The organism is Methylorubrum rhodesianum, assembly GCF_014199985.1.
Taxonomy (GTDB): domain Bacteria; phylum Pseudomonadota; class Alphaproteobacteria; order Rhizobiales; family Beijerinckiaceae; genus Methylobacterium; species Methylobacterium rhodesianum.
The window spans coordinates 169381-225899 of the sequence record NZ_JACHOS010000009.1; the positions used below are offsets into that span (position 1 = coordinate 169381).

At 69.5% G+C, this 56519-nt stretch carries 47 protein-coding genes (2 of these 47 only partly in view); 20 read left to right on the forward strand and 27 right to left on the reverse strand.

From position 1 onward, the window contains the following. A protein-coding gene (gene queE, locus HNR01_RS14890) for a 7-carboxy-7-deazaguanine synthase (RefSeq protein ID WP_153875801.1) crosses the window boundary here: on the reverse strand, nt 1–628 show its 5' portion. It extends 5 nt beyond the left edge of the window; only the first 628 of its 633 coding nucleotides appear in the window; its start codon is at nt 626–628; the stop codon falls past the left edge of the window. Nucleotides 629–899: 271 nt separating this feature from the next. On the opposite strand from queE, the gene HNR01_RS14895 reads away from it, so the two are divergent. From HNR01_RS14895 to HNR01_RS14905, 3 genes are all read left to right on the forward strand, one after another. Beyond that, on the forward strand, nt 900–2405 hold the full coding sequence (locus tag HNR01_RS14895; protein WP_183668317.1) for a D-alanyl-D-alanine carboxypeptidase family protein: 1506 nt from the start codon (nt 900–902) through the stop codon (nt 2403–2405). 188 nt (nt 2406–2593) lie between these two features. Then, the gene (locus HNR01_RS14900; protein WP_183668319.1) at nt 2594–3694 is read left to right on the forward strand and encodes a CobW family GTP-binding protein; all 1101 of its coding nucleotides are present in this window, start codon (nt 2594–2596) and stop codon (nt 3692–3694) included. Between the two features lie 210 nt (nt 3695–3904). After that, complete coding sequence (locus tag HNR01_RS14905) at nt 3905–4192, forward strand: GIY-YIG nuclease family protein (protein WP_153875798.1); 288 nt, start codon at nt 3905–3907, stop codon at nt 4190–4192. A gap of 79 nt (nt 4193–4271) precedes the next feature. On the opposite strand, the gene HNR01_RS14910 is transcribed toward HNR01_RS14905, so the two are convergent. The 5 genes from HNR01_RS14910 to HNR01_RS14930 form a co-directional block, all read right to left on the reverse strand. Further along, on the reverse strand, nt 4272–4595 hold the full coding sequence (locus tag HNR01_RS14910; protein WP_026105887.1) for an HPr family phosphocarrier protein: 324 nt from the start codon (nt 4593–4595) through the stop codon (nt 4272–4274). Nucleotides 4596–4741: 146 nt separating this feature from the next. Then, on the reverse strand, nt 4742–5143 hold the full coding sequence (locus tag HNR01_RS14915) for a PTS sugar transporter subunit IIA (protein WP_003606016.1): 402 nt from the start codon (nt 5141–5143) through the stop codon (nt 4742–4744). A gap of 126 nt (nt 5144–5269) precedes the next feature. Further along, nucleotides 5270–5797: an HPr kinase/phosphorylase gene (locus HNR01_RS14920; protein ID WP_026105888.1), complete on the reverse strand. Its 528-nt coding sequence runs from the start codon at nt 5795–5797 to the stop codon at nt 5270–5272. After that, on the reverse strand, nt 5794–7644 hold the full coding sequence (locus HNR01_RS14925) for a sensor histidine kinase (protein WP_017486887.1): 1851 nt from the start codon (nt 7642–7644) through the stop codon (nt 5794–5796). Before HNR01_RS14925 ends, HNR01_RS14920 begins: the two co-directional genes overlap by 4 nt. 28 nt (nt 7645–7672) lie before the next feature. Next, nucleotides 7673–8386 (reverse strand): response regulator transcription factor, encoded by a 714-nt coding sequence (locus tag HNR01_RS14930; RefSeq protein WP_003606011.1) that lies wholly within the window; start codon nt 8384–8386, stop codon nt 7673–7675. A 308-nt stretch (nt 8387–8694) separates the two neighbouring features. Here HNR01_RS14930 and HNR01_RS14935 point away from each other — a divergent pair, with 308 nt between their 5' ends. The 6 genes from HNR01_RS14935 to HNR01_RS14960 all read left to right on the forward strand — a co-directional run bounded on the left by HNR01_RS14935 (nt 8695) and on the right by HNR01_RS14960 (nt 17111). Further along, nucleotides 8695–9504 carry a HugZ family pyridoxamine 5'-phosphate oxidase gene (locus HNR01_RS14935; protein ID WP_017486888.1) on the forward strand — a complete coding sequence of 270 codons (810 nt, stop codon included), beginning with the start codon at nt 8695–8697 and terminating at the stop codon, nt 9502–9504. A 150-nt stretch (nt 9505–9654) separates the two neighbouring features. Then, nucleotides 9655–11460 (forward strand): translation elongation factor 4, encoded by a 1806-nt coding sequence (gene lepA, locus HNR01_RS14940; protein WP_017486889.1) that lies wholly within the window; start codon nt 9655–9657, stop codon nt 11458–11460. Between the two features lie 427 nt (nt 11461–11887). Further along, nucleotides 11888–13153, forward strand: a complete 1266-nt coding sequence (locus HNR01_RS14945) for an efflux RND transporter periplasmic adaptor subunit (RefSeq protein ID WP_017486890.1) — start codon at nt 11888–11890, stop codon at nt 13151–13153. 92 nt (nt 13154–13245) lie between these two features. Further along, nucleotides 13246–16416: an efflux RND transporter permease subunit gene (locus HNR01_RS14950; RefSeq protein WP_183668321.1), complete on the forward strand. Its 3171-nt coding sequence runs from the start codon at nt 13246–13248 to the stop codon at nt 16414–16416. An 87-nt stretch (nt 16417–16503) separates the two neighbouring features. Next, nucleotides 16504–16776 (forward strand): BrnT family toxin, encoded by a 273-nt coding sequence (locus tag HNR01_RS14955; RefSeq protein ID WP_026105889.1) that lies wholly within the window; start codon nt 16504–16506, stop codon nt 16774–16776. Then, nucleotides 16755–17111, forward strand: a complete 357-nt coding sequence (locus HNR01_RS14960; protein ID WP_183668323.1) for a BrnA antitoxin family protein — start codon at nt 16755–16757, stop codon at nt 17109–17111. The genes HNR01_RS14955 and HNR01_RS14960 overlap by 22 nt, the downstream gene beginning before the upstream one ends. Nucleotides 17112–17147: 36 nt before the next feature. Here HNR01_RS14960 and HNR01_RS14965 read toward each other — a convergent pair whose 3' ends face one another. Continuing rightward, nucleotides 17148–18131, reverse strand: coding sequence for a LacI family DNA-binding transcriptional regulator (locus HNR01_RS14965; RefSeq protein ID WP_183668325.1), 984 nt, complete (start codon nt 18129–18131; stop codon nt 17148–17150). Nucleotides 18132–18341: 210 nt separating this feature from the next. Here HNR01_RS14965 and ptsP point away from each other — a divergent pair, with 210 nt between their 5' ends. The 4 genes from ptsP to HNR01_RS14985 all read left to right on the forward strand — a co-directional run bounded on the left by ptsP (nt 18342) and on the right by HNR01_RS14985 (nt 25353). Further along, nucleotides 18342–20927, forward strand: coding sequence for a phosphoenolpyruvate--protein phosphotransferase (gene ptsP, locus HNR01_RS14970; protein WP_183668327.1), 2586 nt, complete (start codon nt 18342–18344; stop codon nt 20925–20927). Between the two features lie 3 nt (nt 20928–20930). Continuing rightward, entirely contained in the window at nt 20931–21878 is a 948-nt protein-coding gene (gene pfkB, locus HNR01_RS14975; protein ID WP_183668329.1) for a 1-phosphofructokinase, read from the forward strand. 83 nt (nt 21879–21961) lie between these two features. After that, nucleotides 21962–23686 carry a fructose-specific PTS transporter subunit EIIC gene (locus HNR01_RS14980; protein WP_183668331.1) on the forward strand — a complete coding sequence of 575 codons (1725 nt, stop codon included), beginning with the start codon at nt 21962–21964 and terminating at the stop codon, nt 23684–23686. Between the two features lie 161 nt (nt 23687–23847). Next, entirely contained in the window at nt 23848–25353 is a 1506-nt protein-coding gene (locus HNR01_RS14985) for a carbohydrate porin (protein ID WP_183668333.1), read from the forward strand. A gap of 181 nt (nt 25354–25534) precedes the next feature. On the opposite strand, the gene HNR01_RS14990 is transcribed toward HNR01_RS14985, so the two are convergent. The 4 genes from HNR01_RS14990 to HNR01_RS15005 all read right to left on the reverse strand — a co-directional run bounded on the left by HNR01_RS14990 (nt 25535) and on the right by HNR01_RS15005 (nt 32478). Beyond that, nucleotides 25535–26596 (reverse strand): hypothetical protein, encoded by a 1062-nt coding sequence (locus HNR01_RS14990; protein ID WP_017486899.1) that lies wholly within the window; start codon nt 26594–26596, stop codon nt 25535–25537. 49 nt (nt 26597–26645) lie between these two features. Further along, the gene (locus tag HNR01_RS14995) at nt 26646–29678 is read right to left on the reverse strand and encodes a penicillin-binding protein 1A (protein WP_183668335.1); all 3033 of its coding nucleotides are present in this window, start codon (nt 29676–29678) and stop codon (nt 26646–26648) included. Between the two features lie 211 nt (nt 29679–29889). Continuing rightward, a complete protein-coding gene (locus tag HNR01_RS15000; protein WP_183668337.1) occupies nt 29890–31092 on the reverse strand; it encodes a flagellin N-terminal helical domain-containing protein in 1203 nt (400 codons plus the stop codon). Between the two features lie 183 nt (nt 31093–31275). After that, nucleotides 31276–32478 carry a flagellin N-terminal helical domain-containing protein gene (locus HNR01_RS15005; protein ID WP_183668339.1) on the reverse strand — a complete coding sequence of 401 codons (1203 nt, stop codon included), beginning with the start codon at nt 32476–32478 and terminating at the stop codon, nt 31276–31278. A gap of 203 nt (nt 32479–32681) precedes the next feature. Between HNR01_RS15005 and HNR01_RS15010 the strand changes: the two genes are divergently transcribed. Both HNR01_RS15010 and HNR01_RS15015 read left to right on the forward strand, forming a co-directional pair. Continuing rightward, nucleotides 32682–33101, forward strand: a complete 420-nt coding sequence (locus HNR01_RS15010) for a flagellar biosynthesis repressor FlbT (RefSeq protein ID WP_153876176.1) — start codon at nt 32682–32684, stop codon at nt 33099–33101. Nucleotides 33102–33181: 80 nt separating this feature from the next. Then, complete coding sequence (locus HNR01_RS15015) at nt 33182–33823, forward strand: HupE/UreJ family protein (RefSeq protein WP_183668341.1); 642 nt, start codon at nt 33182–33184, stop codon at nt 33821–33823. A 65-nt stretch (nt 33824–33888) separates the two neighbouring features. Here HNR01_RS15015 and HNR01_RS15020 read toward each other — a convergent pair whose 3' ends face one another. The 3 genes from HNR01_RS15020 to HNR01_RS15030 form a co-directional block, all read right to left on the reverse strand. Next, the gene (locus HNR01_RS15020; protein WP_017486913.1) at nt 33889–34104 is read right to left on the reverse strand and encodes a DUF3606 domain-containing protein; all 216 of its coding nucleotides are present in this window, start codon (nt 34102–34104) and stop codon (nt 33889–33891) included. 97 nt (nt 34105–34201) lie between these two features. Next, a complete protein-coding gene (locus HNR01_RS15025; RefSeq protein WP_183668343.1) occupies nt 34202–35356 on the reverse strand; it encodes an acyltransferase family protein in 1155 nt (384 codons plus the stop codon). A gap of 289 nt (nt 35357–35645) precedes the next feature. Continuing rightward, a complete protein-coding gene (locus HNR01_RS15030) occupies nt 35646–36236 on the reverse strand; it encodes a PAS domain-containing protein (RefSeq protein WP_043377554.1) in 591 nt (196 codons plus the stop codon). Nucleotides 36237–36379: 143 nt separating this feature from the next. Between HNR01_RS15030 and HNR01_RS15035 the strand changes: the two genes are divergently transcribed. Continuing rightward, nucleotides 36380–36667: a hypothetical protein gene (locus HNR01_RS15035; protein WP_183668345.1), complete on the forward strand. Its 288-nt coding sequence runs from the start codon at nt 36380–36382 to the stop codon at nt 36665–36667. A 188-nt stretch (nt 36668–36855) separates the two neighbouring features. Here the strand turns inward: HNR01_RS15035 and HNR01_RS15040 are convergent, their stop codons facing one another. Further along, on the reverse strand, nt 36856–37233 hold the full coding sequence (locus HNR01_RS15040) for a restriction endonuclease (protein WP_017486917.1): 378 nt from the start codon (nt 37231–37233) through the stop codon (nt 36856–36858). A gap of 213 nt (nt 37234–37446) precedes the next feature. On the opposite strand from HNR01_RS15040, the gene HNR01_RS15045 reads away from it, so the two are divergent. After that, nucleotides 37447–37875: a protein tyrosine phosphatase family protein gene (locus tag HNR01_RS15045; RefSeq protein WP_017486918.1), complete on the forward strand. Its 429-nt coding sequence runs from the start codon at nt 37447–37449 to the stop codon at nt 37873–37875. Between the two features lie 19 nt (nt 37876–37894). On the opposite strand, the gene map is transcribed toward HNR01_RS15045, so the two are convergent. The 3 genes from map to HNR01_RS15060 form a co-directional block, all read right to left on the reverse strand. Next, on the reverse strand, nt 37895–38647 hold the full coding sequence (gene map, locus HNR01_RS15050; RefSeq protein WP_183668347.1) for a type I methionyl aminopeptidase: 753 nt from the start codon (nt 38645–38647) through the stop codon (nt 37895–37897). A gap of 128 nt (nt 38648–38775) precedes the next feature. Continuing rightward, on the reverse strand, nt 38776–40383 hold the full coding sequence (locus HNR01_RS15055) for a DHA2 family efflux MFS transporter permease subunit (RefSeq protein WP_183668349.1): 1608 nt from the start codon (nt 40381–40383) through the stop codon (nt 38776–38778). Further along, entirely contained in the window at nt 40380–41402 is a 1023-nt protein-coding gene (locus HNR01_RS15060; RefSeq protein ID WP_183668351.1) for an HlyD family secretion protein, read from the reverse strand. The genes HNR01_RS15055 and HNR01_RS15060 overlap by 4 nt, the downstream gene beginning before the upstream one ends. Before the next feature lie 517 nt (nt 41403–41919). On the opposite strand from HNR01_RS15060, the gene HNR01_RS15065 reads away from it, so the two are divergent. After that, entirely contained in the window at nt 41920–42564 is a 645-nt protein-coding gene (locus tag HNR01_RS15065; protein WP_183668353.1) for an HdeD family acid-resistance protein, read from the forward strand. A 222-nt stretch (nt 42565–42786) separates the two neighbouring features. Here the strand turns inward: HNR01_RS15065 and HNR01_RS15070 are convergent, their stop codons facing one another. The 8 genes from HNR01_RS15070 to HNR01_RS15105 all read right to left on the reverse strand — a co-directional run bounded on the left by HNR01_RS15070 (nt 42787) and on the right by HNR01_RS15105 (nt 51747). Continuing rightward, nucleotides 42787–43617, reverse strand: a complete 831-nt coding sequence (locus HNR01_RS15070; protein ID WP_183668355.1) for a beta-keto acid cleavage family enzyme — start codon at nt 43615–43617, stop codon at nt 42787–42789. Between the two features lie 27 nt (nt 43618–43644). Then, nucleotides 43645–45003 carry a sigma-54-dependent transcriptional regulator gene (locus HNR01_RS15075; RefSeq protein ID WP_183668357.1) on the reverse strand — a complete coding sequence of 453 codons (1359 nt, stop codon included), beginning with the start codon at nt 45001–45003 and terminating at the stop codon, nt 43645–43647. Further along, complete coding sequence (locus tag HNR01_RS15080; protein WP_183668359.1) at nt 44993–46870, reverse strand: sensor histidine kinase; 1878 nt, start codon at nt 46868–46870, stop codon at nt 44993–44995. The genes HNR01_RS15075 and HNR01_RS15080 overlap by 11 nt, the downstream gene beginning before the upstream one ends. Nucleotides 46871–47112: 242 nt before the next feature. Further along, on the reverse strand, nt 47113–48003 hold the full coding sequence (locus HNR01_RS15085; RefSeq protein ID WP_183668361.1) for an ABC transporter ATP-binding protein: 891 nt from the start codon (nt 48001–48003) through the stop codon (nt 47113–47115). Between the two features lie 8 nt (nt 48004–48011). Continuing rightward, on the reverse strand, nt 48012–48830 hold the full coding sequence (locus tag HNR01_RS15090; RefSeq protein WP_183668364.1) for an ABC transporter permease: 819 nt from the start codon (nt 48828–48830) through the stop codon (nt 48012–48014). 10 nt (nt 48831–48840) lie between these two features. Next, nucleotides 48841–49839 (reverse strand): ABC transporter substrate-binding protein, encoded by a 999-nt coding sequence (locus tag HNR01_RS15095; RefSeq protein WP_153876166.1) that lies wholly within the window; start codon nt 49837–49839, stop codon nt 48841–48843. Between the two features lie 264 nt (nt 49840–50103). Beyond that, the gene (gene minC / locus HNR01_RS15100; RefSeq protein ID WP_183668366.1) at nt 50104–50835 is read right to left on the reverse strand and encodes a septum site-determining protein MinC; all 732 of its coding nucleotides are present in this window, start codon (nt 50833–50835) and stop codon (nt 50104–50106) included. 153 nt (nt 50836–50988) lie between these two features. Further along, on the reverse strand, nt 50989–51747 hold the full coding sequence (locus HNR01_RS15105; protein WP_183668367.1) for a class I SAM-dependent methyltransferase: 759 nt from the start codon (nt 51745–51747) through the stop codon (nt 50989–50991). A gap of 220 nt (nt 51748–51967) precedes the next feature. Here HNR01_RS15105 and typA point away from each other — a divergent pair, with 220 nt between their 5' ends. Then, on the forward strand, nt 51968–53794 hold the full coding sequence (gene typA / locus HNR01_RS15110; RefSeq protein ID WP_017486932.1) for a translational GTPase TypA: 1827 nt from the start codon (nt 51968–51970) through the stop codon (nt 53792–53794). A 266-nt stretch (nt 53795–54060) separates the two neighbouring features. Here typA and HNR01_RS15115 read toward each other — a convergent pair whose 3' ends face one another. Then, nucleotides 54061–55749, reverse strand: coding sequence for a methyl-accepting chemotaxis protein (locus tag HNR01_RS15115; protein ID WP_183668369.1), 1689 nt, complete (start codon nt 55747–55749; stop codon nt 54061–54063). Nucleotides 55750–56169: 420 nt separating this feature from the next. On the opposite strand from HNR01_RS15115, the gene minC (HNR01_RS15120) reads away from it, so the two are divergent. After that, nucleotides 56170–56519: the 5' portion of a septum site-determining protein MinC gene (gene minC, locus HNR01_RS15120; protein ID WP_017486934.1), read on the forward strand. The gene runs 289 nt beyond the window's last position; only the first 350 of its 639 coding nucleotides appear in the window; its start codon is at nt 56170–56172; the stop codon falls past the right edge of the window.

The following is a 56519-nucleotide window of genomic DNA, read 5'->3' on the forward strand; positions in this document are numbered from 1 at the left end:
GGATGCCGATGATCTTGTGCGTCTGCAGCGAGAGCCGCCAGCGGGCATCCGACCGGCAATAGGCCACCGCCCTCGCGGTGTTGGCGGCGGCCTCCGGCCCGTCCATCGGCTGGAGGAAGTGGTGGCGGAAGGGCAGATCGGCGAAGTGCTCGGGGGGCGCCTCCGCCTGCGGGAAGACGAGCTTCAACTCGTCGCCCGTGGTCTGGACCAGCGGATTCCCCGCCTTCGGGCTGACGCAGATCCAGTCGATGCCGGGCGGGGCGGGGAGCGTGCCGTTCGTTTCCACCGCGATCTCGAAGCCGCGGGCATGGACGGCGGCGATCAGGGACGCGTCGAGCTGGAGCAGGGGTTCGCCCCCGGTGAACACGACGTAGCGGTTGGCCGCGCCCCCGGCCCAGGTCGCGGCGATGGCCTCCGCCAGGACTTCGGCGGACGCGAAACGTCCGCCGCCCTCGCCGTCCATGCCGACGAAATCGGTGTCGCAGAAGCGGCAGGCGGCGCCCGCCCGGTCCTCCTCGCGGCCGGACCAGAGATTGCAGCCGGAAAAGCGGCAGAACACCGCCGCGCGTCCGGCCTGGGCCCCCTCGCCCTGCAATGTGTGGAACAGTTCCTTGACCGCGTAGGACATCGTCGCGCTTTTTTGCCAGGGCTTGCCCTTACCCCCGGGAGCCTCGGAAGACCAAGCGCGGCACGATTTCCGGGAACGCAACCCGGATCGGCAGCTTAACCGTGGGCAAAACCCTTTGGTCTGCCATGCTCTCGCCACGGAGGGCACGTTGATGAACGGGTCTCCTCGATCCGACGCTTTCCGGACGCATCCCTCACGAACGTCCGGGGCCGGCAACGGAATTCCTGCTCCGCGGCGTCCCGCGCCCTCACACCCTTTCGAGATTGGCCCGATGGTGAACCGTGTTTGGGGACGGCTGATCGGCTCGCTCACCGCGCTCGGCTTGATGGTCGGGGCGGCCTCGGCGGTGACGGCGCCGATCCTCGTCGTCGACGCCGAATCCGGCAAGGTGCTCTACAGCCAGGGCGCGACCGACCCCTGGTATCCGGCCTCGATCACCAAGCTGATGACGGCCTACGTCGCCCTCGACATGGTGCGCCAGGGCAAGGTCTCCCTCGACACCCTGCTGACGATCTCGCCGGCGGCGGCGGCCGAGCCGCCCTCGAAGATGGGCTTCAAGCCCGGCACGCAGATCACCCTCGACAACGCCCTCAAGATCATCATGGTCAAGTCGGCCAACGACGTGTCCTGGGCGATCGGCGAAGGGCTCGGCGGCTCCGTCGAGGGCTTCGCCGACATGATGAACGAGACCGCGCACCGGATCGGCATGCGCGAGAGCCGCTGGTACAATCCCAACGGCCTGCCCGAACCGCGGCAATGGACGAGCGCCCGCGACATGGCGATCCTCGCCCGCGCGCTGATGCGGGACTTCCCCAATCAGCAGGGCCTGTTCTCGATCTCGGCGATCCAGTACGGCAAGGCGGTGATGGCCAACCATAACGGCCTGCTCGGACGCTATCCCGGCGCCGACGGCATGAAGACCGGCTTCATCTGCTCGGGCGGCTTCAACGTGGTGGCGACCGCGACCCGCGGCGGCCGACGCATCATCGCCGTGGTGATGGGCCAGCCGAGCGCCCGCGAGCGCGACATCAAGGCCGCCGACCTGTTCGACTACGGCTTCGGCCAGTCGGCGGGCTGGACCGCGCCGACGCTGGAATCGCTGCCGGCCTCCAACGTCGCCGCCCCGCCGGACATGCGGCCCTACATCTGCGACAAGCGCAAGCCGATGCCGGTGGACGAGGGCCCCGGCGCCCTGACGGCGAGCGGCCCCGGTGCCAACAGCGCCGCGACGCAGCTCTTGGGCTCGATCACGCCCGACGCCTCCAACCTCGCCTTCGCCGCCCTCGGCAACGCCAATGTCCGCGGGCGCACCCTGCCGCCGCGGGCGCCGCTCCAGCCGATCCCGGTCTGGATCGGCAGCAGCCCGACCGAGGGCGCGATGGCGCTGGCCCGCGAGGAGCAGGAGGCGCAGGCCGCCAAGCAGGCGGCCAAGCAGGCGGCGCTCGAAGCGGCCCAGCGCAAGCGCGCCGAGGCCAAGGCCGCCAAGGACGCGGCCAGAGAGGCCGCCAAGCAGGCCGCTTCGGAGAAGGCCGCCAAGGCCCGCGCCGCCGCCGTGACGGCGCCGAAGGCGGCCACGAAGACCGCCGGCAAGGACAAGGGCGTGCCGGCCGCGACCAGCGCCTACACCTCGGTCGAGGTCGCACCCAAGGCGTCGGCCAAAGAGGCCTCCAAGCCGGCCGCGAAGCCGGCTCACAAGCCGGCCGCCAAGAAGCCCGAGGCGAAGCCCGCCGCCAAGAAGGCGGACAAGCCGACCAAGGCGAAGAACGACGAGTCGTGAGGGGTTTTCGCGGGCATCCGGCACCGTCATATCGGGGCCGAGACACGCTGCGACATCCGACCCCCCGCCCTTCCCGCCCGTGATCGTGCGGGGAGAGGGCTTCATGGCCTTCTGACCGAGGCATGAAGCCGGACGCCCTCCGGGGGTGAGGCGCTCGCGGCGCATTCGACTTCGAAAGCTGTCGCGCCATGACCCAATCCGAAAAGCCCGGCCGCCCCGAGCCGATCCCGCTCACCGTGCTCACCGGCTTTCTCGGCGCGGGCAAAACCACGCTGCTGAACCGCCTCCTCGCCGACCCGGCGCTGGCCGACACGGTGGTGATCGTCAACGAGTTCGGCGAGGTCGGTCTCGACCACCTGCTGATCGAGACGGTGGACGAGGGGATGATCCTGCTCGGTGCGGGATGCCTGTGCTGCACCGTGCGCGGCGACCTGATCTCGACGCTCGAAGATCTGCTGCGCCGCCGCGACAACGGCCGAATCAACCCGTTCCGACGGGTCGTGATCGAGACCACGGGGCTGGCCGACCCGGCGCCGATCCTGCACGCGCTGATCTACCACCCCTATCTCGCCATCCGCTTCCAGCTGCAGGGGGTGGTGACGGTGGTCGACGCGGTCAACGGCGCCGCCACTCTCGACGCGCACGGCGAAGCCCTGCGGCAAGCGGCGGTGGCCGACCATCTCGTGGTGACCAAGGCCGACCTGCCCGGCGCCGAGGCGGAGGCACTCACCCGGCGGCTCGCCGCCCTCAATCCCGGCGCGCAGATCCACGGGCCCGACGTGCCGCCCGAGCGCCTGCTCGGCGGCCTGTTCGGCCTCGACGGCCGGGGGACGAGCAAGAGCGAGGATGTGCGGGCGTGGCTCGGCGCCGAGGAGCCGGATCACCACCATGGCCCCCATCATCACGACGTGAACCGGCACGACGCGGCGATCCGCGCCTTCCACCTCATCAGCGACGCGCCGGTGCCGCGCCCTGCCTTCGAGATGTTCCTGGATCTGCTGCGCTCGGCGCACGGACCGAAGCTCCTGCGCCTCAAGGGCCTCGTGGCGCTCGCCGACGACCCCGAGCGGCCGGTCGTGGTGCACGGAGTACAGCACGTCGTCCACGCGCCGGAGACGCTGCCGGCCTGGCCCGATGCGGACCACCGCTCGCGGCTGGTGCTGATCGTGCGCGACCTCGACCCGGCCTTCGTCCGCCGGATCTGGGACGCCTTCCTCGGCAAGCCCGCGCCGGACACACCGGACCGGGCGGCGCTGACCGAGAACCCGTTGGCAATTCCGGGCGGGTAGAATGCGTTCGCGCAAGCGAGAAGGCTGTCACGACGCGGCAGCCTCTTCCCGCTCTCGTCGCGCCCTGGATTGCTTCGGCTCCGCCTCGCAATGACGGCGAGGGCGATTCACATCGTCATTGCGAGCGAAGCGAAGCAATCCAGGGCGCGACATCCACAGATTGTATCGCTACGATCAAAGCGGGAACGGCTTGGCCCCGAGGCGCGATCGATGCGGCAGCCTGTCGTCTACATCATGGCGAGTGCCCGCAACGGGACGCTCTACACCGGCGTCACTTCGAACCTTCCGCGCCGTGCCTACGAACATCGAGCCAAGCTGACGGAAGGCTTCACAGCCCGCTACGGCTGCAAGCTTCTGGTCTGGTACGAGCCGCACGAAACAATGATCGAGGCCATTTCGCGCGAGAAGCAGATCAAGGCTGGCTCACGAAGCAGGAAGCTGGCCCTGATCGAACGACTCAATCCCGATTGGCGCGATCTTTATCCCGATCTCGCCTGATATCCTGCACGTGCGTCGGGCCAATGTCGCGCCCTGGATCGATCGCGCCGAACCTCGCGATGCCGGGAGAGATGAAAGACTACTCGTCCTCGCCGAACCTGTCGGCGAGCAGCGCCTCGATCGCGTCGAGGGCGGCGCCCGCATCGTCGCCGACGGCGACGACGGCGATCGTGGTGCCCTTGGCCGCGCCCAGCGTCAGCAGGCCCATGATCGAGCGCCCGCCGACGGTCTCGCCGCCGCGGGTCACCGTCACGCCCGCGGCGAAGCGCTCCACCGTCTGGACGAACTTGGCCGAGGCGCGGGCGTGCAGGCCGCGGCGATTGATGATCGGCAGGATCCGGACGAGACCGCCCTCCGGCACCTCCGGCTGCGGCTCGACCTCGCCGTCCACGCTCTCGCTCATCGCCTCCGGCACTCCCTTCCCCCGCCGCTTCCATGCCGGTCGCGGCGCGTCGGGGCGCGCCGTTCCGGATGCGGGACGACGTGGTTAAGCCGGGAGCAGGGCGAAGGAAAGGCGGTGCGGCGGAGAGATCGAACTGCGGGCCCGCGTTACTTGCCCGCGAGAACCCGCGAGGCGACGTTGATGTACTTGCGGCCCGCCTCTTGCGCGTGGAGCACGGCGTCGCCGAGGCTCTCGGCCTCGCGCACGCTGGCGAGCTTGATCAGCATCGGCAGATTGATCCCGGCGACCACCTCGACCTGGCCGCCGTTCATACACGACAGGGCGAGGTTCGACGGGGTGCCGCCGAACATGTCGGTGAGAACCACGACGCCCTGACCGGAGTTGACCCGGCCGACGGCGGACATGATGTCGCCGCGACGCAGCTCCATATCGTCCTCCGGGCCGATCGTGATCGTCTCGACCTGCTTCTGAGGGCCGACGACATGCTCCAGGGCGGCCTTGAACTCGGTCGCCAACAGCCCGTGGGTGACGAGCACCATTCCAATCATCGAAGCGTGTTCCAACGCCCTGTGAGCGGAGACGCCATCTTGTGCAGCGCAAGGTGAAGCGCAAGCGGGTCGCGTCGCTTTTGACGAACGCAACGTCGCTACCATGACATGGAGGTGGCAGCCGCGCTACACATCGCGGACGCCGCCGGGCACGAGAGCCGCCGGGTGCGTCCGCATTGCCACGCCGGCTCGAAGCGCCTCGCGAATCAGGTATTCGCGGGGATGGCGCGGATCAAGGACGAGGCGCGGGAGTGCGACGCCGAGGACCAGCGCCGTCTCCGCCGTCTCGGGCAGGCGCTCGGCCTCCGCCACGAGATCGACCACGAGGCGGAGCACCGCGGCCGGCGCGTGGCGCGCGAGGCGGCGAGGCCCCAGGCCGCGGATCTCGATCAGGCCGGCGAGCGCCGGGTGTGGCCGGGCGACGAGGCGGCCGTGATGCGGCTCCAGCCGGATCCGGTCGTCGCCGACGAGGCGGGCATGGCGGCCTTCGAGGAAGAAGCGGTCGAGAAGCGCGAGGCAGAGGGCGGACTTGCCCGATCCGGACGGCCCGCGGATCAGCACCCCGGCCTCGTCGAGGAGCACGCAGCTCGCGTGGACCGTCTCCCCTCTCGGCTCTCCCCCGGACGCGCCCTTTCCGCTACCCTCCCCGCTCATGCGGCGAGGTCGTCCTCGCCGTAGCGGTCGGCCCGGGGGGCCACGGGCAGGCGCACGATGAAGCGGGCGCCGCGCACCGTCGGATGCCCCTCCTCGTCGGCCGGGCCGGGGCGGTTCTCGGCGCGGATCGTGCCGTGATGGGCCTGGATGATCTGCCGCGAAATCGACAGGCCGAGACCCGAATTCTGGCCGAAGCCCTGTTCCGGCCGGTCGGTGTAAAAGCGCTCGAAGATCCGCTCCAGGGCATGTTCGGGAATGCCCGGCCCCTCGTCCTCGACCACGAACTCGACCTCGTTCTTGAGGCGGCGCAGCGCCACCCGCACCTTGGCGCCCGGCGGCGAGAAGGAGCGGGCGTTGTCGAGCAGGTTGTTGACGACCTGCCCGAGACGGCTGTCGTGGCCGATGATGCGGAACGGATCCTCAATCTCGGCGCCGGGCCGCTCGATGTCGAACTGGATCACCGCCGCGTTGGCGCGCCGCCGCTCGTTGGCGACCGAGGTCACGGTGGTGAGGAGCTTGCCGAGGTCGACCCGGCGCGCCTCGGCGCGGGCGAGTTCCGCATCGAGGCGGGAGGCGTCGGAGATGTCCGAGATCAGACGGTCGAGGCGCTTCACATCGTGCTGGATGATCTGCATCAGCCGGCTGCGCGACTCGTCGGTCTTGGCCAGCGGCAGGGTCTCGACCGCGCTGCGCAGGGAGGTCAGCGGGTTCTTCAACTCGTGGCTGACATCGGCGGCGAAGCTCTCGATGGCGTCGAGCCGGCGGTAGAGCGCCTGGGTCATGTCGCGCAGCGCGCCCGACAGGTGGCCGATCTCGTCGGTGCGGCCCGTGAAGTCGGGAATCTCCTGGCGTGACTTGATGCCCCGGCGCACCCGCTCGGCGGCGTCGGCGAGCCGGCGCACCGGCCCGGCGATGGCGCCCGCGAGCAGGATCGACAGAACCAGCATCACCGCGGCCGCGACGAGGAAGACCTGGAGCAGGCCAAAGCGCTCGGAGGCGATCACCCGGTCGATGTCGCCCCCCTGCGTCGAGACCATCAGCACGCCGCGCACCGAGCCGGCCCGCTGGATCGGCACCGCCACCGAGACGATGGTCTCGCCGCGCTCGTTGCGCCGGGAGATGGTGCCGCGCGAGCCCTTGAGCGCCGCCTGGACCTCACGGAAGGCGCGCCCGTCCTGCGGCCCCGCCTCCTCCTGGGCCGAGCGCTCGCTGACGACGAGGCCGAGGATGCGGTTGCCGATGAAGTCCCAGATCCGCTCCAGCACGTTGGGCTTCGGGGGCTTCACCGCCGTGTCGCTGCGGGCGATGTCGCCGCGGGCGTAGAGCGAGCGGGTGTCGAACAGCAGGCTGCCCTCGCGGTCGTAGACCCGGGCGCGGTTGCCGGTGGGGGTCACGAGGCGGCGCAGCAGGGGCGCGACCTTCTCGGGGTTGAGCGAGAAGGCGAGCGAGGCGGGGTCATCCTCGAAGTCGCGGCCCTCGCCGGCCTGCTGCTGCAGCAGCTTGTCGGGATCGACCCGGATCGTGTCGGTGTCGACGGAAGCCTGGGCGGCGATGGCGCCGGCGATGATGTCGCCCTGGATCAGCAGGCTCTGCACCCGGGCCTGGATCAGCCCCTGGCGGAACTGGTTCAGGTAGAGGAAGCCGAACAGGAGAACGATCAGCCCGACGAGGTTGAGCACCACGATGCGGCGCGTCAGGCTCGACGAGGCGCGCTGGCCGACCGCGTTCCAGAGGTCGCGCGGCCAGGTCAGCGGCGGGCGGGTGAGGGAGCCGACGAGACGCGCGAGGAGGCCGGGGCGTGCCTGGGCCTCATCGGAATCGGGCTGGCGGGACAGGGGGGCGAGCATCGACGGACGGGATCTCCCGGAAATCGTCTCAACCCTCCTTGAACCGGTAGCCGACGCCGTAGAGCGTCTCGATCATGTCGAAGCTCTGGTCCGTCACCTTGAACTTCTTGCGCAGCCGCTTGATGTGGCTGTCGATGGTGCGGTCGTCGACATAGACCTGATCGTCGTAGGCCGCGTCCATCAGGGCGTTGCGGCTCTTCACGACGCCGGGGCGCTGGGCCAGCGCCTGGAGGATCAGGAACTCGGTGACGGTGAGCGTCACCGGCTCGCCCTTCCAGGTGCAGGTATGGCGCTCGGGATCCATCATCAGCTGGCCGCGCTCGAGCGAACGGGCGGCGGCGTCCGCCTCGCGGGCGGCGGCGCCGGGGGTGGCGTCTTTCGGAGCGAAGCGGCGCAGCACCGCCTTGACTCGCTCCACCAGCAGGCGCTGCGAGAACGGCTTATGGATGAAGTCGTCCGCGCCCATCTTGAGGCCGAACAGCTCGTCGATCTCCTCGTCCTTTGAGGTGAGGAAGATCACGGGAAGGTCCGATTTCTGCCGCAGGCGCCTGAGAAGCTCCATTCCGTCCATGCGCGGCATCTTGATGTCGAAGATGGCGAGATCGGGCGGGGAGTGACGCAGACCGTCCAACGCCGAGGCGCCGTCGGTGTAGGTCTGGATGCGGTAGCCCTCGGTCTCCAGCGCGATCGAGACGGAGGTCAGGATGTTGCGGTCGTCGTCGACGAGGGCGATCGTGGGCATGCAGTTTCCCTGACTTGACGGCGCGCGCGCCGCCCCTGGCGCGTCCTTAATGCGGGCCCGCGACGGCCAGGCGCCGCCCCCGCAAATCGGGGACCGCCGGCCGTGCGGAGGGTCTCGTCCTTTACGACCATCGTTCGAAAAAAGCGAGCGGCAGTCTAAGCTTGGCCTTATCGGCCGGCTCGGCGGAAGGGCCCCAAGATAAAAAAACAGGGCGGACAACGCGCCGCGCCCGGCCTCTCCGCCGGCTCTTCTGCGCGCACCCTGCACCGCGCTATGCTCGTTCCCGAAATTTCGGGAGAACAGTTTCCATGGCCAACGACGCGACGCCGCCCGTGCAGGAACGGCGCGGACCGGCCGAACCTCTGCCCGCATCCGAGGCGCCCTTCGACGCGATCGGGCTCGCCCGGTACCTGCTGCGCAGCGTGCGGTCGGGGGCGCTCGCCACGATCGACGCGACCGACGGCACGCCCTTCGCCTCCCTCGTCACCATCGCCACGGACGTCGACGGCACGCCCCTGATGCTGATGTCGCGGCTCTCGGCGCATACGCGCAATCTCGACAAGGACCCGCGCGCCTCGCTGCTGTTCTCGGTGGGCGGCAAGGGCGACCCGCTGGCCCATCCGCGCCTGACCGTGACGGGGCGCGCCACGCGCACGGACGAGAAGCGGGTCCGCGAACGCTTCCTGGCGCGCCACCCGAAGGCCAAGCTCTACGCCGACTTTCCCGATTTCGGCTTCTTCGCCCTCACCCCCGCGGCTGGCCACCTCAACGGAGGTTTTGCCAAGGCGGCGACCCTGACGCCGCAGGAGCTGCTCCTCGACATGGCCGGCGCCGAGGCGATCGTTGCGGGCGAGCGCGGCGCCGTCGAGCACATGAACGCGGATCACGCCGACGCGCTCGCCCTCTACGCCGCGGGTGCCGGCGAGCCCGGTACCGGCTGGCGCCTCACCGGGCTCGATCCGGAGGGGCTCGACCTGATGGCCGGCGAGCGCACGGCGCGGGTGCCCTACCCCGAGCCGGTGCGCGACATGGGCGCGTTGCGAAAGACCCTGGTGGCGATGGCCGCCGCAGCGCGGGCCGCCGGCGCGGAGGCTCCGCCCCCCCATCCGGAGACTTGAGGCAGCCGTCTTGGCGGGAAGGATCCACCCCGCGGCCTCGCCCCGCCTTGGCGCGCGTGCCCGCCGCTGCTATTCCCGGCCCGGCCAATCCCGACAGACCTGCCGTGCGCCGCGCCAGCCCGCAACGGGTTCGCCGTGCCGGAGACCCTGATGACCACCCGCACCATCGACAACATCCGCAACTTCTCCATCGTTGCGCATATCGACCACGGCAAGTCGACGCTCGCCGACCGGCTGATCCAGCAGACCGGCACCGTGGCGCTTCGCGACATGAGCGAGCAGATGCTCGACTCGATGGACATCGAGCGCGAGCGCGGCATCACCATCAAGGCCAACACCGTCCGCCTCGAATACAAGGCGGAGGACGGCCAGGACTACGTCCTCAACCTGATGGACACGCCCGGTCACGTGGACTTCGCCTACGAGGTGTCTCGGAGCCTCGCGGCCTGCGAGGGCTCCCTCCTCGTCGTCGATGCCTCCCAGGGCGTCGAGGCGCAGACACTCGCCAACGTCTACCAGGCGCTCGACGCCAACCACGAGATCGTGCCCGTCCTCAACAAGGTCGATCTTCCGGCGGCCGAGCCCGACCGGGTGAAGGAGCAGATCGAGGAGGTGATCGGCCTCGACGCCTCCGAGGCGGTGCCGATCTCGGCCAAGACCGGGCTCAACATCGAGGCGGTGCTGGAGGCCATCGTCAAGCGCCTGCCGCCGCCCAAGGGCGACCGCGACGCGCCGCTCAAGGCGCTCCTCGTCGACTCCTGGTACGACGTCTATCTCGGCGTCGTCGTGCTGGTGCGCATCGTCGACGGCGTGCTGAAGAAGGGCATGACCATCCGCATGATGGGGGCGGATGCCGCCTACGGCGTCGACCGCATCGGCGTGTTCCGCCCGAAGATGGCCGATATCGGCGAACTCGGGCCGGGTGAAGTCGGCTTCTTCACCGGCTCGATCAAGGAGGTCGCCGACACCCGCGTCGGCGACACCATCACGGAGGACAAGCGCCAGACGACGCAGATGCTGCCGGGCTTCAAGGAAGTCCAGGCGGTGGTGTTCTGCGGCCTCTTCCCCGTGGATGCCGCCGACTTCGAGAATTTGCGCGGTGCCATGGGCAAGCTGCGCCTCAACGATGCGAGCTTCTCCTACGAGATGGAGACCTCGGCCGCGCTCGGCTTCGGCTTCCGCTGCGGCTTCCTCGGGCTCTTGCACCTTGAGATCATCCAGGAGCGCCTGGAGCGCGAGTTCAACCTCGACCTGATCTCGACCGCGCCGTCGGTCGTCTACCGCCTGATGATGCGCGACGGCGAGCTCAAGGAGCTGCACAACCCGGCCGACATGCCCGACCCGATGAAGATCGAGACGGTCGAGGAGCCGTGGATCCGCGCCACGATCCTGACGCCCGACGAGTATCTCGGCGGCGTGCTGAAGCTGTGCCAGGACCGGCGCGGCATCCAGATCGACCTCAACTACGTCGGCAAGCGGGCCATGGTCGTCTACGACCTTCCGCTCAACGAAGTCGTGTTCGATTTCTACGACCGCCTGAAGTCGATCTCGAAGGGCTACGCCAGCTTCGACTACCACGTCTCGGACTACCGCGAGGGCGACCTCGTGAAGATGTCGATCCTCGTCAACGCCGAGCCGGTCGATGCGCTGTCCATGCTGGTCCACCGCACCCGCGCCGAGTCGCGCGGCCGGGCGATGTGCGAGAAGCTGAAGGACCTGATCCCGCGCCACCTGTTCCAGATCCCGGTCCAGGCGGCGATCGGCGGCAAGATCATCGCCCGCGAGACCATCCGGGCGCTGTCGAAGGACGTGACCGCCAAGTGCTACGGCGGCGACATCTCGCGCAAGCGCAAGCTCCTCGACAAGCAGAAGGAGGGCAAGAAGCGTATGCGCCAGTTCGGCCGCGTCGAGATCCCGCAGGAAGCGTTCATCGCCGCCCTGAAGATGGACGACTGACGGCGTCGACCCGGCCGCGAAGACGGGCCTGCCCGACTGTCATCGCAGCGCCGGATACGCGCAATTCGGGGTGATGCTCGATCGGGAAAGGCCGCGCGCCGGATCGCTTTAGCGGCGCCCGCGTTGATGGCGAGGGAGCGACGGAAAGCCCGGGGGAAAGGGCCGTGGCGGCCCCCGGTGCGGTTCCCTGATACGCCGCCGGGAAAGCCGTCACGAACCATATGCGACGAAATTTCGGTCGCCTCGTTTCGAGGGGCCGATTTGTATTCATTTGTAAGAAACGATCCCGTCATACCCCCGTCAAGCCGCCACGGTAACGGCGCAATTCGGGAGCTTCGGTTGCGCGCAAGCGACACGCCGAATCAACCGGCGCGCGGCGCGCCCGTCGTGAAATCGAGGCGCTGGGTCGAAGCGGGATCGGACGACGATGGGCGGGGCGCACGAGGAAAACCTGACGCCGCGAACGATGCGGCTGCGGACGCAGCTGCTCGTTGCCTGCGTGCTGGGGGCGGGAGCGGCCGCGGCCGTGTGGTACGGGCGGCCCAAGGAGGTCGATGCCGCGGTGCCGACGCCGGCCGCGGTGAGCGCCGCGGCGCCGGGGACGGGACCGGTGCGCTTCGTGCTCACCGCCAGCCAGCTCGCCACCGTCACCACCGTGCCGGTCGAGCAGCGCCTGTTCTACGAGGACATCGCCACCGAGGGGAAGATCAGCGTCGACGAGTATCGAGCGACGCCGGTCTTCTCGCCCTATGCCGGCCGGGTCATCACCATCTTCGCCCGTTCCGGCGAACAGGTGAAGCAGGGCGACAAGCTGTTCTCGCTCCAGGCCAACGAGATGGTCCAGGCGCAGAACGATTTCCTCGCGGCACTGAACGTGCTCAACAAGTCGCGCTCGCAGCTCTCCTACGCGACCAACACCGAGAAGCGCCTGCACGATCTCTACGATTCCCGCGTCACCACGCTGAAGGAATTGCAGACGGCGCAGAACGACCTCGCCACCGCGCAGAACGACGCCAAGACGGCGGAGGTCGGCCTGGAGGCGGTGCGTAACCGCCTGCGCATCCTCGGGCTCGCCGACGACGACATGAAGGCCCTCCAGACCAAGGGCGCGATCAACCCCGAGACGACGATCTACGCCCCGCTCTCCGGCACCGTGATCCAGCGCAAGATCGGCCCGGGCCAGTACATCAACACCGGCGGCTCCGATCCTTCCTACGTCATCGGCGATCTCGGCCGGGTCTGGATCGTCGCGCAGCTGCGCGAGACCGATGCGGCCAAGGTCGATCTCGGCGAGCGCATCCGCTTCCGGGTGCTCGCCTACCCGAACCAGATCTTCGAGAGCCGGATCAACTACATCGGCGCCTCGGTCGATCCCGCCACCCGGCGCATCGTCGTGCGGGCCGAGATCGACAATCCCAAGGGGCTGCTGAAGCCCGAGATGTATGCCAGCGTCCACATCATCAACGAGCGTGAGACCGTCTCTCGCGCCGTGCCGCGGCAGGCGGTGATCTTCGAGGGCGACAAGGCGCGGGTCTGGGTGCTCGGCGCCGGCAATGCCGTGGAGAGCCGCCCGGTGAAGACCGGCTTTCTCGACGGCAACAACATCGAAATCACGGAAGGTCTCTCCGTCGGCGAGCGGGTGATCTCGAAGGGCGCCCTGTTCATCGACGGAATGACCGATCAGCCCGGCTGACGGGCCTGGCCAACGTTCCCCGCGAAAAGAAGCATTCCGAGCCGGGGCCGTCCCCGGCCGCGCCGTAGCGGCGCGAGGCTGGAACCGACCCCATGAACGGCATCGTCGCGCTCGCGCTCCGGCAACGGCCCCTCGTCATCCTCGCCTTCGTGCTGTTCGTGGTCGGGGGCCTCGCCGCCTTCCAGAACCTCAACATCGAGGCCTATCCCGACCCGACCCCGCCGATGGTCGATGTCGTGACCCAGACCGACGGCCTCTCGGCCGAGGAGATCGAGCGCTACGTCACGATCCCGATCGAGCGCATCACCTCCGGCATGCCCAACCTCAGGCAGGTTCGCACGATCTCGCTCTACGGCCTGTCCGACGTGAAGCTGCAATTCGGCTTCGAGTTCGACTATCTCCAGGCCGAGCAGCAGGTCCTGAACCGCCTGCAGCAGCTCGATCCGCTGCCGGCGGGCGCCAAGCCCACCATCTCGCCGATCAGCCCGATCGGCGAGATCTTCCGCTACAAGCTCACGGCGCCGCCCGGCTACAGCGTCCTCGACCTGCGCACGCTCCAGGAATGGGTGCTCAAGAAGCGCTTCCGCGCGGTGCCGGGCGTGATCGACGCCATCGGCTGGGGCGGCAAGACCAAGACCATCGAGCTGTCGGTCGATCTCGACCGGCTGATGGCCTACGGCCTGACCCTGTCGAACGTGGTCAAGACCCTCAACGACAGCAACCTCAACGTCGGCGGCAACCGCGTCGCCATCGGCGGCCAGTCGGCGGTGGTGCGCGCGGTCGGCCTGATCCGCGACGTGGACGACATCAACGGCACGGTGCTGACCCAGGTCGGCGGTGCCCCGGTGCTGGTGAAGGACATCGCCACCGTCACCATCGGCCATCAGCCCCGGCTCGGCATCGCCGGCATGAACGACGAGGACGACATCGTCCAGGGCATCGTGCTGATGCGCCGCGGCGAGAAGAGCACGCCGTCGATCGAGGCGGTGAAGGCGGAGGTCGCCAAGATCGAGGCCGCCGGCATCCTGCCGCCCGGCGTGAAGATCGAGCGCATCTACGACCGCGCCGACCTGATCGCGGTGACGACCCACACCGTGCTGCACAACATGGTGGTCGGCATCCTCCTGATCCTCGTGATCCAGTGGCTGTTCCTCGGCAACCTGCGCTCGGCCCTCATCGTCGTGGCGACGATTCCCTTCGCCCTGTTCTTCGCCGTCGTCATCCTCGTGGCGCGCGACGAATCCGCCAACCTCCTCTCGGTCGGCGCGCTGGATTTCGGCCTCATCGTCGACGGCACCGTCATCATGGTCGAGGCGATCTTCCGGCGCCTGTCCGGCCACGGCATTCCGGGCTATCCGCCGCCGGGGCTCGACGCGAAATCGGGGCGCATCGCGCTCGCTGCGGGCGACGTCAGCCGCTCGATCTTCTTCGCGGCGGCGATCATCGTCACGGGCTTCCTGCCGCTCTTCACCCTCACCGGCGTCGAGGGCCACATCTTCGGGCCGATGGCGACGACCTACGCCTACGCGCTGCTCGGCGGATTGATCGCCACCTTCACGGTCACGCCCGCGCTCGCAGCGTACCTGCTGCCGGCTCATATCGAGGAGAAGGAGACGATCCTGGTCCGTGTCCTCGACCGGATCTACCGCCCTGCGGTGCGCGCCGCGATCGGCGCCCGACTCGTGACGGTGGCCTGCGTCGCGCTGATCGCCGTCGGCGTCGGCATGGCCGGCCGCAATCTCGGCTCCGAATTCCTGCCCAAGCTCGAGGAGGGCAACCTCTGGGTCCGCGCCACCATGCCGGCGACGATCTCGCTGCGCGAGAGCAACGGCTACGTCAACGAGATGCGCAAGATCATCGCTCAGATCCCGGAGGTCGAGCGCGTGGTCTCGCAGCACGGGCGCCCGGACGACGGCACCGATGCGGCCGGCTTCTTCAACGCCGAGTTCTTCGCGCCGATGAAGCCGCTCGACCAGTGGCGCCCCGGCATGGACAAGGAGGCCCTCACCGAGGAGATGCTGCACAAGCTCCAGGCGGCCTTCCCCGGCGTCGACTTCAACCTGTCGCAATACCTTCAGGACAACGTCGCGGAAGCGGTCTCCGGCATCAAGGGCGAGAACTCGTTCAAGATCTTCGGGCCCGACCTGCAGACCCTGACCGACACGGCCAAGCAGGTGCAGCGGGTTCTCTCGACGATCCACGGCGTCGAGGATCTGGCGGTGTTCCAATCGCTCGGCCAGCCGACGATCGAGATCGACGTGGACCGGGTGCGCGCCGCCCGCTACGGCCTGACGCCCGGCGACATCAACACCACGGTGCGTACCGCCATCGGCGGCGACTCGGCCGGCGACCTCTACGATCCCGGCTCCGAGCGTCACTACCCGATCATGGTGCGGCTGCAGCCGCAGTTCCGCCAGAGCATCGAGGCGATCGCCAACCTGCGCATCGCCGGCCAGAGCCCGGCCAACGGCGCCCCCGTGCAGTTCCCCCTGAGCGCGGTGGCGCGGGTCGAGCTCGTCTCCGGCCCGGCCTACATCTACCGCGAGGCCCAGGAGCGCTACCTGCCGGTGAAGTTCTCCGTGCGCGGGCGCGATCTCGGCAGCACCATCGAGGAGGCGCGCGCGCGCGTGGCCAACGAGGTGAAGCTGCCGCCGGGCTACCGGCTGGAGCTGGTGGGCGAGTTCAACAACATGAAGGGCGCGATCGCCCGCCTCTCCGTGACCGTCCCGGTCGCGATCGGCATCATCGCGATCCTGCTGTTCATGAATTTCTCGTCGGTGGTCGATTCCCTGCTCGCGCTCAGCGTGATTCCAATGGCGATGGCCGGCGGCATCCTCGCACTCTCGCTCACCGGCACCTCGTTCAGCGTCTCGGCGGCGATCGGCTTCATCGCGCTGCTCGGCATCGCGGTGATGGACGGCATCATCGTGCTCTCCTCCTACAACGGCCTGCTGGCCGCGGGCGTCGAGCGCGTCCCGGCGATGCTGCGCACCTGCTACACGCAGATGCGCCCCGTGGTGATGACCTGCGTGGTCGCCGGCGTCGGCCTGCTGCCGGCGGCCTTCTCCACCGGGGTCGGCTCGCAGGTGCAGAAGCCCCTGGCGCTGGTGGTGGTGGGCGGCATGGCGCTGGCGCCCCTGCTGATCCTGCTGGTGCTGCCGGTGCTGATCCTGACCTTCTCCCGCCGCAAGCCCGCCGTGCATTCGGAGGCCTCGGACCGGGTCGCCGCCGCGCAGGCGCATTCCCACGCCGGAGCACATTGAGGGAAGCGCGGGACCGTGTTTCCGCAGGACTGCCTCGGACGGGTCCCGAAGCGCTTGCCCCGGCGCTTTATGTACGTACACTAAATCGTGCCGATCACGTTCGATCCCGCCAAGAGTGAGTGGAACCGCCAAGAGCGCGGCATGCCGTTCACCATGGCGGAGCGGTTCGACTTCGACACGGCTCTCGTGCGTGAGGATGACCGCGACGCCTACCCGGAACCGCGCTTCCAGGCACTCGGCAAGATCGGCCGCGAGGTGGTTTTTCTCGTCTTTTCTCCGACAGAGGACGGCTTTCGCGTCATCTCTCTGCGCAGGGCGACAAAACAGGAGCGTAGCCTATGGCTCGCAAGGCATCCGTGACACCCGATGACAATGCGCCCGAACTGACCGGTGCGCAGCTTGCCGAGATGCGCCCGGCTCGCGAGGTGTTGAACCCCCAGCAGTTTGAGGCGGTCACGTCCGTGCGCCGCGGGCGCCCGAAGGCGCAGGCGCCCAAGGTGCCAGTGACGATTCGCATCGATGCCGATGTGGTCGAGACCTACAAGGCCACGGGCGACGGCTGGCAGACCCGCATGAACGAGTGCCTGAGCCGAGGTGCGCAGAAGCTGCGCGCGGCGCCGAAGTCTCGGTCGAGCGAGGCCGGCAAGAAATCGAGCCCGAAGGCTCGGCTTGGTGGCAAGGCGAAAGCCGGGTAGCGAGCCGCCGGAGCCTCCGCCACCGGAAAAGGATCCTCACCCCCGCCGCGTCGAGCCCCGCAGCACCGCCCGCCCGCTCAGCGTCACCTTGCGCACCGGCTGGCTCGGCTGCTCGATGCGTTCGAACAGGAGGCGCATCGCCTGAGAGCCGATCTCGGCGACCGGCTGCTCGATCACGGTGAGGCCGGGCTCGACCAGATCGGTCCAGGGCTCGTTGTCGAAGCCCGCGAGCGCGAGGTCCCTCGGCACGGCGAGCCCGAGGGTCCGCGCCGCGCGCACCGCCCCCATCAGCATCAGCCCGTTCGAGAGGATCAGCGCCTCGGGCCGGTCGGGCTGTGACAGCCAGCGCACGGCTTCCGTTTCCGCGGCGGTCGCGTTCGGCGCCACGGAGCGGGCGAGCGGAGCGAGATCGTAGCGGAGCATCGCCGCCGCGTAGCCGGCCTGACGCTCCCGCGCCGTCGAACTGGTGGAGCCGAACAGGCCGCCGACGCGCTTGAAGCCCTGCGCCACGAGGTGATCCACCAGCGCCGAGGCTGCAGCCGCGTTATCGAGCACCACGCTGTCATGGGCTCCGGGCAGCCCCGAGCGATCGATGAACACCGTGGGGAAGGAGAGGCTGTCGGCCCTGAGCCCGTCGGCCGTCACCTTGGTCGGCGCGAAGATCACACCGGTGACGCGCTCCTCCTCCATCAGCCGCAGATACATCGCCTCACGGGCCGGATCCTCGTCGGTGTTGCACAGGATCACCCGCATGCCGGCGGCGTAGGCCGCATCCTCCACCGCCCGGCTCACCGCCGTGAAGAACGGGTTGCGGATGTCGGCCACGATCAGGCCGATGGTCTGCGCCGCCTTCGATCGCAGGCGCCGGGCCGAGAGATTCGGCCGGTAGCCGGTGGCGCGAACGGCCGCCTCGACCTGCTCTCGCACCGCGTCGCTGACCGGGCCGCGGCCGAGCGCCCGCGAGACCGTCGCCGTCGAAACGCCCGCCACGCGGGCCACGTCGCGGATTCCAACGCTCATGGGCAGGGAAACGTTTTCAGCCTCATGAAACGGTTCTGCCACCTGGTTCTAATGGTGACAAGCGGCATGCTTGCACTTTGATGCAGAGCCACACTTGACGCAGGTTGTGAAAACGTTTTCATAAAGAACAACAGGTCAGGCCGCTGGACCGAAGGCCGTGGATGGAGCCGGCGAAGCCGTCCGGGTTCCCTGGGGTGAGGAGAGCACGCCATGCTCGCGCTGACACCGACCCTTTCGCCCCAACGCGCGGGCCCGCGGCTGCTGGTCCGGCTCGGCGCCGCTCCGGCGAGCAAGGAGGCCGCGATCCGCGAGGCCGCCGGACTGCTGACCACCGCCGGCTGCATCGAAGAGGCCTACGGCGAGAGCATGCTGCGGCGGGAGGGCGTGGCGAACACCTTCCTCGGCCACGGCGTCGTGATTCCGCACGGCATGGTCGACGACCGGCACCTCGTGCGCGAGAGCGGGCTCGCGGTGTTGCAGGTTCCCGGCGGGATCGAATGGCATGACGGCCAGACCGCCCATCTCGTGGTCGCCATCGCCGCACAGTCGGATACGCACATCACCGTTCTGCGCCGCCTCACCCGCCTGATCCAGGACGAGGCCCGGCTCGAACAGCTCCGCACGACCGAGAATGCGGCGGACATCGCCGCGGCCCTGAGCGAGGACGCCGCCGCGCCGGCCGCGACCGGTCCCGCCACAGACCTGCGCCAGCGCTTCGAGTGGACCGTCGACTACCCGACCGGCCTGCATGCGCGCCCGGCCGCGCACTGGGTCGAGACCGCCCGCGCGCTGCCCGCCCGCATCCGGGTGCGCCACGGCGATCAGGTCGCCGACGCCAAGAACCTGATCGCGCTGCTGCAGCTGGGCCTGCGCTGCGGCGACGAGGTGACGATCTCGGCCGAGGGCGACGACGAGGCCGGCGCGCTGGCCAGGATCTGCGCCGCGGTCACGGGCCTGAGCGCCGGCGAGAAGGCGGCGGCCGCGCGCGCGGCGGAGGCCGCGGCCAGGGCCGCCGCCCCGGTGGCTGGCTGGAACCCCAGCGACGCGCCGCGGGTGATGGCCGGCATCGCGGCCAGTCCCGGCCTCGCCATCGGCCCGATCCACGTGCTGGCGGCGGCCGAGGTCGCGGTGCCCGACGAGCCCGAGCCGCTCACATCCGGCGCCGACCGGCTGCACCGGGCGCTCGTGACGACGGGCGGCCAGCTCAGGGCGCTGGCCGACGACACCGAGCGGCGCCTGGGCAAGGCCGATGCCGGCATCTTCTCCGCGCAGGCCGAACTGATCACGGATACCGACCTCATTACGTTGGCCTGCCAGCTCATGGTCGAGGGTCACGGCGTGGCCTTCGCCTGGAACGCCGCGGTGGAGCGCATGGCGGGCCAGCTGTCGGCGCTCGGCAACCCCGTGCTCGCCGCCCGCGCCGCCGACCTGCGCGATGTCGGCCGCCGGGTTCTGGCGCAGATCGATCCGGCGCTGAGGAGCGGCCACGACCTGCCGGACGCGCCGTGCATCCTGCTCGCCCCCGACCTCGCCCCCTCCGACACCGCCGGCCTCGACCCGGCCCGTGTCATCGGGCTGGCCACGGCCCAGGGCGGACCGACTTCGCACACCGCGATCCTGGCGCGCACGCTGGGCATCCCGGCCGTGGTCGCCGGCGGCCCCGGACTGCTGGCCCTCGCCGACCGCGCCGTCGCGATCCTCGACGGCACCGCCGGACGGCTCTACCTCGGCCCGAGCGAGGCGGACATCGCCTCGGCGAAAGCGTGGCAGACGCGCCAGCGCGAGCAGGCCGAGACCGAAGCGCGGGAGCGGGCCAAGCCTGCGCAAACCCGGGACGGCCACCGCATCGCCATCGGCGCCAACGTCAACAATCCCGAGCAAGTGCCGATGGCGCTGGATCAGGGCGCGGAGGGCGTCGGCCTGATGCGCACCGAGTTCCTGTTCCTGGAACGCGGCGACACGCCGTCGGAGGACGATCAGTACGGGACCTATTCGGGAATGCTGACGGCCCTGGCGGGCCGCCCGCTCATCGTGCGCACCCTCGACATCGGCGGCGACAAGCAGGCCGCCCATCTCCACCTGCCGAAAGAGGAAAACCCCTTCCTCGGCGTGCGCGGCGCCCGCCTGCTGCTGCGCCGGCCGGACCTGATGGAGCCGCAGCTGCGCGCCCTCTACCGGGCGGCCAAGGACCACGTGCCGGCCGACGCGCCGCGGGGCAAGGACGCGCCGCTCTCGATCATGATGCCGATGATCACCTCGGTCCCCGAGGTGCTGCGGCTCCGTGAGATCTGCGAGGGAATCCGAGACGAGATCGGTGCGCCGGAGGTGCCGCTCGGCATCATGATCGAGGTGCCCGCCGCCGCGATCCAGGCCGACGTGCTCGCCCGGCACTGCGACTTCTTCTCGATCGGCACCAACGACCTCACCCAGTACACGCTCGCCATCGACCGCCAGAACACCGACCTCGCGCCGGAGGCCGACTCGCTCCACCCGGCGGTGCTGCGGCTGATCCGCCTGACCTGCGAGGGGGCGGCCCGGCACGGGCGGTTCGTGGGCGTGTGCGGCGGCATCGCGGGCGATCCGTTCGGCGCCTCCCTGCTCGCGGGCCTGGGCGTCCACGAATTGTCGATGACGCCCCGCGACCTGCCCGGCGTGAAGGCGCGGCTGCGGGCCTGCGACATGGCCGAACTCAAGGCCCTCGCGATGGACGCCTGCACGCAGGAGGACGCGGCGGCCGTGCGCGCCCTCGACCCGGCCGCCGACAGCGCCGCCGATGCCGCCGCCGCGGGAGCCTGAGCGATGCGCCTCGTCACCCTCACGCTCAACCCGGCGATCGACCAGACCGTCGCCCTCGACGCGCTGAACCCCGGCAGCGTGCACCGCGCCCGCTCCGTCTGGGCGGATGCCGGCGGCAAGGGCGTCAACGTCGCCTGCTGCCTTGCCGATTGGGGCCTGCCCGTCTCTGTCACCGGCGTGCTGGGCCAGGACAACGCCGCGCCCTTCGCGCAGCTTCTCGCCGCCAAGGGCATCGACGACCGCTTCGTCCGGATCCCCGGCGAGACGCGCACGAATCTCAAGCTGCTCGACGCCGCGAGCGGCGACACCACCGACATCAATCTGCCGGGGCTCGAATTCGGGCCCTCCACCGTCGAGGCGGTGCGGGCGGTGCTCGTCGATCTCACCGGCCCCGGCAGCCTCGCCGTGCTCGCCGGCAGCCTGCCGCGCTCGCTGGGGCCCGACGCCTACGCCCGGCTCACCGCCGAGCTGAAGCGGCGGGGCACCCGCGTCGTGCTCGACGCCTCCGGACCGGCGCTCGCCGCCGCCCTCGCTGCGGGCCGCGACGGCCTTCCCGACGCGATCAAGCCGAACCGGCACGAATTGGAGGAGTGGGCCAAGCGCCCTTTGCCCACCTTCGCGGACGTGCTCGACGCGGCCCGCGAATGCCAGCGCGCGGGCGTCGCCCTGGTCTGCGTCTCGCTGGGCGCCGAGGGCGCGCTGTTCGTCGCGTCCGAGGGCGCGTTGCGGGCGCTGCCGCCGCCGACGCGGGTGGCGAGCACGGTCGGCGCCGGCGACGCCCTGGTCGCCGGCCTCGTCGCCGGGCTGCACGACGACCTGTCCCTGTCCGATCTCGCTCGCCGGGCGCTCGCCTTCGCCGCGGGCAAGCTCAGCCGCACGGGGGCGAACCTTCCGGGACGGGCGGAGGTGGAGGCGATCGCCGCCGAGATCTGCGTCGAAGAGATCTCCTAGGCGCGACCGGAACGACCCTCCCCCTTGTGCGGGTGAGGAATGCGGGCCGCGGACAGGACGAACAAAATCCGAGGAGGAAACCCATGGCACAGCTTCTGGCCGTGGTGGGAGGCGGAGACCTCCCCACCCACGCCGTCCTCGCCGCCGAGGCCCTGCGCAAGGCGGCCGGACGGCGCAACACGCCGATCACCCTCGAAGTCCGCGGCAGGGGCACGAGCGCCAACCCGATCCCCGAGGCGGCCATCGCCGAGGCGCGGGCGGTGCTGCTCGTCGGCGAGGGCGACCTCGGCGAGGGACGGTTCGGGGCACTGCACCGGGCCCGCGCGGCGATCGAGGACGTGCTGAGTGACGTCAACGCCGTGTTCGATCGCCTGATCACCGGGGCCGAGGCGCCCTCCCCCGCCGCGGGTGCTGCGGCCGGCCCCAAGAAGATCGCGGCGATCACCTCGTGCCCCACCGGCATCGCCCATACCTTCATGGCGGCGGAAGGCATCCAGGCGGCGGCCCAGGCGCTCGGCCATGAGGTCCGCGTCGAGACGCAGGGGTCGGTGGGTGCCCGCGACGCCCTGACGGCGCCGGAGATCGCGGCGGCCGACATCGTGCTCATCGCCGCCGATACGGGGGTCGACCGGGCGCGCTTTGCCGGCAAACGGGTCTACGCCACCAACACCAAGGCAGCGATCCGCGACGGCAAGGGCCTGATCGCCACCGCGCTCGCCGAAGCGCAGATGCAGCCGGCCGGCGGCACCGAGGCGACGGCCGACGGCCCCGCCCGCCCGGCAGCGGCCGAGGCGAAGGCCGGCGCCTACAAGCACCTGATGACCGGCGTCTCGTTCATGCTGCCCTTCGTGGTGGCGGGCGGCATGCTGATCGCGCTCGCCTTCGCCGTCGGCGGCATCGACGCGATGAAACCGGAGAATGCCGGCACGCTCGGCTACGCGTTGGGCGAGATCGGCGCCAAGGCGGCCTTCGCCCTGATCGTGCCGGCGCTGGCCGGCTACATCGCCTATTCCATCGCCGACCGGCCGGGCATCGCGCCGGGCATGATCGGCGGGATGCTGGCGGCGAACCTCCAGGCGGGCTTTCTCGGCGGCATCGCGGCGGGTTTCATCGCCGGCTACACGACGAGCTTCCTGAACAAGCATATCCGCCTGCACCGGAACCTGGAGGGCCTCAAGCCCGTCCTGATCCTGCCGTTGCTCGCCACCGCGATCACCGGCCTGCTGATGATCTATGTGGTCGGTATGCCGGTGGCCGCCGTGCTCGCCGCGCTCACCGAGTGGCTCAAGGGCATGCAGGGGGCGAGCGCCCTGGTGCTCGGCCTCGTGCTGGGCGGGATGATGGCGGTCGATATGGGCGGACCGATCAACAAGGCGGCCTACGCCTCCGCCGCCGCGCTGCTCTCCTCCGGCGTCGATGCGCCCATGGCGGCGGTCATGCTCGGCGGCATGACGCCCCCGCTCGGCATCGCGCTGGCCACCCGGCTGTTCCCGACCCGCTTTACGGCGCCGGAGCGCGAGGCCGGCGGCGCGGCGGCCGTGCTCGGCGCCGCCTTCATCACGGAAGGGGCCATCCCCTTCGCCGCGGCCGATCCGCTGCGGGTGATTCCCTCCATGGTGGCCGGCTCGGCGGTCGCGGGCGCCATCGCCCTGACCTCGGGCGTGACCCTCAAGGTGCCCCATGGCGGCCTGTTCGTGCTGCCGATCCCCAACGCGGTCGGCAACGTGACGGGCGCGCTGATCGCGCTCGCCGTCGGCACCCTGGTCACGGGCCTGCTGGTCGGTCTCCTCAAGAAGCGCGCGGCCTGACCGGCAAGGGCGGCGCCGGCGCAACCGGCACCGCCCGATCGACATCGGCCCTCGCCAATCGGACCGCGTCCCGGCCCGCGCACCACAATACAACTTCTAGTGAATTAAGCACTCGCGTTCGGGCAACCGGACCGCGAGGACGTCGGGAGCAGGGAACCGGGATGAAGGCTGGAAAGGCGGCATGGGCGGCGCTCGGCTTCTGCACCGCGCTCGCGGGGGGAACGAGGCCGGCCGAAGCGCAGGAGGCGTCCGCGCCCCCCGGTCTCGCCGGACCCCGGCTCGGTGCGCCGGCCGCGATCCGCCGCCCGGTCCTGCGGCGGGTGGCCCGGCGCGCGCCGCCCCGGCGGAGCTTCGGCGACGACGGCAGCGCGGCCGCCGCCGCCGACGTGCTCGGCCAGACCGCCACGCCTCCCACCCTGCCGCCGGGCACATTCGACCTCGGCAACGGCCTCTCGTTCCTGCTCAATTACACCGGACAGGGGGCGACCAATCCCGTCGGCGGCATTCGCCGGGGCGCGGCCTGGGCCGGGCAGCTCTTCTTCGGCATCGACGCCGACCTGCGGCGGCTGGCCGGAATCGAAGGCAGCTCGTTCCATGTCGCGGTCACCAACCGCCACGGCCGCAGTCTCGCCAATGACGTCATCGGCAACAACACGAGCGTGCAGGAGATTTTCGGGGGCGGCCAGACCACACGTCTGACGCTGCTCTCCTACCAGCAGAAGCTGTTCGACAACCGGCTCGACATCGAGGTCGGACGCCTGGTGGCGAACATCAACTTCCTCAACTCGCCGATCTACTGCAACTTCCAGACGAACTCCGCCTGCGGCAACCCGACCTTCGTGTTCAAGACCTCGAACTTCACCTTCTGGCCGGTGGCGAGCTGGGGCGGTCACGCCAAGGCTTGGCTGACCGACCGGGTGTTCCTCCACGTCGGCGCCTATGAGGTGAACCCGTTGCACCAGCAGCCCGGCGACAACGGCCTCGATTTCTCGATCAGGGGTGCGACCGGCGCGATCGTGCCGTTCGAGCTCGGCTACGCGACGTCCTTCACCAACGACGAACTGCCGCGCAACTACGGCATCGGCGGCTGGATCGACCGCTCCGACTACACGGATCCGGTGCGCGACGTGGCAGGTGGCCGGGCAGTGCTGACGGGACTGTCCCCCGCCACCCGCTTCGGCCGCTCGGGCGTCTATGCCCGTTTCGATCAGATGGTCTGGCGCCCCGATCCGAAGGGCATCCAGGGCCTCACCCTGTTCGGCGTCGCGATGGCCGGCGCGGGCGGCCGCCTGATCGAGGATTACTTCCTAGAGATCGGCGCGCTGCAGACCGGCACCTTCGCCGGGCGGCCCTACGACACGGTGGGCTTCGTCATCAACAGCCAGACCTTCAGCCCCCTGGCGCTCGGCAACATCGAGGCGGCCCAGGCTTCCCTCGGCCTGTTCCGCAGGATCCCGAGGCAGCAGATCATGATGGAGCTGAACTATGGGCTGCAGGTCACGCCGGCGATCCGGCTCACACCGAATCTGCAATACATCGTCAACCCGGATCAGACCCGGTTTCCCTACTACCCGAAGAACATCCCCGACGCCCTCGTGATCGGCGCCAAGCTCTCGGTGGACCTGTTCACCCTGGCCGGCCTCGCCGGAGGCCCCAGCAGTCCGTGAGGGCTACACGCCAACAAAAAGCGGCGCGCCCATGAAGGGCACGCCGACTGAGGTGACTCGCGGTCTCAGGAACGAGTCGTTGAACTTTATCCAATATACCAGTGAATGTCTGTGACCTATCGGCGACAGCAGTGACATTGCACACAGTTTTGTGAGGGGTGGATGACACCCCGAACGTGGGCTACCGTTTCGCCAGGGCGTCGGCGAAGGCGACGATGCGGTTGCGGGCGTAGGTCGGCACACCGGCACTGATCGAGGTTCCGGTGTTGAACGAGGAATTGCCCATCAAGACCTGCACCGGCAGCAGGTTCTTGAGCACCGGCACGCGGGCATATTCCTGCTTGCGCTCCAGCACGTCCGCCTTGATGGCGAGCGCCATGTAGGTCGTCACCACCGTCCGGTTCGGGTCGTCCGGGGCCGGCTGCATCACCGCCAGGAACTTGCCGAAGCGCAGGATCTGGTTGACCCAGAAGATGGTCTGTTCGAGCCCGCCGGCCACGGGCGTGTCGATCTTCGTCAGCGCCGCGAGGCCCGCGGCCTCGCCCGGCGGCAGCACCCGCAACTCGCTCTGGAACGAGACGAACTCCGCGACCTTCTTCGAGGTGCCGAGTTCGAGCTTGTTGGCGAGCTTCACGCCCAGCGGCAGCTTGCCTTCGAGATCGTAGCGCGACTCGATGCAGACGCCGCCGGCCCCGCACCAGGGCCGGTCGGGGCGCTTCGCGAAGGCGGCGGCCGGATCCTTGGTCGGTGTCGCCTCGGCCGGGTCGAGCCGCTTATGGCGGATCACCGGGTCCATCTTGGCCAGGAAATCGAGGTTGGCGAAGGCGGCAAGGTCGATGGCGGAGGGCGGCCTGGCGACGACGAAGCGCCCCTCCGCGACGTAGACCTTCAGGGTCTCGTGACGCTGCTTGGCGACGCCGTTCACCGTCTGGGTGTAGGTCGGCTCGGTGTAGCCCGGCCAGGGACTCAGCGCCGCGGCCTCCTGCGGCCGGCTCTTCCGCCACGCCTCGAAAGCGATCAGGCCGCTCTCCGGGTTGGTGGACGCGGCCTCGCGATGATCGCTGAACAGGACCGTTCCGGGCTTGAGGCTCGCGGCGTCGCCCGGGGTCAGGGCCGGCACGTCCTTGACCCGGTCGGAGACCAGGGCGGCGGGTTTGGGAAGATCTTTCGCCGCTTCCTGCCCCTGGGCCGGCACGGCCAGCGCGAGCGCGACGACAAGGGCGGCCGGAAATCGCCTGGGCAAAGCGGACCTCGGATGAATCGGTGAGGGGAAAGCGTCGAAGGGCGTGGTGTCAGTAGCCGGGGTCGTCGCCGAACAGGTAGTCGGGATCGCGGCGGCGCTGGCGGGCGCGGGTGTCGCCGTCGTCGTCGAAGGGCGAGCCGAACGGCACCGGATTGACCTGCCCGTAGCGGTCGCGGCCGGGCCAGGCTTGCGGGTCCTCCCGCCGGTCGCGGCGCAGGCCCCAGGGATCGGCCGTCCGATCGGACTCCGTCTCGGCGCTGCGGCGCTGGGCGAAGGGATCGTCGGTGCTGCGGCGCCCGCCCGGCAGGTTGCCGAAGAGGTCGCCGGCGACGTCCGCCCCGTCCTCGGCATTGCCGTAATCGCCATCCTCCGCGTCGGGGCGCATGGCATAGAGCGTGTCGCGCGGCACCAGCGCGTATTGCGTGTCGGCGACCTGCCCCCCCTTGAGGCGGAAATGTTCGATGAAGCCGCCGCCCGCGACGCGCTGGCCGCTCCTCGGCTCGATCGGCAGGTCGGCGATGAACGCCTTCGCTTCGGGCGACGGCGGTGCCAGCGGCGTGCGCGCGACCCCGTTGGCCCAGGCCGCCTGAAAGATCGCTTTCGCGATCGGCACCGAGACGTGACCACCGGTCTGGCCGCGGCCCAGCGTGCGGCGCACGCCGTCGGCGTTGTCGTAGCCGGCCCAGACCACCACCGTGATCTCGTTCGAGAAGCCGGCGAACCACGCGTCGTTCTCGTTCTCCGAAGTGCCGGTCTTGCCCGCGACGTAGGCTGAGATGCCCGAGAGCGCCGCGGCCGTGCCGTGCTGGGTCACGCCCTGGAGCATGGTCTTGAGCTGGTAGAAGGCGACGCGGTCGGCCGATCCGATCCGCACCGGCGCCTTGTCGGGATGGCTGTAGACCGGCTTGCCGTCGCGCTCGACCGATTCCAGGGCGTAGGCGCTCGGGCGCGCGCCCTCGTTGGCGATGGCGGCGTAGAAGCTGGCCAGATCGATCATCCGAACCGGCTGGGCGCCGAGCACGAAGGGATAGTAGCGCTCGCACTCGGCGTAGAGCTGAGCCTCCAGCGCGATGTCGCAGACCCGCTGCAGGCTGTCGGGGGCCTTGGCGGCGATGCCGCCCTGGAGCAGGCGGGCCGTGACGAGGTTCTTCGAGAATTCGAGCCCACGCCGGATCGTCGTCGCGCCGGAGCCGCCGCCGTCATAGTTCTTCGGGGACCACGAATCGCCAGTTCCGCCGATCGGCGGCAGGGTCACGGCGGCGTCCATCACCAGCGTGTTGGGCTGGAGGCCGGCGTTCAGCGCGGCGAGGTAGGTCAGCGGTTTCAGGGTCGAGCCCGGCTGGCGCACGGTCTGCGTCACCCGGTTGAGCTGGCTCAACGGGTAGGAGAAGCCTCCGCTCATCGCCAGGATTCTGCCCGTGCGGTTCTCCAGCACGAGGGCCGCGCCCTGGACGGTGGGGCGCACCCGCAGGTCGGCGCGGAGGCTGCCCCTGCCCTCGCGCAGGCGCACCCGCACGGCATCGTAGAGCTGGAGTTTTCCCCGCGCGGGACCCGGCTCCAGGCTCGCGACCCGTCCGTCGGGCAGGCCGACCCTGGTGCCGTTCTTGCCCGTCTGGAGCACGACGGCGAGCGGCCAGCGCACGTCGTAGAGAGGCGGCCGGGCGGAGACCAGCGCGCGCTGCCACGCCGGCTGCACCGCGGGTTTGGTCGGGGCCTTCGCCGCAGCCGCTTTCCGGCCGCCCTTCTTCACCTCCGGCACCGGCTCGGCAGCGGGCTCCGGCGCGGGTGAGGCGGCCTCGATCCTCTTCACGGTCTCGGCGAGGTTCAGCTCCGGCCCCTCGTAGCGGGCGCGGCCGGTGCCGCGCTCGTAGGTCGCGAGCCCCTCCTGCAGCGCACTCTCCAGCGCGCTCTGCAAGCCGGCATTCACCGTGGCGCGCACAGTGTAGCTCGCGCTGGTGAGCGACTCGAGCCCGGCGAAGCTGCGCGCCTCCCGGGTCAGGTGATCGACGAGGTAGAAGCCGGAATCCTGGCGCGCAGCGTCCGGCGGCTTGATGCCGAGGTCCGAGGCCATCGCCGTCGTCATCTGCGCCTCGGTGATCGTGCCCTCTTCCTTCATCCGGCTGAGCACGTAGGCGCGGCGCTCCCGCGCCCGTTCGGGGTACTTGTCGGGGCTGTAGTAGTTCGGCCCCTTCGGCAGGCCGGCGAGGAGGGCGGCCTCGGGCAGGGTGAGCGCGCCCACCGATTTCCCGAACCAGCTGCGCGCCGCCATCTCGATGCCGTAGGCGCCGCGGCCGAGATAGATCCCGTTGAGATAGAGCCCGAGGATCTGCGGCTTGGTCTGGAGCTTCTCCAGCCGCGAGGCCACGATCATCTCGCGGATCTTGCGCTCGTAGGTGACGTCGTCGCCCACCGACAGGTTCTTCACGACCTGCTGCGTGATGGTCGAGCCGCCCGCCGGGCGTCCAGGCGAAGCGAGGTTGCCGACGAAGGCGCGGATCACGCCGCGCTCGTCGATGCCGTGGTGCTGGTAGAAGCGCTTGTCCTCGGCCGCGACGAAAGCTTGCCGGACGAGGTCGGGCACCGTGCTGATCGGCACCACGAGGCGCCGGCCGTGGGACTCGAAGGTCTCCGAGAACGGTTTGCCCGCCCCGTCGAGGATCACACTGGCGCTGGGCAGCTTGATGTCGCGCAGGGCCTCGGCCGAGGGCAGGTCCTTCACGGCATTGTTGTAGAAGGCGATCACCGCCCCCGCCTCGAAGGGGGAATTGGCCGGGTTCTCGCCCTTGCAGAACTGCTTGTAGCTCGTGTTCAGTTCGTTGAGATCGAGCCCGTGCAGGATCTTGGGCGCGTTGTCGCCGGCCACCGCGCTCGGATCCTCCATGGCCGTGGAGATCAGTTCGTCGAGATTGATGTCCTCGATGTCGAAGGACTTGCGCATGTGGGCGCAGCCGTCGCGCAGGATCGCCACGACCTCGGGGCCGTCCTTGGCGGGGTCGAACTGCGTCCGCACCGCGTCCGGCCGCGTCGTGACCTGGGAAAGGGTCAGCGCGGTCGCGAACAGCTTGATCAGGATGGCGTTCATCGAGCGTTTGAGGATTCCGGCCGGCACGCCACGGACAGCGTGTCGGTGCCGATCAAGCGGCGCACAACGCGGCTGATTTATGGACGCGCTCGCCCGGACACGACGGGGCGGGCACAGGTCGGGGATGCGCGGCTCGCACGACGAAAAGGGGCGACCGCTCCGCGCGATCGCCCCTGATCCCCAACCCTCTTGCGCGGATCGATGCCGCCGATCAGCGCAGGAGCTGAAGGATGCCCTGCTGCGCCTGGTTGGCGAGCGACAGCGCCGAGATGCCCAGCGACTGACGCGTCGACAGCGCCTGCGAGTTGGCGGCCTCTTCGTTGAGGTCGGCGTTGGTCAGGTTCGCCGCGCCGGTATCGAGGATGTTGACGATCCGCTTGGTGAAGTCCTGCCGGTTCTGCACCACGGAGAGGTTCGAACCGAAGGTCGAGCTCGCCGTGCGCAGCGTGTCCGAGGCCTTGGTCAGGCCGGAGAGCGTACCCTTGATGTCGGTGTCGAGCAGGAAGCTGCCCTGACCGTTCACCGAGGAACCCGAGTTGCCGGTGATCGGGGTCAGCTTCAGGCCGTCGGCCGTCAGGTCCTGACCCTGCACGTCGAGGTTGGCGGTGTCCCGCTCGTTGAAGGCGATGTGCAGCTTGTTCGAGGGATCGCCGTTGCTGATCAGGTTCACGCCGTTGAAGCTCGAATCCTTGGCCAGCTGCGTGATCTGGATCAACAGGCTGTTGTACTGCTCGGAAAGCTTCTTGCGGGCATCGACACCCGACACCGTCAGGTCGCTGCCGGCGGAGATGGTGTCGTTGCTGGTGCCGTACTTGGCAGCCGTGCTCGTGGTGCCCTGAGCGAAGCCGATGGCGGCCTGGTCGCCGGTCGCCTTGAACTCGACCGCGGAGCTGGCGTTCAGCACGATCTTCTTGCCGGTCGTGTCCTTCGAGAACATCGTCACGTTGGTGCCGGCCGCCGAGTTGAGCGCCGAGATCGCCGCGTCGATCGTCGCGTTGGAGGCGATGGTCGCCGACTTGCTCACACCGTTGACGTAGAAGTTCACGGTGGTGGCGGTGGTCGTGGAGGCGGCGAAGTCGTTCGTGGCGGTGCCGGTCGTGGTGATCTGGGTCGACAGCGCCTGGTTGGCGGTGGACTTGGCCGAGTCGATCAGCTTCTGGATCGAGGTGATGCCCTGGTTGGCCGCCTGGATCGTCTGGATGCCGTTCGAAATCGAATCGAGCAACGCGCCGAGGTCGCCCGACCGGCTGTTGAAGGACTGCGCGGTGAAGAAGTTGACCGGGTTGTCGAGGGCGGAGGAAACCTTGAGGCCGGTGGCGAGGCGGTTCTGGGTCGTTGCCGTTAGCGCCGAGGTGTCCTGCAGCGAGAGCAGGTTCTGACGGGTGGCGGCGGAAAGCGTGACGCTGGAAGACATGGGTGACAACCCCGTTCAGATCGATACCGAACTGGCATTAGGGTTAATTCACCACGTCTCGGGTTGCCGTAGCGTTAACGCTCCCTTCTCGACATCAAGATTTCTCGATTTTCGATGAGAGAGACGGCCGGAGCAAGGCTCCGGCCGTCTCCTTTTCGGAGTCCAGCGTCTCAGATTGCGCGATCAGCGCAGGAGCTGGAGGATGCTCTGCTGTGCCTGGTTAGCCAGCGACAGCGCCGAGATGCCGAGCGACTGGCGGGTCGAGAGCGCCTGGGAATTGGCCGCTTCCAGGTTGAGGTCGGCGTTGGTCAGGTTCGCCGCGCCGGTATCGAGCACGTTGATCAGGTTCTTCGAGAAGCTCTGGCGGTTCTGCACCACGGAGAGGTTCGAACCGAAGGTCGAGCTCGCCGAGCGCAGGGTGTCGGAGGCAGAACCCAGCTTGGTCAGGGTGCCCTTGATGTCGGTATCGAGCAGGAAGTTGCCCTGACCGTTCACCGAGGAACCCGAGTTGCCGGTGATCGAGGTCAGCTTCAGGCCGTCAGCCGTGAGGTCCTGACCCTGCACGTCGAGGTTGGAGCTGTCCTTCTCGTTGAAGGCGATGTGCAGCTTGTTGGACGGATCGCCGTTGCTGATCAGGTTGGTGCCGTTGAAGCTCGAATCCTTGGCCAGCTGCGTGATCTGCGTCAGCAGGCTGTTGTACTGCTCGGACAGCTTCTTGCGGGCATCGACACCCGACACCGTCAGGTCGCTGCCGGCGGAGATGGCGTCGTTGCTGGAGCCGTACTTGTTGGCCGTGCTCGTGGTGCCCTGGGCGAAGCCGAGGGCGGCCTGGTCGCCGGTGGCCTTGAACTCGACCGCGGAGCTGGCGTTCAGCACGATCTTCTTGCCGGTCGTGTCCTTCGAGAACATCGTCACGTTGGTGCCGGCCGCCGAGTTCAGCGCCGTGATCGCCGCGTCGATCGTCGCGTTGGAGGCGATGGTCGCCGACTTGGTCACACCGTTGACGTAGAAGTTGACGGTGGTGGAGGAGGTCGTGGACGCGGCGAAGTCGCTGGTCGCGGTGCCGGTGGTGGTGATCTGGGTCGACAGCGCCTGATTGGCGGTGGATTTGGCCGAGTCGATCAGCTTCTGGATCGAGGTGATGCCCTGGTTGGCCGCCTGGATCGCCTGGATGCCGTTCGAGATGCCGTCGAGCAGGCCGCCGAGATCGGTCGAGCGGTTCGACAGGTTCTGCGCGGTGAAGAAGTTGACGGGGCTGTCGAGGGCGGAGGAAACCTTGAGGCCGGTGGCGAGGCGGTTTTGAGTGGTGGCCGTCAGGCCCGCGGTGTCCTGCAGCGAGAGCAGGTTCTGACGGGTGGAGGCCGAAAGCGTGATGCCGGAAGACATGGGGGCGATCCTTGTGGGTCTTGATGCCGCCCTTTTGGCGACACCCGGACCCTCCACCCCGCGCCTTGCCGAGACCTTAATCCGACCATCGAATTCAGGGGCTTTCGCCCGTCAAACGCCCACATCGCGATCAGCGCTGCGATCATGGTTAAGAAAAGTTCGCCGCCTTTTCTTCGTTTTGCCCAATCAAGGATTTGTTCACCATGGCTCTGCGCATCGAACTGAAACCTCAGGAGCGGCTGATCATCAACGGCGCACTGATCCGCAATGGCGACCGCCGCTCGACCTTCGTGATCGAGAACCAGTGCAAGTTCCTGCGCGAGAGCGAAATCATCACCGAGACCGAGGCCGACACCGCCGCCAAGCGGCTCTGCGTCACGCTCCAGTTCATCTACCTCGCCGACAACCCGCCGGAGGCCGAGGATCTGTTCGTGCGCCAAGCCACCGAGATCATGAAGGCGTCGCCGAGCATGGGACCCTACATCCTGGCGATCCAGGACGAGCTCTCGGCACGGCAATATCACCGCGCGATCAAGCGCGGGCGCGAGTTGATCGCCTACGAGCGCCACCTCCTCGACCATCTCGAGGCGAGCCAGGACACGGGTGCGCCAGCGCAGGGCTGAGCGGACGCCGCCGCGCCTCTCAAGGGGCGGTCGCATTCTTGCTTTCCACCGGGCAGACCTCAACGGGAGTCGGATCGAACATGACGCGTGTGTCGGCCCTCGCGACGACCGGCCTGACGGCCGGCTTGGTGCTTCTGCCGCAGGCGGGGCTCGCGCATCCCGGCCATGGCCGCGTCGGCCAAGGCGAGATGGACGGACTCGTCGACGGCAGCTTGCAGAGTGCCCTGCAGGGCTTCCTGCATCCGCTCGGGGGCGCCGACCACGTGCTCGCCATGGTCGCGGTCGGCCTGCTCGCGGCGCTCTACGGCGGCCGGGCCCTGTGGGCGCTGCCGCTCGCCTTCCTCGCGATGATGACGCTGGGGGCCGGGCTCGGCCTGGCGGGTCTCGTCCCGCCCCATGCCGAGATCGGCATCGGCCTGTCGGTGGTGGCGTTCGGGCTTGCACTCGCCCTGCGCGTCGAGGCCCCGCTCGCGGCGCTGATGGCCTTGGTCGGCGGATTTGCCGTGTTTCACGGACTTGCCCACGGCGCCGAGAGACCGGAGACCGCCGCCGGCCTCGGCTACGGCACCGGTTTCCTCGCCGCCACGGCGGCGCTGCACTGTGCCGGGATCGGCCTGGGCCGCCTGACCGGGGCTCGGCCCGTCGCCGTGCCGGTCCTCGCGCGCCTCCTGGGGGGCGCCCTCACCGTGGCGGGCCTCACCATCCTCGCCCAGGGGGCTTGAGGCGGGAGGCCTGAGGCGGGTCCGTCAGGCACCCGCCCTGTCGTGGAGGGACGCGGAGGGCGGCCTCAGACGATGCCGCTCTTCTCGTAGGGCCAGGGCTTGCCGAGATGGGCGGCGACCCGGGCCGCGTCGGGGCCGACCGCCTCGACCGCCGCCTGCACCTGCTCGGCCGGCACCTCGAACCGGCGTGCCCAGTAGGCACGGTCGCGCGGCGCGTCGAGCACCACCTGGGCGGGATCCCCGCTCACCGCATGTCCCTCGTCGGACGCTTCCTGCACCATGCTCCGGCTCCGTTTCATCGCGCCCGCCACGGCAGGCGGGCCAAAGGGGACAAACCGGCGAGCGGGGCGGGATGGTTCCGAAGTCGGGCCTTTCGACTCATGCCTCGCGCGGGGCCACCGGCCCGGGCCGCAGACGCGACGGAGAGGCCGGTGCGGGCGCGATGTGGAAGGCGGCCGGGCGCCGGAACAGGAAGTCCAGAGGCGTGCCGCGCACCAGCCGCGCGAAGACGAGGGGCACCGTGACCGCCGCCGCGGTGACGACGAGGCTCGCGAGCCCGACATCGAGGGCGAGATCGGGCTGAGTCCCGTTGAACTTGGCGATCAGGGTGCGGGTCAGCGCCATCGGCAGGAAGAAGCCGAGATAGATCACGATGGACCGCTCGCCGCAGGCGCGCAGGGCGGCGGTCACCGGCCCACCGGCGCGGGTCATCAGCGCGGCGAAGGCGACGATGGCGAGCGCCCCGACGGTGCCGAGCCCGAGGCTCACCACCGGAAGGCGCGCGAGCGTCGGCAGGCTCTCGATCCCCGTCGGCGTGAACACGAACACGGCCTCCATCGCCGCCCACAGGGCAAGGCCGGCGAGCGCCAGGCCCGCCCGCTCGCGCACCCGGTCGGCGAAGCGGAAGATCCACTCGGCGAAGAGATAGCCGCCCAGGAAGTAGACGTACCGCTCGCAGAACTCGTCCAGCAGTTCGGGCAGGCCGCTCGTCGGCAGGATCTGCAGCACGGCCGCCGCGACGAGCAGCAGAGCCGGCGGCACCCGGCGGTGGAGCAGCTTCGTCACCACCGAGAACACGGCGAGCAGGTAGACGAACCACAGCGTCGAGTAAGGCACCACCAGCGCCTCGGCGAGGTGGAGGCCGAACGCGGCGAGCTTGTCCGCCGGTCCCTCCGCCCCGGCGACGATCGATCCGGCCTTGAACAGCGATTGGATCACCACCCACAGCGCGTAGAAATAGGCGAAGTGAACCACCCGCCGATCCGCGAACAGGCGCCAGTCGCGGTCGATCACTCGGCCGAGGAAGAGCCCCGAGAGCAGGAAGAAGTCGGGGATCCGGAACGGCCTGGCGAACTCGACGACATCGTGCAGGAAGCCCTCGCCGCCGAGCGCCTCGCCGGTGCCGAGCGTCGAGTGCATCATCACGACGAGGATGATGCACAGGCCCTTGGCGACATCGACCCAGGCGAGCCGGGCAGCCTCCTCGGGAAGCGGGCGAAGGGGGCGGGTGGCCGCGATGGGCGCTGCGGTCATGGCGGGCGGACCTCGTGCGGACGGGATCGAGCCTCGACCGTCGCACCCGAGGGTTAAGGGCAGCCCAGCGCCGCTCGGCGATCTCACTGCGCGGTTAATGTCCCGCCAAGGCTCTCGCAGAATTTCCGAAGCAACTGTGCCGACTCCCGCGGCAGGCGGTGTGGCCCGGAGACGAGCATCGGTGCGTCCGGCGAGCGACGGGACTTCGCTGGCAAGCCGCTTCGCTCAGTTCCGCGAAGAATAGTCTTCGACTTCGAGCGGATGCGGTTCTCCGGCCGTGAGGTGCTCTTCAGAGTTGGCCTCGCTTGGCAATTGCCCGCCCGACGGCCCAGAGCAACGCATCAACGGCCAGTCGCAGCGCCGGCTTCTCGTGCTCAGCCACGTCATCCAGCGTGCGCCGTGCTTGGAGTGCGTAGCTTGCGAGACGCTCGAGCGGCGGCTCTTTCTTGTGCAGGACAAAGAACGTGCGATCCTCGGCCGGCCAGTTGAGCTTGCTCTCGGTCGTGTTGACGACGATGCCGCGCCCGACGACCTCTCCCGTTTGGTCATCGCGCTCGAAGTGCCCCCGGGCCAGGACCCACTGCACCCCGCTCGCTGCCGAGCACACGCGATACTCACCCACGAACACGCCGCCATGCTCGCTGACGCGATCAAGGCTGGTGAAAAACGCCTCCCGGTCGGCCGGCAGGATCGCCTCGACATAGGCCGCCAGAGGCAATCCGTGCGCGGCCTGCATCGAGTCGAGATTGAACAACGTGGCGGTGACGGCATCGGCAACGGTTCGGTCGTTGCTCAGGTCTGTTTCCCAAATTCCAACTTGGGAGGCAATCAGAGCGTCAGGTAGAGATCCAAGCCAGTATCGACGCGTATCATACGGCATACCCCGACACCCCGCGTACGTTAATCTAAGATGGCGACCAAAGGAGGAGTTTGCATCATTTTGCTGATCAGCTGTCCTGATAATGAGGGCAGTCTAAGAACATGCACGTATACCCTCTCCGGAATCAGGACCGGCCCGTTCCTATGACGAAATCAAATCGCCTGCGTGAACTCGCAGACGTGCTCGGCGTTCCAGTCAATGCCTTCTGGACATCAAAAGAATGTTACCACCTGCATGCGGAGGCGGACGGCACGCGGTGGCTGGTGACGCTCGACGAGCAGGGTCGACCCGTCGTTCGCCGGATCGACGGGGATCAGGGCACGAGAGAGGAATGCGTGTCGCTGTTCTTGCGACACGACGGAGAAACCCCACAGCATGACGCGATGATCGCACTCATCGATCTGCTTCTCAGGACGCATCTCAAGAATTGATACGGCTTGCGCCCGTATCGGCCAGCCGGCGCCACGCCCGGGCGGGCCGATGCGACAATTCCGGAAGGATCACCGGATCGACCAGCGCACCTTCGACGAAGCGAAAACCGGTTCGTCGAAAGAATACACAACTGGAACCGTATCTCATCCGGTCAGCCGGACGACCGACCGTCACTCCGACCCTCGCCCTATCGACGCAGACCTCCGTCGCCCCGTCGCGCGCGGGTCATACGGGTGGGCGCGTGGAAATCATCGGGCTTGCCGCGCACCCAATCGAGGAAACGGGCGATCTCGGGATCGGTGCGGAGGGCTTCGACTTCGGCCAGCCTGCGGGCGATCTCGGCCTCGCTGTAACGGGCGTGGATCGCCGAGTGGCAGATCTGGTGGAGCCGCACGGTCGCTCCGTGCGCGCCGCCCTTCAGCTTCGGCGTGAGGTGATGCAGGCTCTGGCGCGCATGCGCAGGAATTGGGCGCTCGCAGAGCGGGCAGACCGGCGTGCCCGCCGGCTTCGGGCCGTGCGTCTCGGGATCCGCGTCGCGCCAGCGACGGGAGCGCCGCCCTACCACCCCGTCTCTCCGTTCAACATTCCGGTCCCGCCGGACGCGGGGCAAACGGACGGTGGGGCCCCGCGGCTCCCGTCCTCCCCTGCGTCACGTGCGCCGCCGGCTCGGTGCCCTGGAGCGCCCGCTGAGGCTGCGCCCGCGCCTTGTTGCCGCGCGGAGCCCAGGTTACCCCTGCCCGCGCGGGCATACCGGCCACGGGCATCGGGGACGAGCGGCATGAAGCGGACAACCATCGATTCCAAGCTCTCCGTGGCCCACCAGCCGAGCCTTGCCGAGATCGAGGCCCTCGGAGCGGAGGGCGTGAGCCTTCTCATCAACAACCGTCCCGACGGCGAGGAGCCGGGCCAGCCCGGCGCGGCGGCCGAGCGGGCGGCGGCGGAGGCGGCGGGCCTGCGCTATCTCGACCTGCCGGTGACCGGCCCCACCCTCACCCGCGAGGCCGTGGAGCGCTTCCACGCGGCGGTCGAGGCGGCGCCGGGCCCGGTCGTCGCCCATTGCCGCAGCGGAACACGCTCGCTGACGCTCTGGGTGATCGGCGAAGTGCTGGCCGGACGCCTCGGGCGCGACGAGGTGGCGGCCTACGGGGCGCGCCACGGCTACGACCTCTCCGGCGCCGAGCGCTGGCTCGACGCAAACGCGGGCTGAGAGTGACGCCGCGCCCCGCTCACTGCCCCGGCATGGTCAGGATCAGCGGCCCGTTGCGCGTGGCGACAACGGTGTGCTCGTACTGCACCGTGAGGGCGCTGGGCCGGCTGTAGAGCGTCCAGGGATCGTCGCCGTCCTCGGCGAAGTCGGCGCCGAGCGACAGGAACGGCTCGACCGTCAGCACCATGCCCTCGCGCATGATCCGCCGCTCGGACGGGTCGGGCCAGGTTGCGATCTCGGTCGGCTCCTCGTGCAGCGACCGGCCGATCCCATGGCTCGCGAGGTTGCGCACCAGCGTGTAGCCGTTCTTGTGCGCGAAGCTGCCCACCGCCCGGCCGATGCCCGAGAGCGGCTTGCCGGCCCCGACCTGCCGCAGACCCGACCACATCGCCCGGCGCCCGTCCTTGCACAGCCGCTCGACCGCGCGCGTCACCGGCGGCACGGCGAAGGAGGCTCCGGTATCGGAGAAGTAGCCGTCCTTCTCGGCCGAGACGTCGATATTGACCAGATCGCCCGGACCGATCCGACGCTCGCCCGGAATGCCGTGGGCGATCTCCTCGTTGACGCTGATGCAGGTCGCGCCCGGAAAGGCGTAGACCGTCTCCGGCGCCGAGCGCGCCCCTTCCACTTCCAGGAAGGCCCGCCCGACGGCATCGAGTTCGCGCGTGGTCATGCCCGGCTCGATCGCCCGGCCCATCACCGCCAGCGTATCGGCCACGATGCGTCCGATCCGCTTCAGCCCGGCCAGCTCGTCATCGTTCGACACCGTCATGTCCGCGTCCCCCGCACGGCCGGAGCGGCTCCGGCCGTGCGCTTGTGCCATCTTTGCCGAGCCGGGCGAACCCTCGGAAACCCTCTTGCAGAACCCTCGGTGCCGAGCGGCCGGCATCTCGGCGTCGGTCAATGCGCCGCCGTGGCGCCGCCGAGCTTCACCGTCTTCAGGATGAGCGCCAGCGGGACGAGGCAGGCGGTGAGTGCCGCGAGCACCCAGAACACGTCGATATAGGCCCAGTAGGCGACCTGCGTCGCGAGCTGCTGCCCGATCCAGGCGATGGCTTGGTTCTGCGCGTCGGGGCCGGCGAAGCCGTGCTGCTGGAAATAGCGCGTCGCCTCGGCCAGGGCCTGCTGGTAGGTCGGGCTCGACGGATCGAGCGTGTCGACGAGGCGGCTCTGGTGGAACTGGCTGCGGTCGGCCAGCACGTTCTGGGCGAGCGAGACGCCCATCGATCCGCCGACGTTGCGCGCCACGTTGATCAGCGCCGAGGCCTGATCGGTCTGGCCCTTCGCCAGCCCCTCGTAGGAGGCGGAGGTCACCGAGAGGAAGATCATCGGTAGGCCGATGCCGATATAGATCCGCGACCACGCGAAGAACCCGAAGGTGCTATCGCCGTAGAGCCGGGTGAGGTCGTAGAGGCCCAGGGCCACGATCAGCCCGCCCGTGGCGATCAGCCATTTCGGCTGGATGAACGACGAGACGCGGCCGATCACGAGCATCGAGACCACGGTCATGATGCCGCCGGGCCCGAGCACCAGTCCCGACAGGGTGGCGGTGTAGCCGTAATATTCCTGCGTGATCTGCGGGATGAACTGCGTGGTGGAGATCAGCACCGCGCCGGTGAACAGCATCACCACGAAGCAGGCGCTGAACTGCCGCCGGGCGAGAAGCCTCAGATCGATGACCGGGTTCTTCGCTCTCAGCAGCCACGGGATCATGGCGAGGAACGAGACGAGGGTGAGCAGACCGAACACGTTCATCAGGGTCGAGGTGCCGAACCAGTCCTTGCGCTGGCCCTCGTCGAGGATGACCTCGAGCGAGCCGAGGAATGTCGCCACCAGCAGGAAGCCGACGAGATCGAAGCGCACGCCCTGTCTGCGCAAGGTGCGCCGCTCGCGCTTGGCCGCCTCGCTGTCCTCGATGAGGAGGTACATCAGCACGAGGGAGATCACCCCCACGGGGCCGTTGATCAGGAAGCACCAGTGCCAGGAGGCGTTGTCGGAGAGCCAGCCGCCGAGCGTCGGGCCGATCACCGGGGCCACGACGATGGCGACCCCGTAGAGCGCGAAGGCCTGCCCGCGCTTCTCGGGCGGGAAGGAATCGGCCAGGATCGACTGTGCCAGCGGCGCCATGCCGCCGCCGCCGAGCCCCTGGAGCACACGGAAGAACAGCAGCGATTCGAGGCTCCAGGCGAAGCCGCACAGGACCGACGAGAGCGTGAACAGCGCCACCGACCACATGAAGAAAGCCTTGCGGCCGAAGCGCTTGGCGAGAAAGCTCGACGCGATCAGCGTGATGGCGTTGGCGACCAGATAACTCGTCACCACCCAGGCCGACTCGTCCGGCCCCACCGCGAGCGCCCCCGAGATGTAGCGCAGGGCGACGTTGGCGATCGTGGTGTCGAGCACCTCCATGAAGGTCGCGAGCGCCACGACGAGCGCGACGATCCAGGGATTGTGTCCTCCCGGAGCCTTCGCCCGACCGCCCGTGGCTCGGGCTGCCGAGGCGCTCACCGGACGTGGGCCCTCGGCACGACCGACATGCCGGGGCCGATCGAGACGTCGTCCGGCCAGTTGTCGACCACGATCTTCACCGGGATGCGCTGCGTCACCTTCACGTAGTTGCCGGTGGCGTTCTGGGCCGGCAGCAGGCTGAAGGCGGTGCCCGAGCCCGGCTGCACGGATGCGATCCGGCCGGTGATCCTGCGATCGGGATAGGCGTCGATCGCGAGATCGACGGACTGGCCCGGCCGCATGTCGGTGATCTGCGTCTCCTTGTAGTTGGCCGTGACCCACATCGCGTCGGGGACGAACATCGACAGGCTCTGGCCGGCCTGGGCATAGGCGCCGACGCCGCCGGTCAGGCGCACCACGCGCCCGGCCTGGGCGGCCCGCACCGTCGTGTAGTCGAGGTTGAGCCGGGCCTGGTCGCGCTGGGCCTCGGCCTGGGCGCGCTGCGCCTCGGCGCTGGCGCGTTGGGCCCGGAGCGAGCCGACCTGCCGCTCGGCGGCGACCACGCTGGCCTGGGCACTCGCCAGCGAGGCTTGGCGCTGTTCCAGGGTCGAGGTCGAGGATTGCGACTGCTGGATCGTGCCGGCGCCGCGCTCGGCGAGCTTGCGGTAGCGGTCGGCATCCTCCTGGGCAAAGGTCAGCGCCGCCTGCGCGGTCTCGGCCTGGGCCTTCGCCACCTCGACCTGCGCCTTCTGCGCTTCGATCTGCGCATCGACGTTCTGGATCGAGGCCTGGGCGGCCTGAACCTGCGCCTCGGCCTGTTCCAGCGCGACGCGGTAGTCGCGCGGCTCGATCTGGAACAGCGTATCGCCCGCCTGGACATGCTGGTTGTCGGTCACCGGCACGGCGACGACGTAGCCGCCGACCTTGGGCGCGATGGTGAAGCTGCGGGCATCGACGAAGGCGTCGTCGGTGGTCTCGTAGGGATGCAGCTCGATCGACCAATAGACATAAGCGGCCACAGCCAGGGCCGGCACCGCGAGACCGCCGAGAACGAACCACCAGGGGTGCCGGCGCAGCACGCCCGGTCGCCCCTCGCCGCCTTCCCTCTCGTCGTCCGAAGCATCGGAATCCGGCGCATCAGAAGCTTGGCCCCCATCGCCGGATCGGTTCGGTTCGGAGCCCTCCCTGAGGGCTTGAGCCGGTCGATCCACTTCGTCACCGGGCCCGGCGCCCCGCGCAGGCGCTTCTCCTGACCGCCGCGCGGGCGCAACGCCCGGCTCGGCCTGCCGCTGATCGTCAAGCATCGGGGGAATTTGCCGAAAGAGGCCGGCCCAACGGAGCCGAACCTCGGGTGAACCCGCCTCGGTTGCAGAAGACACGAACGAGACCGAAGTTCCATCCCCGGCGCGGCGCGCATATCAGCCGACCGCGACCTGAAAGGGAGGCCGCACGGCGCCCGGCACAACTTCTGGAATGTGAGGTTGTGGAACGGGCTGCGCGATGCTGCGTTGCGGCAGGGATGGGGTGTTCGCTCGCGGGCGAGCCGGACCGGTTGCTCCCGCCGGTCCGCCCGCATTTGGCGCAGGAGTGTGCTCGATGGCTGGATCATCCGACGTCTCCGGGATGGCGAGTCCGTCCGGAGTGCCGCCGACCGGACCGGCGCGCCTCGATGCGATGAGCGCCGTCCTGGCCCGCAACTGGTGGCTCGTGGCCCTGCGCGGCCTCCTCGCGATCCTGTTCGGCGTCATCGCCTTCGTCGCGCCGGGCGCCTTCGTGCTCTCGCTGGTGCTGTTCTTCGCGGCCTACATGCTGGTCGACGGCATCTTCGGCATCGTCGCCGCGGTGCGGGCGGCGCAGCGCCACGAGCGCTGGGGTTTCCTGCTGCTCGAAGGCCTGCTCGACCTCGTGGTCGGCGTCGCCGCCTTCCTCGTGCCGGCCGCCGCGGTCTGGGCCTTCGTCCTCCTCGTCGCGGCCTGGGCCCTCCTCTCCGGCGGGCTGATGATCGCGGCGGCCTTTCGCCTCCACGCGCATTACGGGCGCTGGTGGCTGGGCCTGGGCGGCGTCGTCTCGGTGCTGTTCGGGATCGTGCTGCTGATCAATCCCGGCATGTCGGCGCTGGTGCTGACATGGTGGCTCGGCGCCTACGCCGTGGCCTTCGGCGTGATGCTGCTGATCCTCGGCTTCCGCCTGCGCTCCCGCCACACCGAGGCCGGCGGAACGATGCCGGCGGGGCGGGGGTGAGGGCGAGGCATCCGCACCGAGCGACGGTGACGCGGTTCGGAACCTGATCCGGCTGCGGCCGCCAGAGCGGCACGAGGAAGCGCATCCAGGCGCGGCGAACCGGACATGGACACGCGTCGCGCCGCTCCGGCCGATCCCTTCGGGATGGCGGATGCGGCCGCTGCTCAAGCAAGGCGCGAACAGGCCGATGCGGCCTTCCGCTTCAATCAAGCGGACACGGTGTCAGGCCATCATCGCCCGCGCGGTGTCGGCATCGGCGAGCGGGCGCCCGAGCCCGCGCGCGCCCTCGGCGGCGCGGCGGATCTGGGCGGCGTTGCTCTCGGCCGGGCGGCCGTCGGGGGCGAGCAGGCTGTTCTCGAAGCCGACGCGCACATGGCCGCCGAGGCCCGCGGCGACGGTCGCGCAGGCCTGTTCGCGGGGGCCGAAGGCGCAGATCGCCCAGAGCGACAGCCCCTCCCCCGCCGCGGCCAGGAAGGGCAGCAGGTCGGCGGGCCGCGAGACCTGGCCGGGGGTGTAGCGGCCGAGAACGAAAAGCGGGAAATCCCCGCCCTCACCGAGCACGCCGCGGCGTTTGAGTTCGGCGTAGCGGATCACTTCGGCGGCCTCGTAGAGGATGACCTGAAGCAGGATGCGCTCGCGCCGGGCGAAGGCGAAGAATTCCGCCGCCGCACCCTCGGCGGCGGCGTCCGGCACGATCTCGCGCAGCGCCAGCGACACCGCCTCGGGGCGCGCCGCGCGCACCACCGCCATCTGCTCCGGGGCCTCGTAGCGCCCGGCGGCCTCCGAGGTGATCTGCACGACGAGGCGCTCTCCCACCTCCGCACGGATCGCGGCGGTGAGCGCGCGGTAGGCGTCCGCATCGAGGAGGTGGCGTCCTTGTGCGTCGCGGACATGGACGTGGATCATGGCCGCCCCCGCTTCCGCGACCTCGGCGGCGGTGCGGGCGATCCCGGCCTGCGTGATCGGCAGGGCCGGATGGTCGGCCCTGGTGCGGGTGGCGCCGTTGGGGGCGTTGGCGAGAATGAGCGGCGGCCAGCCGGCGTCTTGCGTCACGGGTTCGATCTCTCGCTGGAAGGGATTTCAGTCGCCCGCGCTCAGCCCCAGACGCCGCATGCGGTCGGAGAGCGTCTTGCGCGGCAGGCCGAGCGCCCGGGCGGCCTCGGCGATGCGCTGGCCGGAGGCCTTGAGCGCGTCCTCGATGACGAGGCGCTCCACCCGGTCGAGCAGGGCGTCGAGCCCCGGCGCCGCGTCGGCAACGCCGGCCAGATCCGGGCTGAGGAAACCGAGCACGGCCCGCTCGGCGGCGTTCTTCAACTCGCGCACGTTGCCCGGCCAGTCGGCGAGCATCAGCGAGCGGCGCAGCGAAGGCGGAACCTCGATCACCGGGCGCTGGTACTTCACCGCCGCCTGGACGAGGAACCGCTCGAACAGGAGCGGGATGTCCTCGCGGCGCTCGCGCAACGGCGGCAGGATCAGCGTCACGACGTTGAGGCGGAAGAACAGGTCGCGGCGGAAGCGCCCGGCCTCCGAGAGCGCGTCGAGATCCTCCTTGGTGGCGGCGACCACCCGCAGGTCGACCGGCACGCCGGTATTGGAGCCGAGCCGCTCGATGCGCCGCTCCTGCAGCACGCGCAGCAGCTTCACCTGCAGCGCCAGCGGCATGCTCTCGACCTCGTCGAGAAAGAGCGTGCCGCCGCTGGCGTGCTCGACCTTGCCGATGCGGCGCTTGCCCGCCCCCGTGAAGGCGCCGGCCTCGTGGCCGAACATCTCGCTCTCGAACATGCTCTCGGGGATGGCGCCGCAGTTGATCGCCACGAAGGGCTTGGCCGCCCGCGCGCCGCCCTCGTGCAGGGCGCGGGCGACCTGCTCCTTGCCGGCCCCGGTCTCGCCGAGCACCAGCACGTCGGCGGCGGCCGAGGCGAGCGAGGCGACGTCGTCGCGCAGGCGCCGCATCGCCGGCGATTGTCCGACGAGGCAGCGCTCCACCGCGCCGCCCGGTGCGTCGCCCCGGTCGAGGGCGCTGCGCAGGCGGCGGTTCTCGGTCACCAGCGCCCGCTTCTCCAGGGCACGCCGGACCACCTCGACGAAGGCATCGTTGACGAAGGGCTTCTCGATGAAGTGGTAGGCCCCCTCGCGCATGGCGGCGACGGCCATGGCGATGTCGCCGTGGCCGGTGACGAGCACCACCGGCAGTTCCGGGTCGCGGCGGCGGATGTCGGCGAGGAGTTCGAGCCCGTCGCGCCCCGGCAGGCGCACGTCGCTGACGACGATGCCGGAGAAGTCCCGGGTGACGGCCGGGAGAGCCGCCTCGGCGCTGCCGTAAGCCTCGACCGCGATCCCGGCCAATTGAAGCGCCTGCTCCATGGACAGGCGGACCATCTCCTCGTCGTCGATGAGCACGACCCGCGCGGCGGAGGCCGGCTCCGTCTCAGGAAACATGGCTGATCCCCTGGCGCATCCTGTCCGGCACGGCCGCCTCACGCCTCTCCTTAGCCGGCTCGCGCGCCACGTCCATCACGAGGTCGAAGGCGAGCCCCCCGCCGGGCATCGGTCGGGGCTGGAGCGTCGCGCCGAACTCGCGGGCGATGGCCAGCGAGATCGGCAGGCCGAGGCCGAGCCCCTCCCCCGCCGGCTTGGTGGTGAAGAACGGGTCGAAGATGCGGGTGAGCGCCGCCGCGTCGAGCCCCGGCCCGTTATCCTCGACGCTGAGCACGACCTGCCCCTCCCCGGCCCAGGCGCGCACCGCGACCTCCGCCCCCGGACGGCCCTTGACGGCATCAAGGGCGTTGCCGACGAGGTTGATCAGCACCTGCGACAGGCGGATCGGCTCGAACACCACCCACTGCGCCGCCGGATCGAGATCGGTCGTGATCCGCGCGCCCGCGTCGCGGATGCGGGCGGAGAGGATCGCGAGACTCTCCGAGACCGCCGCACCGACATCGACCGCGACCCGCTCCGTGCCCGAGCGGCGGGAGAAGCTGCGCAGTTGCCCCGTGATCTTGCCGAGCCGGTCGACGAGAGACACGATGCGGGTCAGATTGGCGGCGGCCTCCGCCTCGCGGCCCTGGCGCAGGAAGGCGGAGGCATTGTCGGCCAATCCCCGCAGCGCGGCGAGCGGCTGGTTCAACTCGTGGGTGATGCCGGCCGCCATCTGGCCCAGCGTCGCCATCTTGGCGGCCTGGACCAGTTCGCCCTGGGTCTCCCTGAGATTGGCCTCGGCGCGGGTCCGCTCCTCGATCTCGCCCGCGAGCCTGAGATTGGCCGCGCTGAGATCGGCGGTGCGGGCCGCGACCTTGGCTTCGAGCTCGCGCTGCGCCGCGCGGTTCTCGCGCACCCGCCGCAGGTGCTGACTCCCGTAGAGGCCGATCAGGCCGAGCACGACCAGCGCCAGGATCGCGCCGACCCGGGCGCTGCGCCCGGCAATGGCCACCGGCGCCGCGTCGGCGAAGAGCAGCAGCGTCCAGCCATAGGCCGGCAGGGCCTGCTGCTCGAACAGGGCCCGACCGTGCGGCGCCGCCTCGGACCGGCTGACCAGCGGCACGCCGCCCACTGTCTCCGTCAGGCCGAGATCGATCACGCGATAGTCGTCGCGCCCGTACTGGCGCGTCCGCTCCATGCGCGCGCGGGCGGCGGTGTCGAGCGGCCCCGTCGCGCGGAATTTGAGGGTGGGGTCGGAGGCGAGGAAGACGATGCCGTTCTCGTCGGCCACGAGCACGCGGTCGGTGCCCTCGCGCCAGATCGTCTCCATGGAATCGAGGCTGACCTTGGTCGCCACCACGCCGCGCACGGCGCCGTCGATGACGACCGGGGCGCTGATGAAGTAGCCGGGCACACCGGTGAGGGTCCCGATGGCGTAGAACCGCCCGATCCGCCCGCCGCGCGCCTCCGTGAAGTAGGGCCGGTAGGAGAAGTCCTGGCCGACATAGGTCTGGGACGTGTCCCAGTTCGAGGCGGCGATGGTCAGGCCGGAGGGGACCAGCAGGTAGACGACGCCGGCCCCGGCGTCGCGGCTCAGCCGCTTGAGATAGGCGTTGACGGTGGCGACCTGCGCCGGATCCTCGGGCGCGGCCAGCAATTGCCGGACCCGGGGATCGAGGGCCGCCGCCGCCGGCAGGAAGCCGAAGCGCTCGATGGCGCCCTCCAGGCTCTGGGCGTAGATCTCCGCCCGCTGGCGGGCATCGCCGGCGAGGCTCGCGGCGACGCGGTCCTCGGTCACGTCGCCCGCCTTGATCACGACGAGGATCGCCGCGACCGCCAGCACGGCGAGGAGCAGGGCACGCAAGGCCTTGGCGCGGGGAAAGGGCATGGCGATTCTGTGCGCCGGTGCGTGCCAGCATGCTCCCGATGGATCGACGGGCCGATCCGTCGCTCCACCCCCATCCTGACGGTGCCGGAGCGGAGGCCTCGAAGGGGGCTCCAGCCAGCCCGCACGATCTGGAAGATCCTTCGAGGCCCGCTCGCGCGGGCACCTCAGAATGAGGATTGAATAGGATTACGGCCGCAAGCGGGAGCCGCCAACCTCGTCGGCGGCTCCAACCGGAAGCGGACTCAATCCGTCGTCAGCCCCTTCATCTCGACCTCCTCGAAGCGGTGCTGCTCGGCGGTGACGAGGGCGGAGAGGTCACGCTTCAGGGCGTTGAAGGCGGCCGAGGCGCTGTCGCGCGGGCGCGGCAGCTCGACCCGGATGTCGCGCTTGATCGTGCCGGGACGGTAGGTCAGCACCACGATGCGGTCGGCCAGATAGATCGATTCCTCGATCGAGTGCGTGACGAACACGATGGTCTTGCCGGTGGCTGCCCAGATCCGCAGCAGTTCGTCCTGAAGCGAGCGACGGGTCAGGGCGTCGAGCGCGCCGAACGGCTCGTCCATCAGCATCACCGGGCTGTCCAGCGCCAGCACGCGGGCGATCGCCACGCGCTGACGCATGCCGCCGGACAGATCCTTGGGGAAGCGGTCGCGGAACTCGGTGAGCTTGAGCATCTCGAGGAGTTCGGCCACCCGCGCCTCGATCGCGGCGCGGCCCATCCCCTTGATCTCGAGGCCGAAGGCGATGTTCTGCGCCACGCTCATCCAGGGGAACAGCGCGTATTCCTGGAACACCATGCCCCGGTCGGGACCGGGCTCGGCGACCTTGGTGCCGTCGACGGTGATGCCGCCGCGGGTCGGGTGCGAGAAGCCGGCGATGGCGTTGAGCAGCGTCGACTTCCCGCAGCCGGACGGGCCCAGCAGGCAGACGAACTCACCGCGGTTGATGGTGAGGTCGATGTCCTTGAGGGCGACGACCTCGCCGCCGGGGACGGGGAAGACCTTGTCGACGCCGGTCACCACGATGTGCGGGGCGGCGTGCGAGGGGGCGGCGGCCAGGGATGGGGCGGCCGGCGGGGCGACCGGCACGGCGCGCTGCGTGACGGCGTCGATGGGATGCGGTTGCACGGACATGGTCTCCCTCACGATTCCAGGCCGCGGTGCCAGCGGAGCAGGTGGTTGTTCAGACGGCTGACGCCCATGTCGATGAGGAGGCCCAGCGCCCCGATGGTCAGCATCCCGGCGATGATCTTGTCGGACCAGAAGTACTCGCGCGCCTCGAGGATGCGGAAGCCCAGCCCATTGTTGACCGCGATCATCTCGGCCACGATCACCACGATGAAGGCGGTGCCGATACCGATCCGCGCCCCCGACAGGATGTAGGGGGTGGCCGCCGGCAGGATGACCCGGCGGAAGATCGTCATCCGGCTCGCGCCCAGGCTGCGGGCGGCGCGGATGTAGATCCCGTCCACGTGCCGCACGCCGGCGATGGTGTTCATCAGCACCGGGAAGAAGGCGCCGATGGCGATGAGGAACACGGCGGGCGCGTTGCCGAGGCCGAACCACAGGATCGAGAGCGGGATGTAGGCGATCGGCGGGATCGGCCGCAGCACCTGCATCAAGGGGTTGATGTGGCGGTAGATCACGTCGCTCGTGCCCATGAACAGGCCGAGCGGCAGGGCGAGCCCGGCGCCGACGAGGAAGCCGACGACGACGCGATAGAGCGAGGCCATCGCGTCGTGCAGCATCTCGCCGGAGAACAGCCAGAGGAACCACGAGCCGTGGGCCGGATCATAGGCTTCGAGCGGCGCGAGATAGGCCCACCAGCGCGCCGCGACCGCGGCGGGCGAGGGCAGGACCATCGGGTTGACGAGCCCGGCGGTGCAGGCGAGCTGCCAGATCACGAGAACGGCGATGGGGACCGCGAAGCCCTCGGCCAGGGGTTTGAGGCGGGCGTTCATGGAAACCTCCTCACTTCGCGCCGGCGGACGTCTTCGTGCCGACGGAAGCCTTGGCGGCCTCCAGCAGGTCGAGCTTCACCCAATCGACGGCCTTGGCCGGCTTCGACATCTTGCCGATGCCGTGCTCGGCCATGACGTCGGTGGTCTTCTGGATGTGGTCGGCGCTCATATCCAGGGTGTAGGGCGAGTTGGCGAGCGCCTCCTGGAATTCGGGGCCGGTGAGCTGACCCTTGAACACGTCCTGCGTGACGAAGGTCTCGGCCGCCTTCGGATCGTCCATGAAGGTCTTCTGCGCCTTCACGAAGCACTCCATGAACTTGGCCGCGAGAGGCTTTTTCTCGTTGTAGAACTTCTCCGTCATCACCAGCGTGCGGATCGGCGAGCCGACCGGGGTGTCGTAGGGCTTGATCACCTCGACGCCGAAGCCGCGGGCGATGGCCTGGGCCGATTGCGGCTCGGTCTGCATGATCGCGTCGACCTGCTTCTGCAGCAGCGCCTGGTTGAGGTCGGGATAGCCGAGGAAGATCAGGTTGACGTCGCGGTTCTTCAGGCCGTGCTTGGCCATCTCGGCGCCGAGCAGCACCTCCTGGATCGAACCGCGGGTGACGCCGACCTTCTTGCCCTTGAGATCGGCCGCCGACTTGATGCCGGATTCCGGCGTCGCGAGCAGGCGGGCGCCGCCGCGGGCGAAGCCGCCGACGATGGTGACGGGCGCGCCGTTGCCGCGGGCCGAGATCGCGGCTTCGGAGGCGGTGGCGCCGACATCGAGTTCGCCGGCGAGCATCGCCTGCATGATGTCCGGGCCCTTGGCGAAGATCTTGAGATCGACGGCGATGCCGCACTCCTTGGCGATCTCCTTGACGTAGGAGACGCCGGCGAAGTGGGCGAGCTTCAGGTTGCCGACGCGGATCACTTCCTGCGCGGAGAGCGGGAGCGGCGCGAGCAGGGCGGCGGTCGCGACGGCGAGGGACGCGAGGCGGCGACGCGACAGACGAAGACGGTCGAGCAAGGGGTTTCTCCCTGATGGCCCGGCTCTGCGGCCGGTGCGGATGGCCCCAGCTCTTCTGCAGAGTGCATGCCAGCCATGCAGGATGCGCTCATCTTCATGCAAGCACTTGCGACGCATGGTGTTTCTTCGATCGGCCGGCCGATATCCCGCGCCAGGCGGCGGCGGATTCCCGCCATCAGAGCCGAAGGGGCGGCGGAAATCCGCCGCCAGCATGTCGGCACCATGGATGAAAGGGAGGGGGCCGCGCGGACCAGAGCCGCGACGTCAGTCGAACGGCACGAGGATGATCGCGTCCCCTTCGAGCCGTGCCTGGACGGCCTGTCCCCAGCGGGCGCCCCCGAGATCGTCTGCGGTTTTGTAAAGGCCGTCGATGGCGATGAGTTCCGGCTCGAACTTGCGGGCGAGGATGCGCGCGCCCGGATCGCCTACAGCGCCGGCGATCGCCCGGCCGCGCAGGGCTCCGTAGACGTGGATCGAGCCGCCGGCGATCACCTCCGCGCCGGAGGCCACCGAGCCGAGCACGGTGACGTCGCCGTCGAGATGCTGGATCACCTGCCCCGAGCGCACCGGCGCGTCGAGGACGAAGGAGCGCGGCCGGGACGGCGCCGGCGGCGCCACCAGCGCGGGGGCCGAAGCCTGGGCGGCGGGAGCCTCAGGCGTCGCGGCACCGGGCTCGGGCGGGGCGATGTCCTCGACCGGCTTGCCGCCCACCAGCGGCGGCGGGAAGCCCGGCCCGAGCGAGGTCGGGCCGATCCCCTCGATGCCGAGGATGGTAATCGAGCGCCGGTTCAGCTCCTCGCAGAGCTGGGCGAGATCCGAGCGCTCGAAGCGCAGGCCGGTCACGTCGAGGATGATCGCCCGCACCGAGAAGAAGGCGGGCGCCCGCTGCTTGAGCGCGTCGAGTTCGGCGAGCCACTGATCGATCGGCGGCACGGGGGCCAGCACCATCGCCAGGAAGGATCGGCCGCGGAAGCGGATCGGAGGACGGTCGGTCACGGGCAGGTTCGCGGTGAAGGGATCATGCCGGTCAGCTTATGGCAGATCGCGGGCCGCGCCGCATGCGGGCGCGCCCTCCTCAACAACAAAGGCGTCCGGGCCTGCCGCCTGACCCCGGCACTGCCGAACCGGCTTCCTGCGGGGCTCTCGGCCTCACCCGCCCCCGACGCGGCCGACCCGGAGGGAGAGCGGAAAGGTGACGCGCCTGAGCGTGGCCGGATCGCCCCACGCCGCGGCCAGGGCCGCGCGGAAAGCCTCGATCGGCCCATCGCCGACGGCCGTCTCCGCCGCCCGCACCGCCGACCACGTCCCGACATAGCCGATCAGGTCCTCCAGGCGCCACGCCACCGCGATGCTGAGCCTCGGCGCGTCCAGCGCCGGGAAGGGAAAGGGCAGAGAGCGGTAGCCGTCCTCGACATGCCGGCGTTCCGGCGGCCAGAAAGGTCCGATCACCGCGTCGTAGAAGTGCCGGACCACGCGGTCGGCGGCCGCGTCCGACACATGCAGCACGCCGTAGGTGATCAGGGCCAGCACCGCCCCGGGGCGGGCGACGCGGCGCACCTCGTCGTAGAACGGATCGAGGTCGAGCCAGTGCGCCGCCTGGGCGACGGTCACGAGATCGGCGCTCGCATCCGGCAGGCCGGATCGTTCGGCGGGAGCCGCACGGTATCGGACCCGGTCATCCGGCGTCGCCGCCGCGATCTGCCCGGCGCTGGCATCGGTGGCGACCACCGCCGCGAATCGCTCGGCCAGACGCGTCGAGAGCTGGCCGGTTCCGCAGCCGACATCGAGGGCGAGGTCCCGTCCGGGCGCCGCGTCCGCGAGAAAATCCACCAACGCCGCCGGATAGGTCGGTCGGTGGGCGGCGTAGCCGGCGCTCACGTCCGAGAAGTGATCCTTGAACGCGCTCATGCGGATGGTCCCTGTCCTCCCGGATCGCCAGACATGTCCCCTCGGCGGGTGTGACCTCGTCGCAGGGCGGCCTGCCCGCACTTGCCGGATCGACCGCCAGCTTATATTGCGACGCGATACCGCCCGAATCCGTACACTGGCGTCACGACCGTCGAAGCACGGCCCGCGACACGCCGCTTTATGGCCGGGCTCCACGTTTCCGAACGTTTTCGAGACCCCGATGAAGCTGCGCAACATCGCCATCATCGCCCACGTCGACCATGGCAAGACAACGCTGGTCGACAAGCTGCTCCAGCAGTCCGGCACCTTCCGCGAAAACCAGCGGGTCGAGGAGCGGGCGATGGATTCGAACGACCTCGAGAAGGAGCGCGGCATCACGATTCTCGCCAAGGCGACCTCGGTCGTCTGGCAGGACACCCGCGTCAACATCGTCGACACTCCCGGCCACGCCGATTTCGGCGGCGAGGTGGAGCGCATCCTCTCGATGGTCGATGGCGTGATCGTGCTGGTCGACGCCGCCGAAGGCCCGATGCCGCAGACCAAGTTCGTGGTCGGCAAGGCGCTCAAGATCGGTCTTCGCCCGATCGTCGCGATCAACAAGGTCGATCGCCCGGACGCGCGCATCAACGAGGTCGTGAACGAGGTGTTCGACCTGTTCGCGGCGCTCGACGCCACCGACGAGCAGCTCGACTTCCCGATCCTCTACGGGTCGGGCCGCAACGGCTGGATGGCCGAATCGCCCGACGCCTCGCCGGATGTCGGCCTCGCGCCGCTGTTCGACCTCGTGCTCAAGCACGTGCCGCAGGCCCGCGTCGAGGAGGGTCCGTTCCGGATGCTCGGCACGCTGCTCGAAGCCAACCCGTTCCTCGGCCGCATCATCACCGGGCGCATCGCGTCGGGCACGGTCAAGCCGAACCAGTCGATCAAGGTGCTCTCGCGCGACGGCAAGGTCGTGGAGACCGGTCGCGTCTCGAAGATCCTCGCCTTCCGCGGCCTGGAGCGCGCTCCCATCGACGTGGGTGAGGCGGGCGACATCGTCTCCATCGCCGGTCTGCTCAAGGGCACCGTGGCGGATACCTTCTGCGATCCCGCCGTCAACGAGCCGATCCAGGCCCAGCCGATCGACCCGCCGACCGTCACCATGTCGTTCATCGTCAACGACTCGCCGCTGGCCGGCACCGAGGGCGACAAGGTCACGAGCCGCATGATCCGCGACCGCCTGTTCAAGGAGGCCGAGGGCAACGTCACGCTCAAGATCGAGGAAGCCGCCGACAAGGACTCGTTCTACGTCTCCGGCCGCGGCGAGCTGCAGCTCTCGATCCTGATCGAGACCATGCGCCGCGAGGGCTTCGAGATCGCGGTGTCGCGTCCCCGCGTCGTCCTGGAGAAGGACGAGGCCGGCGAGATCCTGGAGCCGGTCGAGGAGGTCGTGATCGACGTCGACGAGGAGTATTCGGGCGTCGTCGTGCAGAAGATGTCCGAGCGCAAGGCCGAGATGATCGAGATGCGGCCCTCGGGCGGCAACCGTCTCCGGCTCGTCTTCCACGCCCCGACCCGCGGCCTCATCGGCTACCAGGGCGAGCTGATGACCGACACCCGCGGCACCGCGATCATGAACCGCCTGTTCAAGGCCTACGAGCCTTACAAGGGCGAGATCGCCGGCCGCCGCAATGGCGTGCTGATCTCGAACGACAAGGGTGAGGCCGTGGCCTACGCCATGTGGAACCTCGAGGATCGCGGCCCGATGATGATCGAGCCCGGCGCCAAGGTCTATCAGGGCATGATCGTCGGCGAGCACAACCGCGAGAACGACCTCGAGGTGAACGTGCTCAAGGGCAAGAAGCTCACCAACATCCGCACCACCTCGAAGGACGAGGCGGTGCGCCTGACGCCGCCGATCCGGATGACGCTGGAAAAGGCGCTGGCCTGGATTCAGGACGACGAACTGATGGAAGTCACGCCGAAGTCGATCCGGCTGCGCAAGATCCATCTCGACCCGAACGAGCGCAAGCGCTTCGAGCGCTCGAAGGAAGCGCTGTCGGCCTAAGCGCCGCGTCCGGTTCGACGACAACGAGAAGGCCCCGGTGCGGCGAACGCACCGGGGCCTTTTTTCTTGGGCGTCCGTTGCCCGCAGGAACGCGTGCGTGCGGCGCCGGCTTCCCCCTCCCCGCCAGCGGGGCGAGGGGGGCATTGGTCCGGGCGGTGATCGCCCTAGCGCATCGTGCTGGATATCGGATCCAGCACGATGCGCTAGGGATCTGTTTTTGCATCATCTTTTTCCGAAAGCCGCACACCACCTTTCGGGATGATGCTCTAGGCGGCGCGAACCGTGTAGAGGAAGTGGCGGACCTGGCCGTCGAGATGTTCGGACTGGCGCGACAGTTCGGAGGCCGAGACCAGCACCTGGCTCGCCGCCGCCCCGGTCTCCTCGGCCGCCGCCGCGACGCGCGCGACGTTGCCCGTCACCGCGCCGGTGCCGGCGGACGCCTCGGAGACGTTGCGCACGATCTCCTGGGTCGCCGCCCCCTGCTCCTCGACCGCCGCGGCGATGGAGCCGGCGAGCCCATCGATCTCGCGGATGCGGGCCGCGATGTCGCCGATGGCCGCGACCGCCTGTCCGGTGATGGCCTGCACCTGCCCGATCTGGCCGGAGATCTCGTCCGTCGCCCGCGCGGTCTGGTTGGCCAGCTCCTTGACCTCCGAGGCGACGACGGCGAAGCCCCGGCCCGCCTCGCCGGCGCGAGCGGCCTCGATCGTGGCGTTCAGCGCCAGAAGGTTGGTCTGGCCGGCGATGGTGGAGATCAGCCCCACCACGTCGCCGATCTTGGCCGCGGCGACGCTCAGATCCTGCACCAGTTGCGCGGTGCCCTCGGCCTCGACCACGGCGTTGCGCGCGAGCGTGGTCGAGCCGGTGACCTGCCGGGCGATTTCCTGCACCGAGGCGCCGAGTTCCTCGGCCGCCGCGGCGACCGTGCCGACATTCGTCGCCGCCTCTTCCGCCGCGGCGGCGGCGGCGTTCGACTGCGAGGCCGTCTGCGAGGCGGTGCCCTCCATGCTCTGGGCGGTCGCCTGCAGCTCGGTGGCGGCGGCGGAGACGGTGCCGACGATGCTGCTCACCGCCTGCTCGAAGCTGTCGGCCATCTCGCGCATCGCCGCCTTGCGCTGCGCCTCGGCGCCGGCCCGCGCCAGAGCGGTCTCCTCCTCCAGGGCCCGGGTACGGATCAGGTTGTCCTTGAACACCTGAACCGCCTTCGCCATCGCGCCGATTTCCTCCCGGCGCTCACGGAACGGGATCTCGACGCTCGCATCGCCTTCCGCGAGGCGGCTCATCAGCCCGGTCATCCGGCGAACCGGGCGCACGACGAAGCCGTGCAGCAGCAGAATGCCGAGGCCGGCAACGACCAGCAGCGCCGCGAGGCCGGCGGCGACGGCGAAGCGGGAGGCGGTCGCGGCCTCTTCGGCGATCCGCGCGCGCGTCTCCAGAAGGCCCGCCTCGGCGCCGGCCATCGCGGCGGCGATCCGGCGCACCGTGTCCATGGCGGTCTTGCCGGCACCGGAAGCCTCGATCCGGCGCGCCTGCTCCCGGGTCCCCTCGTCGCGCATCAGCGCGATCTCGCGCTCGGCGACGTCGCGGCTCCACTGGCCGGCGGCGGCGTCGAGGGCGTCGAGGCGGTGCTGTTGCTCGGCGTTGTCGGCGACGAGCGTGCGCAGCCGGCCCAGCGTCTCGGCATAGGCCTTGGCTCCGGCGTTGAACGGTTCGAGAAAGGCGGGATCGGCCGAGACGAGGTAGCCGCGCAGGCCCGTCTCCCGATCCACCATGCTGCCCGTCAAGCGGTCGAGTTCGAGCAGAACCTGGTAGGTGTGGTCGCGCCAGCGGGTGGCTTCCTCGATCGTGCCGAGGCTACGCCAGCTGATGAACGTGGAGCCGCAGACGGCGAAGAGAACCAACGCGAAGACGGCGACGAGTTTCGCGATGATGGAGAGGTTGGCGATGGCACGCATGACGCTGACCCGAAAGGCAAATGCGCTACCCGGCGGCAGCGCTTAAACAAATGATGGCTTTCAGCGCCTAAGGCCCGGTTAATTCGGGCTTGAACAAGCTAATTGTGCGCTCGTGTCGCGCGGGAGTGGAAACGAATTGCCTGATTCGCACCGATCACAGGATCCGGCGATCCCACGGGCACAGGCGGGACGAAGGATCGTTTCTGCTGGCACATTTCGGCCAAGCGCTTGTCTGGACGAGACTTTTCCTGACGGAGCGGGCACGAGTGGAACATCTTGCCCGGCAATTCTTGCCCGGTGCGCTTAAAAATTAACCCCCCGGTAACCATCCCGGCGGTCAATGGGCGTGTCGGTAAGGAAACGTCAACGCCCGTGACCAGCCCCGCTCCCACCCGCCCTTCACTGCCCCTGCGAGGCCGCGTGTTCCGCGCCGTCTCGCTGGCGCCGGAAGCCCCTCTCGCCGATTGGCTCGCCCTGCTGGACGCAGCCCTGAAGCGATCGGCCACGCTGTTCGACGACCGGGCCGTGATCCTCGACGTCGCCGGCCTGAAAGCCGCGCCGTCCGAGTTGGAGAGCCTGATCGCCGAGCTGTCGGCCCGCAAGCTCCGCATCCTCGGGATCGAGGGTGCGGATGCTCCGCTGCCCGCGCTCCTGCCGCCGCGACTCGTCGGCGGTCGTCCCGCCGGCGATGCCTTCGAGGCACCCGCCTTCGAGGAAGAGAAGCCGGGCGTGTCGTCCCTCACCATCGAGGGCTCGGTGCGCTCGGGACA

What these genes read in the sequence shown, in the direction of transcription:
- HNR01_RS14895 (WP_183668317.1), top strand. Translation starts at nt 900, where the DNA reads ATGGTGAACCGTGTTTGGGGACGGCTGATCGGCTCGCTCACCGCGCTC.
- HNR01_RS14900 (WP_183668319.1), top strand. Translation starts at nt 2,594, where the DNA reads ATGACCCAATCCGAAAAGCCCGGCCGCCCCGAGCCGATCCCGCTCACC.
- HNR01_RS14905 (WP_153875798.1), top strand. Translation starts at nt 3,905, where the DNA reads ATGCGGCAGCCTGTCGTCTACATCATGGCGAGTGCCCGCAACGGGACG.
- HNR01_RS14910 (WP_026105887.1), bottom strand. Translation starts at nt 4,595, where the DNA reads ATGAGCGAGAGCGTGGACGGCGAGGTCGAGCCGCAGCCGGAGGTGCCG.
- HNR01_RS14915 (WP_003606016.1), bottom strand. Translation starts at nt 5,143, where the DNA reads ATGATTGGAATGGTGCTCGTCACCCACGGGCTGTTGGCGACCGAGTTC.
- HNR01_RS14920 (WP_026105888.1), bottom strand. Translation starts at nt 5,797, where the DNA reads ATGAGCGGGGAGGGTAGCGGAAAGGGCGCGTCCGGGGGAGAGCCGAGA.
- HNR01_RS14925 (WP_017486887.1), bottom strand. Translation starts at nt 7,644, where the DNA reads ATGCTCGCCCCCCTGTCCCGCCAGCCCGATTCCGATGAGGCCCAGGCA.
- HNR01_RS14930 (WP_003606011.1), bottom strand. Translation starts at nt 8,386, where the DNA reads ATGCCCACGATCGCCCTCGTCGACGACGACCGCAACATCCTGACCTCC.
- HNR01_RS14935 (WP_017486888.1), top strand. Translation starts at nt 8,695, where the DNA reads ATGGCCAACGACGCGACGCCGCCCGTGCAGGAACGGCGCGGACCGGCC.
- lepA (WP_017486889.1), top strand. Translation starts at nt 9,655, where the DNA reads ATGACCACCCGCACCATCGACAACATCCGCAACTTCTCCATCGTTGCG.
- HNR01_RS14945 (WP_017486890.1), top strand. Translation starts at nt 11,888, where the DNA reads ATGGGCGGGGCGCACGAGGAAAACCTGACGCCGCGAACGATGCGGCTG.
- HNR01_RS14950 (WP_183668321.1), top strand. Translation starts at nt 13,246, where the DNA reads ATGAACGGCATCGTCGCGCTCGCGCTCCGGCAACGGCCCCTCGTCATC.
- HNR01_RS14960 (WP_183668323.1), top strand. Translation starts at nt 16,755, where the DNA reads ATGGCTCGCAAGGCATCCGTGACACCCGATGACAATGCGCCCGAACTG.
- HNR01_RS14965 (WP_183668325.1), bottom strand. Translation starts at nt 18,131, where the DNA reads ATGAGCGTTGGAATCCGCGACGTGGCCCGCGTGGCGGGCGTTTCGACG.
- ptsP (WP_183668327.1), top strand. Translation starts at nt 18,342, where the DNA reads ATGCTCGCGCTGACACCGACCCTTTCGCCCCAACGCGCGGGCCCGCGG.
- pfkB (WP_183668329.1), top strand. Translation starts at nt 20,931, where the DNA reads ATGCGCCTCGTCACCCTCACGCTCAACCCGGCGATCGACCAGACCGTC.
- HNR01_RS14980 (WP_183668331.1), top strand. Translation starts at nt 21,962, where the DNA reads ATGGCACAGCTTCTGGCCGTGGTGGGAGGCGGAGACCTCCCCACCCAC.
- HNR01_RS14985 (WP_183668333.1), top strand. Translation starts at nt 23,848, where the DNA reads ATGAAGGCTGGAAAGGCGGCATGGGCGGCGCTCGGCTTCTGCACCGCG.
- HNR01_RS14995 (WP_183668335.1), bottom strand. Translation starts at nt 29,678, where the DNA reads ATGAACGCCATCCTGATCAAGCTGTTCGCGACCGCGCTGACCCTTTCC.
- HNR01_RS15000 (WP_183668337.1), bottom strand. Translation starts at nt 31,092, where the DNA reads ATGTCTTCCAGCGTCACGCTTTCCGCCGCCACCCGTCAGAACCTGCTC.
- HNR01_RS15005 (WP_183668339.1), bottom strand. Translation starts at nt 32,478, where the DNA reads ATGTCTTCCGGCATCACGCTTTCGGCCTCCACCCGTCAGAACCTGCTC.
- HNR01_RS15010 (WP_153876176.1), top strand. Translation starts at nt 32,682, where the DNA reads ATGGCTCTGCGCATCGAACTGAAACCTCAGGAGCGGCTGATCATCAAC.
- HNR01_RS15015 (WP_183668341.1), top strand. Translation starts at nt 33,182, where the DNA reads ATGACGCGTGTGTCGGCCCTCGCGACGACCGGCCTGACGGCCGGCTTG.
- HNR01_RS15020 (WP_017486913.1), bottom strand. Translation starts at nt 34,104, where the DNA reads ATGGTGCAGGAAGCGTCCGACGAGGGACATGCGGTGAGCGGGGATCCC.
- HNR01_RS15025 (WP_183668343.1), bottom strand. Translation starts at nt 35,356, where the DNA reads ATGACCGCAGCGCCCATCGCGGCCACCCGCCCCCTTCGCCCGCTTCCC.
- HNR01_RS15030 (WP_043377554.1), bottom strand. Translation starts at nt 36,236, where the DNA reads ATGCCGTATGATACGCGTCGATACTGGCTTGGATCTCTACCTGACGCT.
- HNR01_RS15035 (WP_183668345.1), top strand. Translation starts at nt 36,380, where the DNA reads ATGACGAAATCAAATCGCCTGCGTGAACTCGCAGACGTGCTCGGCGTT.
- HNR01_RS15045 (WP_017486918.1), top strand. Translation starts at nt 37,447, where the DNA reads ATGAAGCGGACAACCATCGATTCCAAGCTCTCCGTGGCCCACCAGCCG.
- map (WP_183668347.1), bottom strand. Translation starts at nt 38,647, where the DNA reads ATGACGGTGTCGAACGATGACGAGCTGGCCGGGCTGAAGCGGATCGGA.
- HNR01_RS15065 (WP_183668353.1), top strand. Translation starts at nt 41,920, where the DNA reads ATGGCTGGATCATCCGACGTCTCCGGGATGGCGAGTCCGTCCGGAGTG.
- HNR01_RS15075 (WP_183668357.1), bottom strand. Translation starts at nt 45,003, where the DNA reads ATGTTTCCTGAGACGGAGCCGGCCTCCGCCGCGCGGGTCGTGCTCATC.
- HNR01_RS15080 (WP_183668359.1), bottom strand. Translation starts at nt 46,870, where the DNA reads ATGCCCTTTCCCCGCGCCAAGGCCTTGCGTGCCCTGCTCCTCGCCGTG.
- HNR01_RS15085 (WP_183668361.1), bottom strand. Translation starts at nt 48,003, where the DNA reads ATGTCCGTGCAACCGCATCCCATCGACGCCGTCACGCAGCGCGCCGTG.
- HNR01_RS15090 (WP_183668364.1), bottom strand. Translation starts at nt 48,830, where the DNA reads ATGAACGCCCGCCTCAAACCCCTGGCCGAGGGCTTCGCGGTCCCCATC.
- HNR01_RS15105 (WP_183668367.1), bottom strand. Translation starts at nt 51,747, where the DNA reads ATGAGCGCGTTCAAGGATCACTTCTCGGACGTGAGCGCCGGCTACGCC.
- typA (WP_017486932.1), top strand. Translation starts at nt 51,968, where the DNA reads ATGAAGCTGCGCAACATCGCCATCATCGCCCACGTCGACCATGGCAAG.
- HNR01_RS15115 (WP_183668369.1), bottom strand. Translation starts at nt 55,749, where the DNA reads ATGCGTGCCATCGCCAACCTCTCCATCATCGCGAAACTCGTCGCCGTC.